Here is a 57,671-nt window from a genome sequence, read left to right as displayed (position 1 = left end):
AATACTGGTGTTGTACTTGCAATTACTCTCAAATGGAAAATTAGTGTCCATACAACTGGTTTATCAGGTCCGGTTGCTGCATTAATTTTACTTTTAGGCAATATTGGCGCATTATTTGGCATAATATATCCTATACTGATTTGGTCAAGAGTGCTTCTCAAAAAGCATACTTTAGCTCAAGCCATCAGCGGCGGCGTTCAGGGATTCTTTTTAACAGTTTTGGAGATGCATTTATTTATGAATGTCTTGAATTTGCCTATCCCAAACATGATTGGATTATATGATTCGATTTTATACATATCTGCCATCATATTAACCCCTATTTTACTGGGTCTATTAAGCTATATTAAACTAAATCATCCTCAAAAAACATTTATAGCTGTTGAAATTATATTATTGGCACTGTTTTTAATGTTTATGCCACTGGATGTATCTGTAATATTTATTATTCTTAGCATTACATCTATTTTAGTCAGTTTTTATGGAGGTGACGATTTTATTTGGTATAAAGTATTGTCCAATCAACCATTTAATACTTTATAATTTAAAATAAAGTCTTTATCTAACCGGTAGTAATCAATCAACTTTAATTTTACTGACTCATCCATGGTATTAAATCCCTCACCGTCGAAAAATGTTTTAGCATTAACCCCTCCAACCACCATTGGCGCTACACAAATGCTAATCTCATCAATCAGACCTGCCTTTATCATTGAAAAGTTAAGAGTCGAACCTCCTTCCAGCATTAACTTATCAATTCCCACTTCATGAAGGTAAATCATTAGCATTTTCAGGTCAACTTGCACATCACCTGAAAAAAAGAATTTAACTCCCTTGCTTTTCAATATTTCGTATTTGTCAGATGCTTTAAATTCGTCCTTATATTCGTTGGCCATTGCAATTATGGTTTTAGCATCTCCATTAGTTATTCTAGCATCAGCTGGTGTTCTGCATTTGCTGTCAACTACAATGCGTACAGGATTGTCTGAAGGTTTTGCATCGATTTTATGAACTGTCAATCTTGGATCATCTGCAAGTACAGTTCCAATGCCAACCATTATCCCGTCACAGTCTTTTCTTAATTCATGAACCCTTTCAAGGTCTTTAGCACCTGAAATATTTGAACTTCCAGATAAGGTGGCTATTTTACCATCCAATGTCATAGCTGCATTTAATATTACATAAGGCCTCACTATTATCACCTATATATGATAAAACATTTCCTTAATATGTAAAAAATTCATCAATGTCTGATTTTCAAGCATTCCCGGCATGATTAATGCAATAACAATACCTAAAACACCAAAGAATAATCCAATTCCCCAAATTATTTTAACTGCATCCTTCTCAGCAATCGGTCTTCTTAAAACTAACCTAATCAATGACTTAAAACCACTTTTAGGCCTTACAAGTTTACCCTCATCATTTAATTGCGTTGGCTTTTGTTGTTGTCTGTTCATTACTCCCGCCGAGTAGAACTTTAAAGCCGCATCAATAATATTCGGCATCATTATTATGAAAGCTATTAACTTGACCCTACCAATAAAAGCAACACATATAATAGCTGCACCGATTATTAACGTACCTGTATCTCCTGGGAAAATCTTTGCAGGATATCTATTATAATATAAAAATGCAATCAAGGCACCTAACATACTCATTGAGATGATTGTAACATCGTATTTGCCTAAAATTATACAAGCAATTGTAAGTGACGTCATGGAAATAATCCCAAGACCAGATTCAATACCGTTTAGCCCTGCCAACATGTTTGTTAAATTAGAACCCACAGATAATGCAATTGGAATTGTAATAAGATACAATAATCCTACATTAGGAGGAGCTGCCCAAATTAAAGGCAGACCTGCTAAAAACAATAAGAAAAATTTTTCTTTTGAGGATAGCGCAAGTAAGTCATCTGCAATACCTATTATTCCAACAAGCAATATGACAACGAGCACTATAACCAACTTAAATGTTAAAATATCATGCATATATATTCCGGAAAATATTCCAATTATAAATCCGAATAATATGCCAAATCCACCCATTTCAGCAACAACAGGCTTCCATGATTTATGAATATCTTTTCCAACAATATCGGCATCTTCAAGTTTTCGTATAATTCTTGGCATTGTTAATTTTGTAACCGCAAAAGATAATAAGCCGCAGATTATAGCTATTCCATATAATGGAAGTTGTGGTAAAATCATCATAGTTTATTATATAGTTGTCATTATTAAAAAAAGTAGTTATTTTTTATTTAAAATATAATAAACACTCCTAGGAGGAATATTTAATTTGTCAGAAATCTCTCTAGCAGACAGGCCATCTTTTTTAAGCTGTTTAATTTCATCATGGTCATATTTACGTTTGCGATTGTTAAAGCTAGCATTGGCCTTTCTAAGCAAGTAATAAACACGATTAAGGGATATATCTAGTTTTTGAGATATTTGTTTTGGATTTAATCCTTCATCTGATAATTTTTTTATGTAAAATTCGATATCATTACTTCTAGACTTTGCACCCCATTGATATTCTGTTTTAACGTTAATATCTAACTGGTTCAGTGCATCAATATATGTCTTAGAGGTTCTTTTATAAACGCTGGGAGAACAGGTGATTTCCTCTAAGTTAGGGTGTTTGTCAATCAACTCAACAATCATAGAGGAAGATAGTGCTTTGGTAATATGAATTGTGGTAATATCTTCATCATTCATATTTTCACTTTTTAATTAAATCCAGGAATTTCTTAGATTTGTCGCTTTTCGGATTTTTAATTTGATCGATATGCTTAAGTTCCTTTTTAATTCTTGATTCATTAATGTTGAATGCATTACTAATGTCTTCAAGCTCAATATTTGAGTTTAGGTTGATTAAAGCAGCGCCCAATGCTACATGGTTAACTTTAATATTTGAATTGCGCATTTCTTTTTCGAATTTGAATTTCTCATATAACAGCAAATCCATTTCAGATATAGGAATTATTTTAATATCCGTGAATGAGTTTAATATCTCTATTACCTTTTTATATGTTGTTTGGAATACTTTTCTTTGTTCCCTATCCAATTCAACCCTTATATATGGAAATGGTCCTAGATTAATTTTACGGGAATTGTTGGATGTTGTAAGGTAATATCTGAACATATCCCATATTATTAATGTTGCTGAAATGTTTTTAAAAGTGCTTTTGTATATGCTTTCCCTTACTTTCAAATCACGCTTTAAAGATCTTGCCATATTTCCGAATCTGTCAATATAGTTAAGGTTTCTGAATTTGTTTTCAATTTCGGATTTTCTCCATGATTCTATTGCATCTAAATCATATTTATCTATGAAATCAGGTGTTTGATTTTCAAATTCCTCAATGATTTCATCATATTTATTTATTCTTTTAAAATCCGTTAATCTACGTTTTAAGATATCCTCTTTAATGTTGGAGATAATTTCCTGAGAATAACCAACATATGCAAGTGCAAGAGCTGTACGTGCATGCTTATCATCAATAATCGCCGGTTTTGTTCTATGGAATCTCAATGCTTCGATTCTCACATCTCCACCATACCTACGTCTTACCTCCTCTTCGTAATTATGGATGTATTCAGATTCCAAGGTAACATTTTTCCTAATTAAGCGATTATTATCGTCTCTGAACCTAATAACAAGAGATATAGTTTTAACTAATCCTTTACGTTCCTGTTTTAGAATGTTCAATACCTGTTTAAAAGAATCGCGTGAGTTATTTGATAATTCACTTAGAAGAACCATGTAATTACCAGATAACGGAAGGTATGGGATTATTTCAAGGCGATAGGTTAATTCTTTGTTTACTTTAAAAGTGAAGGCTTTACTTTTACAACTACATTCACCATGATTCTGTTTATATTCACTGATTGAATATTTTTTATAACATGAATTGCATTTCACAGACCCGAATTGTTCCAGGTTTCCCAATGCAATTTTATGCGAATCAATAGCTGATTTAACTCGGTCTAGAATGTTTTTCTTAGCATTTGCTTTCATTCTAAATATTTGATTGTGCCGGCTGTTTTCCCTTATTTCATCAGCTGCAACTTCAGCTACTGTTTTTGTTCCATATTTATTTAAAGATGTAAAAGGTGTGGTGTATCCCTGTACATCCATATCATCTTTTAGTTTTGATAAATAGTTTAATCTGTTATCTAGTTTAAAGTAAAGGTCTTTGAAAACATCGAATTCCTCAATATTTTCCAAGCTAATGCAATCATTTGCTATCTCTTTCAAATAGCTTTCAGCTTTATTAACTAGTGCAGATTCTGGCATTTTAATCTATTTATTGAATTCTTTCACCAATTTTTCCATTAACGTCAGGAGCGAGTAATGCACCGGATTCACCAGTAGCTAAAACCATACCTTCAGATAATGTCCCAAATAGTTTAGCTGGTTGTAAGTTAGCAACAACACACACTTTCCTCTCAACCAATTCATCAGGGGAGTAGAATTTAGCAAGACCTGCAACAATTTGTCTTGTTTTTTCTTCTCCGATGTCCACTTTTAATTTTAATAGTTTGTCTGATTTTTCTATTTTTTCAGCTTCTTTAATTTGTCCGATTTTAATTACTACTTCATCAAATTGATCTATTGTTATTAAATCACTCATATTTTCATCTTCTGCACTTAAGTTTTCTTTTAATTTAGCTTTTTGAGCTTCAATTTCTTTATCTTCAATTTTTTTAAATAATGGTTTAGCTTTATTTATCTCATGACCAACCGGAAGTGCTATTTTAGCATCATCCCATACATCAAGAGAATCGATATTCATGATTTCAGCTATTTTATCGGCTTTTGTTGGTATGAAGGGTTTTAGCATGTAAGCTAAGGTTTTTGCTAATTGATTAGATAAGTATAAACAGTTTGCTGCTTTCTGTACATCTTCCTTAACAGCCTTCCATGGTTCCTGGTCATTGAAATATTTATTTCCCTTTTTGGCTACCTTGAATATTTCAAGCAACGCATCTCTAAATTCATAATTTGCTATGTATTCACCAGCCTTATTAGGTAGCTCTTCAATAGCCATTCTGAATGATTCATCTTCCTCTGTTGGATTTTTATATTCTGGAATCCTATTGTCAAATGATTTTTTAGTGAATACAAATGTACGGTGCAGGAAGTTTCCTATTACATCTGCAAGTTCGTCATTGTTTCTTCTTTGGAAGTCGTCCCATGAGAAATCTGAATCCTTGTTTAAGGGAGCGTTCATGGTTAAGTAATATCTTAATAAGTCCGGATCATAGTCTTTTACAAAGTCGCTGATCCATATTACCCAGTTTTTACTTGTAGACATCTTTTCTCCTTCAAGTGATAGAAATTCACCGGCATATATCATGTCAGGCAATTTGCATCCATATGCTTTTAAAAGTCCCGGCCAAAAGATTGAATGGTGGTAAATAATATCCTTTCCAATGAAATGGACCACATAATCATTCCAGTATTCTTCCCATTTCCTGCCAGATTGCTTTGACCATTGTGATGCTGACGAGATGTAACCTAAGAATGCTTCAATCCAAACATATAATACTTTGCCTTTAGCTTCATCTAATGGGACAGGTATTCCCCAATCCATATCACGGGTTAGAATCCAGTCATTTAACCCATCATTTAACCAGTTAGTAGCGTAATTTTTAACGTTTGCAGGCAAATTTTCATTTGAAGAAATATACTCCTTCAAGTCATCTTCAAATTCAGACAGCTTAAAGGCATATTGGAATGTGTCCTTGATAATTGGAGTTGTGCCGCAGGTAATGCAATGTGGTTCATCAAGTTCTGTAGGTTCAAGAGCCTTTCCACATTTCTCGCAATGGTCCCCCCTTGCTTCTGACCCGCATTCTGGACATGACCCCTCCACATACCTGTCAGGCAAGAATTTATTGCATACAGGACAGTATAGTTGTTGGATATCCTCCCTATAAATTAATCCCTCATCATATAATGATTTGAAGAAGTTTTTAGCAATTTCATAGTGAGATTCGTCAGTCGTTCTTGTAAAGCTATCTAATGAAATATTCATTGATTCCACATCACGAACAATCATGTCATGATATCTTTTTGATATTTCAATCGGTTTTTTATTTTCTTTATCCGCTTTTACAGCAATTGGAGTTCCATGTTCGTCTGTAGCACAAACCATTAACACGTCATTTCCAATCATTCTATTATACCTTGCATAAATATCAGCCGGAAGATAAGTGGAACGGATATGACCTAAATGACATGGTCCGTTTGCATAAGGAAGTGCACATGAAATAAATATTTTTGACATTAATCAGTCCCCTCAATTATTTTAAACATAGTATAATTATGTTACTTATATATAATAAAGATTTATTTTTAGAGGCAATTTTTTCGCCAATTAAAATAATTTAAAAAAATCAATATTGAATTTGAAAATAGGTTATCTATTTAAAATATAAAATAAAAAATAATGAACATGGCAGAAGTTTCATATATTAATCCACTTTCCGATGAAGGAAGAGAAATTATACGTGAATATGGAGATTTAAATCAAATATTTGAGGTAGATGAATCTTTAATAGAAATCTGCACTCACACACTAAATCAAAAAATATCAGATGACAATTTAATTCCTAAATCATACTTTGATTTATGTATGAAACGTATGCAATGGGCAATAGAGAAAAAGAACAACAACAACTTTGTTCCAGCTGAATTTGAATACCTGTCAAATGAAGAATTATTCGCCAAAGACGCAGTGGCCTTTCATATACTATGTCAGGCAATTGCAATACAATTTAACTTAGGCTCACGAGAGACCAGACTATTTATTGAATCTCAAGGAACACTGATTCTAGAAAGATTATCTAAAATACCTCCAATTTCAAGAGCAGAAATCATTGATGAAGTGCTTGATGAGGTGAAGGTGGATGGTGCAATAAACTGGAAATCCCTAAGAGACATTGTAGCTTCCAAAAAAATCAAAATGACCGATCTTTTAATTGATGAAGGAAACATTATTCTTCAACAGGACGACTTCCTATATCGTTTTGGGGATGAATTTATCGATAGGAGCCCTGAGCGAATGTATAATATATTAATAGGCGACAGCGTCAAAGAACAAATCATATCAAGATTAATAATGCAGAAAACCGAAGAATATATTGGACGCATTAAAGAAATGTCAGCAAGAATTGAAATTCACCCAGCCATCATTAAAATCAGTGAAGAGTTAAAAGAATTCATACCAACAGAGATTAGCAAATATAATCAATACTATACAGGTAGTGGTGGAATTTACGGTTCTGTCGAAGCAGGTAAATTAAATCCAGATGCTTTCCCACCATGCATTAAAGCAACAGTTGAAGGTGTATCTTCCGGTGGACGTAACGATGCAATCGTACTTCTTTTAACATCCTTTGCATCATATGCAAGATTATATCCAAGAATATTTGCTTCAGATGAAACCGTGAAAGTATCAGACATAGATCCTGACCTTACAATTACAGAAAATGAAATCCTTCCATTAATCTTTGATGCGGCAGATAACTGTACACCTCCTTTATTTGATGACCAGCCTCAAGAAAAAATAAATATCATCTCAAAATTAGGTTTTGGAATGCATGAAACAGTTGATATTAACCATGAAGGTGAAACTAAATGGTATACTCCAATGAGCTGTGAGAAAATAAAAATACATTTACCCCACCTATGTCATCCAGACAAATCATGTAAAGGAATCAATAACCCTCTTTCATGTTATGGGCGTAAAAAATTCCAGCTGGACAAACAATCCCCTAAAGACTAGACTGGCTAAACTCAAATGGATTGTGGTTTTCATAAATGGCATCATAATACTTGTTTAAAATCTTAGATTCCCACATATTATAATTGGATTGTTCCATTTTTTCAAAATTATATGCTAAAAGGCCAATTTGGCGTTCATATTCATCAATGCCTTTTACTTCACAAAATTCTGTGATAATATCTGGAATATGCTCACAAGGATCTTCGCTGCTAAACTCTAGAAATTCCTCATATTCCCTTTTAGAGAAAAATTCCTCTTCATTGATTGGATTTTCATGAGAGCTAATGGTATATAATTCAATATAAATCTCATCGCCTAATGAAAGATCATTAAAATCAATGCCTAATCCATAAACCTGACCATTTTCAAGATTTAATATTGTATGGCCAGTTTTAATGCCGCCCATCCAATTATCAAATGCAGGTTTAACAATGTCTTCTGGTGTAAGACCTGACAATATTGTTTTTAAATGTTCGATTCCAATAACTTCAACTATTTCTTCCATATGATAATATTCCTTTTAATAGATATTAAAATTATTGAATTTAAAATAATGTTGCTATTCCTGCAAATATTAAAGCAATAAATGGAAATAGGATCAATTTCATGATTTGCTGTTTTTTATTAAATCCATATTGCTTAAAACTTTTACAATCTCTGGTTTCAGGAAAATAATGCTGATAAAAATGTGTTTTGGTTAATAAAAACCAATCCAGGAATATTATATCAAATATTTTATAAGCCCATAGCATGACTAAAAACCTTATGAAAATCTGCAGAATTTCCAGTTATGATTGATTCCATCAATAAATGCATATAATATAGAAAAAATAATAATGAGAACTGAAAGGATATCTAAAATCCAACCAATTAAATGAGCCCCTCTAAATCGTTCATTATCTGGGACTATTGCATCTTGGATATCTTGAGGAGCTGATGTGAAAAGTCTTTTGTTCTGGATAAAATCCACTCCAGACACTATCATTAAAACAACTGCAAACATTATAATTATTGATAAAGTAATTGTTAAAAACATGAATACACCTATAATTTTACCTCAATGTAACTTATATTTTAGGTAATATAAAAACATTACAATACACAAAATCGCACTTACCCAATAAATAAATACTTTAAAAATATAATTATAATCATGTTTTCTAAAGCTACAATAAAAGAGCGAAGACAATACTATCGTGAAGAATGGGATCCTAAAGATTTGCCTGACTTCATTTCAAATGATATCAGAAAAAGAGAGTTTGGTTTCGACCACAACGGCAGAGGACCAAATGACAGATATAAAGTTTTTAAAGGAAGTGAATCATTAAGGAAATTCTTAAGGTATAAAGCACCATTTGCAGCTTATATTTCAGTAGCTTTTTATAATAACCCTCGCCGTCGTGAAGATTGGTTAAAGGCGGAATATGTTTTCGATGTAGATGCAAAAGACATACCGATTAGATCATGTCAATGTAATGGAGTATGCGAAATTTGTCTTGGGGAAGCTTTAGAAATAGTAAATACATTAATTGATACTTTAGAATCTGATTTAGGATTGAAAAACATTCATTTAATATACTCCGGAAGAGGATACCATATAAGAATTCTTGATGAAGAAATGATGCTTGCAAATAGTGAACTTAGATCTGAAGTTTTAAAATACGCTGCAGGTGCTGAAGTTCCAAAATCACAGTTTATGAACTCAGAAGTATCTCCTCAGGGATTTAATTTTGAGCATTTCACAATACCTATAGGTTATTCAAAGATATTTACCGATAAAGTTAAATTTAATATCCTCCATTTAGTAGGTAATGAAAAAATAGATGGAATAAATCCTAAATTAATGAAAGACATAATATCTTCAAGACACCACTTGAAAAACAATAATTGGGGTTTATTTAAAAGAGATATCGGACCTAGAAGATATAAAAACCTTGTTGAATCTATGGCAAGAGTTAATCTTGCAACAATTGATGCAAAAGTATCAATTGACCTTAAAAGAATTTTGAGATTGCCTTCATCGCTACACTCCAAAGTAAGCATGAAATGTATGGAAGTTAAAAATAGAGAAAGCTTTGATCCTTTTGATAAGGCAGTGCCTGAGTTTGTATATGAGAGAAAAGGTGTATAATATGGAAAATGTTTTAAGAGAGATATTGAGAAAAAATCCTTACTTTGAAGAAATAGATGAAAACAGATTCGTACCTGAGTATTTGGGTTTAATTGTTAATGGAGTGGTAGTTTATCATGTTAATTGGATTGATATTGTAGAAAAAGAAATAATATTCATGCATAAGGATATTCAGACCCATCCGATTGTTTCACTTGTTTTAGAAAACTTAAACTCATTGATGATTATAACAAGTGATGGGATAAAGGAAGTATTATAATCTAATCAGTTTGGAAACATATGTCTTTTATTTTTTGTGAAATTACATCAGGCGCATCATCTGCTGAAACAACATTCCAATTATATGTAAATTTACGTGATCTTTCTCTATTTTCACGTAAGGAATCAATATTTTCAAACATTTCAAGCTCTTCCTGACGTGTATCAATACGCCTAAGTGATTCTTCCGGCGTAATGTCTAAAAAGAACATGCAATCAGAAGTTGGAAGAATAAAAGCAACAATTTTATAAACAAGTGAATTTATACCATTTGGAAGATACATAACCGCCAATATATATCTAGAAAAGATTAAAACATCACAATTTTTTTTATAATAATAGATATGAACAGATCTGATTGCATCAAGACCAAAATAAACCGTTGCTTTAATTTTATTGATTTTGCCTTGTTTTTGAAGTGCAAGTTTTGATTTGCGACCAAACTTATTATCACAACATGGATGGGATCTAACAACAACACTTTTTCCATGTTTTTTATAAGCTTCAGCCAATAAATTAACTTGTGTATCTTTTCCAGACCCATCTAACCCATCGATAACAATAAACTTCTTCAATTTAAGCACCTATAATGTAGGCATTTCTATGCCTTTATTAATTGGATAAAATTCAGTATACTTGGAGTTTCTCTCAACCGGATTTCTTCCAAGATCTCTAACCATGCCCTCTAATGTTTCAATTGATGCTTCAACACCATCAGGAGCACCGGAGGCTTCAGACAATTCGTCCCCTCCAAGAGTTCCGCCTAAATCATTAGTGCCTGCTGTGAGAGCCACATGTGCAAATCTAAAACCCATCTTAACCCAGGAAACTTGGATATTTGGGATTAAATCTCTAAGCATTAATCTGGAAACTGCATATAATTTCAAATCTTCAATTCCACTAGCTCCAAGATTTGACTGGCCTTCTAAAAAGATTGGAGAATACTCATGCATAAATGTCATTGGAATAAACTCAGTAAAACCATGAGTTTCTTCTTGTAATCTGCGAATGATATCAATATGTTCTACTCTTTCTTTTAAAGTCTCCACATGTCCATACATAATTGTTGCTGAACCTGGAATTCCAACCTCATGAGCAGTTTTTACAATGTCAATCCATTCTTGTACATTAACCTTTTCTGGACAGATTATTTCTCTTGAACGGTCAGTTAATATCTCAGCAGCAGTTCCGGGCAATGTATCAAGACCAGCATCACATAATCTTTCACAACCTTCTGCAATATTTATTCCCGATACAGTACATGCATCATTAATCATTGTTGGTGAAAATCCATGAATCATTACATTCGGATACTCCCCTTTCAACAATCTAAGTAGATGCTCATAATACTCAATATCCGCATCTGGAAGAACACCACCCATCAAACAAAATTCATGAGCTCCTTTTTCAACCGCTCCCTGAGCTTTTGTCAAAATTTGCTCATCATTTAATATATATGCCTCTGGATCACCTGCATCTTTTCCAAATGCGCAAAAACCACATCTAACAGTGCAGATGTTAGTAAAGTTAATATTGCAGTTATTGATGAATGTTACATCATCACCAGCAATTTCATGGCGTAAATAATCCGCAGTTGCAAGTAAAGGATATAAATCAGTTCCTTTTATATTCATTAAATGATTTGCTTCTTCAACTGTAATGGCTTCATCTAAAGATTTTGTTAAAATCTTTTCCGTTTTACTAGATATCGGAAGTTTGCTAAACATGATTGTATATTAGGGTTAAATAAATAAAAACTTTACTATGTTTGAATAGTTTTTTATAGTATTTAAGATAAATTACTATATAAAATTTAAAAAGTGATATGAAATGGATAGTAGTGAAGCTATTTATAATGGTCTTAAAGATGCAGGAATCGATTTTATTGTTAGTGTTCCCTGTGTAAACTTATCAAAATTATTAAATATGATTGATGATGACCCTGAAATTACCCACATTCCAGTTACACGTGAGGAGGAAGGAATTGGAATATGTGCTGGAGCTTATCTCGGTGGCAAACATACAGCTATTTTAATGCAAAACTCCGGATTTGGCAATTCAATAAATGCACTTAAATCATTAATGGAGTTATATGAATTTCCATTACTGATGATAATGAGCCATCGTGGAACTGAAGGTGAAAATATAGTTGGTCAAGTTCCTATGGGTGAATCAACTTCAAGAATACTTGAAGCAATGAATTTTAATTTCTTCACACCAGTCACTCCTGAAGCCGCTTATAATGACGTTAGATTATCTTGGGAATTTTCTGAAGAAGAAGGAAAACCCGTCAGCATATTATTAGAGATCAAATATTGGTGATACTATGGCAAGATATGAAGCTATTAAAGATATTATGGAAAATATCGATGAAGAATTGGTCATTTGTAATATTGGATTTCCATCAAGGGAGTTATATGAAATAGATGACCGATCTAAAAACTTTTATATGATTGGTTCAATGGGTCTTGCCTCATCAATTGGACTTGGACTGGCATTAGCTCATCCTTATGATGATATTGTTGTTATTGATGGTGATGGGTCTCTTTTAATGAATATGGGCTCACTTGTAACTGTATTTGCAAATAATCCTTCTAATCTAACCTGGATTGTTATTGACAATGGAGCATATGGATCTACTGGCAATCAAGACACATATGCACAAGTAGTTGACCTTGTTGATATTGCAAGAGGCGTTGGATTTAAAAATAGTCATTATTATGAGGATATCGATTTAAAAGAATTTATCAAAAGTGAAGATGCAAGTTTTATTGTATATAGAACTGAAGAAGGAAATTCTAAAGCACCGATAATTGATATAGACCCGATTACAATTAAAGAAAGATTTATGAAATCCATATGAATGTTAATTTTAAAAAAATAAAGAAGTTATGTTTTAAAAATAATTAAAACGTTAACTTAAATTTCCACTTCAAAAGCACAATAATCATCGCCCATGGAATAACATTTAATTTCAGTAACAGAAGCTTCATGATTGAAATATTTAGAAAACAATGTTTCAAACATTCCAACTTCCAAATAACATTCGGGTTTTCCAGTTTTAGGTAAATTATAACATTCAAAACAATCATAACAGACAATTTGAATATTATCATTAAGTTCAAATTGAAGCAAACCTAGATTATTGTCTTTCCAATATTGGATGATATTTGATTGAAATCTATTGAAATCTTTATCATAGAGAGTTTCAAATAAATATACCCCCATATGATTTCCAATTGAAGTTAGAATATATTCCATTTCAATACCAAATTCTTGAAGAATTGATTTGAATGAATGAACTAGCATTAATGTATATTCCACATCACCATTTTCAATAAAGTCTTCAATTAACAATTTGGTTTGGTTCTCTTTAACATGAACATGTCTATTTGCATTTACATTGCCAATGATATCTGCACATAAATAAAAAATTTTTTTACGATTATCTGACGGATCCATTTTATATTTTACAATGCCCTCTTCTCTTAAGCTTTTAAGATGCATTGAAATTGTTGGTTTCGATTTTGAAGTATTTTTTACAATCTCTTCGAAACTTAACTCATTATTATTTAATAATCGTATAATTTCGTATTTTGTAGGACTTCTAATCAGACTAATGTCTAAAGAGCCGTCATCTTTTTCCTTATTTTTATTACCCATCCACAATTGTATGGATTCATCTCTTATCATATTATTCCCCAATAACAAATTTATAATATAATTTATTAGAATTATACAAATAATTATATTAAAAAATTAGGATGATAAAATAATATTTCTAATGTTTCATCAATGAATTAAGCCACCATTATGTAAACTTAATTATACAATATTTAATACAATCCATTATTTTATAATATATTACTATAAATAATTATTGTGTTAATAAACTATTTGTTTAGAACATTTATATAAATATTTATAAAACAAATTATCCAGGTTATATAAAACTAAATTTTGAGTGTTGGCAGAAATTATCGAGTTTTAGCTTCTGTTCAATTTTAAACTATTTTTTATTAAATTAACCTTGTAGAAACCATATCAAAATTTATGGTAACATCGAATTTATTTAGTTGTTTTGTCTAAATAAGCCATATAGATTCTTTATTTTTAATTTTAACATGTTTTTAATTCATTATTATTTTTCACTTGAACATGTACTTAGCAAAAAAATTTTTCCAAAAATGCTTAGATTTTAATTTTAAGCGATTTAATTGCTTTAATTTTTTTTACACTTGAAATATAACTTACTATTATCCAAATTATGCGATAAATAACTATATATAGTAAAATGGAGAATATATATTAATATGAAGACAAAAATAAAATATTTCCATATTATTATTTGAATTCAAGACAGTTAAACCTTTCGGATTTTGGACTTAAAATTAACAAATGAAACTCAAGAAGAAAAAAACTATTTTTTCCATTGCTAAACATGAAAAAATATGTTGTTAAAATTTTGTTGAATTAACCTATAACTATTCCAAATGGATTTTTTCCAAAGTATTCCTGTGATTACAGGCAATCTATTATGTACAATCAGCCCACAATTATTCACTATTTTAGCAATGAAAACCTATATTTAAAGACAACCTATCGCGAAATAATTGAATGTTTGGAACTCATGGACAAAATAAGAAAATTCCTAGGTCTTAATAAGCTACCACACTTCACAACTATTCAAAAAAATTCTTTGTAAAAGAATGTCAGACACCATAATTAAAAGATTTAAATGACTTAATTAATTTTTATGCATCCATCAGAATGTAAAATTAGTTGCCATTGGATGGAACAGGAACACACAAGCGACTATGCTAACAATTATTACGCAAAAATAAGGGGAAAATGCAGAAAATGCTTACATTAAAAACCAATATTGCAATCAAATGTTGACACACGAATGATCCTAAAATTACGCAGCAAATAAAAGTCCAAAACATGATACACAATTCGTATTACCTTCAATTAGGCAATTAATACCATACAAACCCCTATTACATACTAGCAGACAAAGCCATATGATTTCCGAAGAAATAAGAAAAATGCATAAAATGAAGAAGTAGGAGCATTCGACCAAATACCATTAAAAAAAAGGTGCGACAACAGGACATTACAGATTAAATAGCACTACAATCCTTCTGGCATGATGTCTATGCACGAAGAATGAATGTTGAAAGCGTGATTTCCGTAATAAAAAGAAGGATTTAATGGCGTTAATTTTAGTAGAAATACAAGACTACAGAATAAAGAAACAAAACTCAAAGATGTATTACATAACATTTACAGAACCATACAAATTTTTTAGAAGAGGGTTTCTACAAGGTTTGAAAAACATTTGAAAAACCAAAAAGTAAACCATAATCCAAAACCCATTTAAAACATTTACACCTATTTAGATGCATCTAATTCAGCAATCTTTGCATCAAACTCATTGAATTTGCGAGCAAGACCTGAGAAGTATGGTATATATACCTTTGAAAATGTTAATCTTTCAGAATCCTCACCCAACTCTTCGATTCTATCTTTAACCCCTTGAATCTTGCGTTCAACTTCATCATACATTAAATCTCCTGGAAACTCACCAATAAACACTCCATCAGCACCATTGTCAAGTGCATAATGTATATGCTTTGGCCTTACACGATTTACAGAGATGACTTTAATAATATGAATAGACTCCGGATACGATAACCTATTAACCCCAATATTATCAGCAGCAGTGTAACCAATGTTATCTAAGAAAACAAGTATCATACGTTGACCCGCTTTCTTATTTGCAAGTATGCCTTTAATTGTTGCCATGATCTTCTCATCAATATTACCATTTACTGTAATAGCTCTTTGAGCGCATCCAACAAGGCATTTTCCGCAACCTGTACAACTCATTGGATCAATATAAATCTCATCATTTTGAATGCTCATTGATTTATACTTGCAACGTTGGATACATTCCCCACAAACAATGCAGCGTTCCATATCAATTTCTGCAATAAACGGTTCAATTTCAACACCGCCATAGTTGTATTCCCCAACTTTTGATGCTGCGGCTGTTGCTTGCATAATCGAATCTGTAATGTCTTTTGGCTCATGAGCGGTTCCACAGACAAATACTCCTTGAACATCAGTAGCTACCGGTTTTATTTTTGGATGTGATTCTTTAATGAAACCATCTTCTGTTGTTCCAATATTTAAAATTTCAGCAATCTCTTCAGTCCCCTCTGAAGGTTCCATAGCAGTAGATAATACTACCATATCTGCTTCAATTTCTATAAATTCGCCTTTTAAAGTATCTTCAGTTCTTACAATATAGTTGTCTCCTTTCTTAACAACCTCGCCCGGACGTCCGCGTAAGAACCTTACTTCATTTTCCTGAGTGTGCTTATAGTATTTTTCAAACATTCCAGGAGTTCTAACATCAGTATAGCAAATTAAAACATCAGTATCTGGATATTTATGTTTAATAATATTTGCATTTTTTAAGGCAACTGTACAGCATATTTTAGAACAATACCTATGCCCATCCGGTTTTTCATCACGAGACCCTACACATTGTATCATGACAACACGTTTTGGGACTTCATCATTGGCTTTTAAGAGTTTACCTTTTGTTGGGCCATTTACACCAGTAATACGGCCTAATTCAGATTGCGTTATAACATCATCATATCTACCATATCCATATTCCGGCCTTTTATCCATATCAAATAATTTATGACCTGTTGAAACTATTATTGAACCAACTTGAAGAGGTATTCTTTCTGATTTTCCTCTAAGCTTAATAGCTTTCATATTACATACTTTAACACAATTACTGCATTTTGTGCAGTTATCCATATCTATTACATATGCTTCTGGATAAGACTGTCCAAATGGCCGGTATATTGCCTTTCTCATAGATAAATTATCATTCCAGTCATTTGGAACTTCAACTTCACATACTTCTGCACATTTACCGCATGAAATACATTTTTCTGTATCAACATATCTCGGAGATTTTTCCAATATCAAATTATAAGTACCTGCACGCCTATCCGCTTCAATAACCTTCGTATTGGTCAGTACTTCAATATTTTCATTCCAGACAAGTTCATTCAATATTGGATTTAAAAGACACATTCCACATTCTTCCGCAATTTTAACTGGAGAGAATACTTTACCTATTTTAGCCATATGTCCACCAATTGAAGGAGATTGTTCAATTAATGTAACTTTTGTTCCCTGTTTTGCAATAGATAGTGCCGCATTCATTCCAGCTATTCCGCCGCCAATTACTGCTACTTCCTTTGGAGTTTGGCAATAAATCGGATCTACAGCATCGGACTGTTTTACTTTTTCGATAGAAGCATTGATTAAACTAATTGCTTTATCTGTTGCTTTTTCATTATCCTCATGTACCCATGAGCATTGCTCACGAATATTAGCCATATCCATAAAATACGGATTTAAAGGTTTTACATAATCCTGGAATGTTTTTTCATGACTTATCGGTGAGCATGCTGCAACTACAACACGGTCAAGATTATGGTCAAATATTGCATCCCTTATGATTTTACGACCATTTAGAGAACATAAATTTTCAAATTGTCCAATAAAACTAACATCAAGTGCCTCTCTAACTTTATCCAAATCTACGATATCTGAAATATTTCCTCCACACTCACATAAAAACACGCCAATTTTTAAATCATCCCTCATTTACTAACCTCCTTTAACTCTTCAATAATCGAGTCTATAGGTACTGTGTGTGCCTTAACACCTATAACTTTATCAAAGTCTCCACCCATAGCCAATGCAATAAACTGAGCAATATTTAAATGAATTGCTTTGAAGTTTTTTCCCTCCATTTTAGATATTAAATGTTGATATCTGTCAAATTGTATATGGCAATTTGGACATAAATGAACTAATATATCAACATCCTCATCATCTATTGCATTCATCTTATCTGCAGTAGCTGTAAAAGATAAATCTGGGTTTGAATACCTTTGCCTGAAACCTGTTCCACATGTTGCACGTTTGTGGTCATACCATCCAATGGTTTTACATCCACAACACTCAACCAATTCATCCATGATATTTGGATCCCTAACTCCACCAATTGTATCCTCATAATGTACCTTACAGTAATGACAACCATGGTGAGTTGCTATTTTATAATCGCTTAAATCATATTTTATATGATTTTTTATTTCATTTTTATTAGCATATAAGACATCCACTACATGAAATATGTTCTCTGTTGGTTTTAAGTCATCTTTTTCATATTTAAGATGAAAAAGACCATTATCATCAAATAATTGATTAATGTGATTTCTTAAATCCTCTTTCTTATTTAATAATTTAACCGATTTTTTATTTATAGCATAGCATGTTGCACACATCATAACAAGATTTGGCCTTCCAAGTTCACAGGCTATTTTAAAATTCCGAGCTCCGATAGCTGATGTGTCAATTTGATTAAATACATCTGAATAATGACCAAGACCTGTGCAGCAAGTTTGTTTTTCTGAAATTGCATAGTCAATGCCAAGTTTATCAAATACGAATTTAGTTGATGCTTCAATACCGGGATATTCTACGCTTACAAGACAACTTCTAAAAAGAAGAATATTGTTAACCGGAACGTCTTTCATTTATCTTCCTCCTCTGTTGCTCTTATCTTTTCAATTTTTTTCTTAAAACCGGTTATTGTTAAAATTGTACTTACTTCATCAATTACTTCTTTAGGCGGCATTAAAGGTGGGTCTAAGTTCAATTCATCTCTGATTTCATTTAAATGTTGTCTGAAATCCCACCATCCCGGAACATCACGGTCAATGTCTGGGAAAAACCTTTCAGGAATCGCTCCTATTGCTGCTGTGAAATATGAATCTGCAAATCCCATATATTCATATAATTTATCATATCCAACTTCATTTTCAACAGCTATTTGTTTTAAAATTTGATTTACTTCACATACACTGTTTCCAACAGGACATACGCTGTGGCATGTATAACAGTAAAAGCAATTCCATATATTATCGTCACTTATGATTGTTTCATCACCCTCAAGAACTCTTTCTATAATGTCTCTCGGGTTATAATCAGAGTGTCTTGCAGCAGGACAAGTTGATGTGCACATTCCACATTGAACACATTTAAGAACACCCTCCTCTTTTGAGTTTTTAACATCTTCAATGATTTTTTCAGCAAAATCGATTGGGGAGTCAGTTATTTTTTGTGTTGACATGAATAACCACCTACAAACTAAACTCTTTTTTCTCAATTAATTGTTTCAGTTTTAAGGATAGTTTATTTGCCCTTAATCTGTCAGATTGCCTACAAATAATTGGAATATTGACACTAATATCATCTATTTCCAGATCAACATCCCCAGTATTCATATTAAATGCATTGTGGCGACAGAAGTTTGTGCACATTCCACAACCAAAGCATTGGGCAATATTGAATTTGCGATTTTTAAATGCATTAGTTGGACATACATCTTCAACAAGACAAGTCTGACATTTGTTGCAGTCAGAATCATTGAATCTTGGTCTTAAATCATACCCTCCCCACATTTCATGATAATTGGTTTCAGATAGTGGAAAGTGACGTCCTTTAATGTCGACCACAGGTAAGCTAACCTCTTCATCAGTGATCAATAGATTATTATAAATTTTCTCTGTCAATACAGGAATAGGTATAGCTACAGTATTGTATATTTCTCCACCTTCACCTGTTTTAAATCCTCCAATATAATAAGGATCCATTTCTTTATAATTAGCAGTTAACATTAAGTTTGGTTTTTCAGGACTAGAACGTGTACCGTCACCTAAAATATAACCTTCACTTCCATTTAACAATACTTTTGCACCTTCTTTTATAACATTATGAGGAATATCATTTTGAAGAGGGTTCAAATCACCGCAACCTGAAAATGTTAAGCCTGATAAGTTACCTTCAAGAGGTGTTGCAGCAAATATGGAAGATACCGCTTCATTACTTGGATTTGTAAATGCAGTGTAGTTTTTAAATGCCATACGAGTTCCAATAAGTTGACCCCTTACAATATCATCAATAGTGATTGTGTTTTCAACACTTACATTATCTACACTTTCGACTCTTGCATCTACCGATTTACCTTCCAATAACTCTTTTAAAAGGAATCCTCCCCCATAATTCTTATCGTCAATTGAATGTGTAGTTCCATGCAGAATTGCATCAATTGAACCTAGCCATTCATTTGGACATGGCCCTGCATATGCAGGTACGCCATTTAAATAAACTTCACGCGCTCTTATGAATTTGCCTGGTTCGGACACTATAAAATTAAGAATGGCTGCAGTACCACTCATTACACCACAAGTTCCACAAGTTACAACATCCACTTCCTCAAAACAGGGAACATCTCCTTTTTTTATAAGTTTTTTAAATTCTTCTGCCGTATATATATTAGCTTCGCCCTTATCAATTTTTTCATTGATTTGGCTAATAGTTTTAATTTCCAATTATACTGCCTTCTTTTAGGTTTTTTGAATGAAACTATAATTTCCACATTTTATTGTTTCAATCCATACTTAATTTTAAGTAAAAAAAATAATATTAAATTTCACCAAATGTATCTCCTCTTAAACCTCTCCTCAAGGTTTCAAGAGATGTAATGTCATTAGTGGAAACATTACCTAAATTAACGATATTTCCTAGTTTTTTAATGAAAAATACTTGCTGGTCTTTATTTGGTGCTTCCCAAAGGATTTTATTAGACTCAACATTATCAACGATATAATCTATCTCATCTTCTTTTGGATTGCCTGTCTTATCAAATATTCCAATATTTTTCCCGCCTTCTCTTGCTTCTACAATGATAAGTGATGAACCTGCATCCAATTCCTTTTGCATACAAGTAACTCGGTCTTCCATAGACAATTCATTATCTAAAATAGGGTCTTTTTTACCTACTTCAGATAAAACTTCAAACCCCTCTTTTTTTGCCATTTTAATACAATCCAATTTACTTTCTAAATCAATAGACATTGAACCGTCTGAAATTTCAATTGCTGGAAAACCTAAATTATGGGCTTCTGCAAAAAACTCTTCTAGTTTATCCTTTAAGTAAGCTAGTTCAAATAATGTTCCTCCAGTATAAGGAGCAATATCAAATGATTTGTACATTTCAACTTTTGCTTTGATAATATCTTGTTCATGTACAATAGATGTGCCCCATCCAAATTTTAAATAGTCAACATATTCTCCAGATATTTCCATAAGGCTTCTTGCAGTTTCTAAGCCTAATCCTTTGTCTAAAACCATGGTTAAACCACAATTTCTTGGTTTCTCTTCTCTTTTAATAGATAAAAATTCAAAAGATTTCACGATATCACATTTACCTTATTCAATCATCAAATATAAATTATAATTAATAGTATTTATATATTTTTGACATTTTATATATAGGACTGTCAAGTAGTTAGTTGATTTTTTATCCAATTTTTTATCCTGTGAGGTACTTGATTAAATGCTCCTGTTAATATTCTAAATTTTCTTTTATAGGATTTTAGTAATGTATTTTCATGTAATTTTCTAGTTGGTTGTTTGTTCGTTCTAGTTTTTGGTAATGTTCTTTTTTGGGAATGTAAGAATTTTCTGTGGTTTGGGAAAAATTTTTATTAATGTGATTTTTTAAAGCTTTTTCTTGTTTTAATAAATTTATGTAGTTTAATGCTTTTTCATGACTTTGTTAATAAAATATTTTGAAAAATAGTTTATAATACTCAATTAATTCTGCGATAGGCATATGTTGACTAAATCAAATAGAACATAGCTATAAAATCATACATGATCCATACGAACACTATTGAAAATCATAACAAGACGGACAGACAGATTAAATTTGAATTAAAACAATATTAATGATTTACGAATAGTTTCATAAGATATCCGAATGTTATTGAAAAACATTGAATAAAAGGATTTAAAATAAATGAAAAAATCAAAGAAAAGATTCTATCAACTAACTTTGACAGTCCGTTTTCCTTAAAAAAAAAGATTTTTGTGTAATGTATTTTACACAAAAATAAAAACTAGGTTATTTTTTTCTTCTTATTAAAGGAATTGAAATAAGGACTGATAATACAAATAAGAATATTGGATTACCTGTCTTTTTTAGATTCCTTGAAAACTCTTTTTTAATAGTCTTATTGTTTTCAACATTAGGTTTCTCTGGAGGTTTAACTGGAGGTTTTACTGGGGGTTTAACCGGAGGTTCCTCTGGAACGGTAACATTAACAGTAACATTAGCAGTTTTATTAAAAACTCTAACAGTATTATTAATTATGCCTAATTTTTCTACTGTTGCATTAACAAAAAGTTTAAATTCACCATCTGCAGGAATATTAATATTCCAAGTTATTGTGTTTGTTGTATTGTTATATAATCCATTATGAGAAGCACCTTTAAAAACTAATCCTTCACCTAAAGTATCAACAACTAATACATCAACAACCATTGATGTTTTGTTGTTGTTTTTTACTGTTATAGTATAAGATACTGTTGTATTAAGTTTAGGAGCAGTAGTATTTGCTTTTTTAGTTACATTAATCGGCGGTTCATCAGTTATATTTGACTCATTATATGTAAACACTATCAAATCCTGATGGACATCATTTGCAAACTGATAAAAGTTAAATGTTAAATGTTTTTTTGTTAACAAATTAACCGGACCTGTTGCATTTGCATCAGGATATCTAACTCCTCTTTCATATTCATCTAAAGTTTGTTTAATCAACTTATGAGATGAATAAGATTCATTAAATGGAGAAGGTACTAATGCACATCCACTTGTTATATACTGCAATACCCCTTTGAATAAATCTTTACTAATTTTCCCATCAAGAACTCTCTGATAATTTTGAACTATAAAGATTTTCAATAATTCTCCAATAGGTTTGCCAAGGAAATAACCTCCAGAACCAATTAATTTATTTGTGCCAGTCTCAACTATAGGATTTGAAGCAATATTTAGAATTCTTGGTTGTAAACAATAACTTACTGAATTAGTTAAATTTTTTATACTAATCTTCTTACCATCAGTATTATTAATACTTTCTACAATATTTACTGAAGGAAAAGTTATTTCATTAAAAAATATCCGGATATTTTTTTGCATGATTATTTGAAATTGTGGAATTTATTATTTTTACTTCTAAAAGAGGACAATATAAACCTCCACCCATTGTTAAACCGGTTTCATTATAAGTAGAGTTATTTGTTATAATAGTATTTATAATAGTAACTCTTTGTTCTGACCAAATTGCTCCTCCTCTTAGCATTGCCCGATTTCCTTTAAGAACGGAATTATTTAAAACTATTTCTCCACCATGTAATGCAGTGAAAGCTCCTCCAGAAGTTTCATAATCTTCAGAATCCCCCTTCTTATATAGAGCAGAATTATTTATAAATTCTACATGATCCCCATAATAAGAACCTAAATCTCTATCTCCTCTAATATAAATAGCACCGCCAGAATAACGTGCACCATTATTAATATATTTAGAACGTTTATCAAAAATTCTAGATGCAATGTTGTGGACTACACCACCAGTATAGGCAGCTTTGTTGTTAATAAAAGTATTATTATAAAGATACATATCTGAAACAGAAATGAAAATAACACCACCTAAGTTTTGACCACTATTTGAATCAAAAATTGTGTTATTTATATGCAGATAAGATCTTTTTTTATAGTCATTGTTATGAAAGTTGATTGCACTACCTTGAGCACCAGTATTGTTTCTAAATACAGAATCCTTTATAATTGTAGTACCCCCCACTAAATTAAGACACATGTAACTGCTATTTTCAAACAAACAATTTTTAATTGTTATATTTGGATATGAATATGATTCTACAGCAGTTCCAAAATCCTTAAAATTTAAAGAATTTAATACTAAACTTTTATTATTTACAACATTGAATACAGATGAATATTTATTCTTTATATTAACAACATCATCATTATAGGCAGAAATACTTAAAGATTTATCAATTTTCTCAGAAATTGAATAGTCGCCAGCTTTCATTTTAATATTGTCACCATCTTCAGAAATACTAATGGCTTTATTAAAACTACAAGGATTATCCAAATCCGTACCGTTCAAATCATCTGCCCATCAGATGCTACATATATATCTTTAGCACTAACAGCAAACAAACATGATAGTGTTATTAACAAAATAAGACTTATAAATATTATTTCTTGTATTTTAAATTTAATAATACCCCATCCTGTTTTTTTTATTTCGAAATTCATCAATTTCATTCTTTAATACTGACTATCAAAACACAACCCAGTTAATTTAAGAGATAATTTGAAAAATATTTTTTTTTATTCACCTCTGCGTTGGGTTGGGGGGAATTTGTTAGTTGGATCTTTGACCTGTCTATCAGGGTTTCGGTCATTTTTTCTATTTTTTTCTACTAAATTTGATTGTGCTGTGTTTAGTATTCTTTTAACGGCGTCTTTTCTTTCTTTTGGGGTCGTTTGATAAGAGGTCAGGTATGTCTAGTTTTATTAGTTTGAATAAAATGTTGAGATTGGTTTTGTATTTGTGTTTTAAGTTTTTATCTTTGTGTTTTTCTTGTATTTTTTGGTCTGCGTCGAGTTTCATTGCCATTAAGTAATTAAACATGAATATGTTGGCGTAGAAGTCCTTGTTGTATTATTTCTTCTGAGGGTCTGCTGAAGTTTTCTATGTGGATTATGTTTTTTAATCTGTCAAAATTGGTTTCTATTTTCCATCTTTTGTTGTATAATTCTTTTAAATCTTGTGTGGTGAATTTTTCGAATGGTAAATTGCTTGCAAGTATTTCTGTGTATTTTTTTTCCTTTTTTGGTTTCGAGTTCTATTTCTGTTATTCGTATCTCAGCACTTCGTGATTCTAATGCTTTTTTCTTGGTTTCTTCATCATGGAAGTTTTTTGTGCGTATTGAGTTTATTGTGATGTCTATGGTTTCATCGTTGGTTTTCATGTTCTTTCGTTCATGTTGAAAGTCATCTACTCTTAAGCGTATTATGAAATGGGAATTTATACTCATGTGTTTTAGCATTAGTTCAAGAGAGGCATATCCTCTGTCGTAGGTTGTGGATGGTGTTGGTCATATTTATTCTTTGATTTAAATTGTCTAAATGTTTTAATGCTAGTTCTACTTCGTTTATTTTTTTTTACTATTGGTTATTGTAGAAGTTAATATGAAATCTGTTTGTGTATCTGCTTATGCATGAGGACTCTAAAATCTGATTAATTCCTTTTTTAATCTATTGAGGTGAGGATTATTTAATTCTTTTAGTTGTTTTTCTGTGTATCCAATATTTGGTGCATCGCAGATGCTGGTATCACCTGCCAGTATTGAATATCCTTTATAAAGACCAGGTCTATCCGGGTCATTGTAAATTCCGTCGATAAAGTCTTCATTCATGTCTACATAGCAAATATGATTAAGCAATTTTCTTCTTTGAGAAATATCGGATTTAGTTAAAGTCATATTTTTATCCTTCTTATCACTTCTAATAAAATTTTATAGCTTCTACAGCAGTTGTTCGACCACAATCATAGAAAAGATATTTGATTATACTTTCTAAAGTAGTTTTTCGATTTCGAACAAAATGCACTTTTCCATCATCATATTATATAATTTTCGATTTTCATATTTATCTAAGTTTGCCCAAGTTTCATTACAATATTCCATGAAATTTATCATCAAAAACAACTCCTAAATCAAAAAAAATCCAATCATGAAATTCTAAATAACTATTATATAAAAATATAATTTACCAATATTTAATATTAACTGTTGACAATACTTGAAATTAGATATAAAATAATTTAAACTAATTTAAAAACTATTAAAATAATTATGTCTAATTACAAGTAAATTAAATGAATTTAGAACAAAAAAAATAATCAAAAATGAAAAATCAATGAAAAATCAAAAAACCCCCTAAAACAAGTAATAAAATAAAAAATAAACCATATAACATAATATAATATCAAATAAAAGATTTCAATAAGAAAAAATAAGAAAATAAAATAATATAATTAAAAATTAAAAAATAAATTTCTTAAATTAACTGGGTTGATCAAAACATTAATTATATTAATATAATGGCAAACAGCACCCCTAATAAAAGAGAACAAGAATGATTGTACTCTATACCATCAAAATCATTTTTTATAATTATTTTAAAAAAAATAAAATCAACGGTTAAGTTTCAGTGAAGCTAATATACATTTAATATAAAAGGTTCATATAGCAATATGATTTATGAACAATATAAAATTTTCGTTAGTTTCATTCCTTTTAATTCTTTATTTACTAAGGATTTTCATAACATTTTTATTGTTTTGTATATAAGACAATTTATTACTTTTTACTAAAAGTGTTTTTTATAAAGAACATTTCAGTAATTTTTAGTAAAAAGTTTTTTATATGAGACAGATATATAGTTTAATAAGTAAAAGTTTTCTATATGAAACTATTTTATAGGTGAGTATAAATGGTTGAAAGAAAGATGTATATGGATAAAATCGAGAGCTTTATGGATAAAGATTTAATTAAAATAATAACCGGTGTAAGGCGTTCAGGCAAATCCTTTTTCTTAAATTTGATCATTAACGAATTGATTAAAAAAGGAGTTAATAAAGAAGATATTCTTTTAATTGATTTAGAACTTCCAAAATATAACCACATCAATTCAAAAGAACAATTAGATGAAATCGTTTTAGAATTTATCAACAAACAGGAAAATAAAGTTTATTTGTTTTTTGATGAAATACAAAATGTTTCAAAATGGGAAATTAGTATAAATAGCTATTTTAAATTGCCAAATGTTGAAGTTTATATTACAGGATCAAATTCAAAATTATTATCCAGTGAACTTGCAACTTATCTTACAGGCAGATATGTTTCGATTGAAATGTACCCTTTTTCATTTAATGAATTTATTGAATATAAGAAGGAGCTTAATGAAAAACCTATGATGAATAATGAGTTGAATAGTGAAATTGAGAATTATTTTGATGAATATTTAAATTATGGCGGTTTTCCAGTAGCCATTGCAACAAACACTAATAAGGAAATAATACTGAATGATTTATATGCATCGATAGTTTTACGAGACATCGTTGAACGCTATGAAATTAGAAATATTGGATTATTTAATAGGATTATAAAGTTCTTAATTAGTAATGTTGGTAATTTAATATCCGTTAATTCATTATATAGATATTTAAAACATGAAAAATTGGAAATAGGAAAAGCAACAATTTATAATTATCTAAAATATTTAGAAGATGCTTATATTTTATCAAAAATATCTCGTGAGGACATATTAGGAAAAAAAGAAATCACCGGTTCAGAAAAATACTATTTAATAGATCAAGGTTTTTATAAATCCAAATTAGATGAAAAACAGCAAAATATTGGAAGAATTATTGAAAATATAATATATCTGGAATTAATTAGAAACGATTATAAAGTTACAATCGGATATGTTAATGATTTGGAAATAGATTTCATATGCAGAAAGGATGGTAAAAAAATCTACATTCAGGTTGCTTATATTTTAAATGATGTGAAAACACTTAATCGTGAATTTAAACCATTAATGAAAGTTAAAGACAATTATCCTAAATATGTTTTAACTATGGATAAATTTAATCATTCTAGAGATGGAATAGACCATATAAATATAATTAATTTCTTGAGAAATTCAGAAGAAATTCTTTAAATGTTTATGATTTGGAAACTGAGGATTACATTTATTTTTATATACCTAATTCCTAGAAACTTAAGGTTTTTCCTGATGAAATTTTCTATTATCCTCATTATTTAATAACACAGTTATATTATGTCCATATTGAATTTGAATTTTCCAAATCCTATGCTTTGTTAATGCCATAATGACAATTGGACATTGCTACTACATGATGATGAATAAATGAATTGAAATCAGCAACATCTGCTAAAACTAATCCTAGCAGATTCGCTGAATTAAAAAAAAACAAAGGTAGTAAAAGTTATGGTGCATTAAGTTCCTTTTGTGATCTAATAACTAAATCATTTAAAGAATTGCGAACATTATTAGGGATAGGATTATCCTCCCTTTCAGCTATTATTTCAGAAATAATCTTACATAAAACAAAAATAGCATATTTATGTTCCGCTTTAGTTTTGTGAATATGATGTGGGCTTATTTTTAGGGAAATGTATTCGCTACAGTCATTTTTTATTTGGTCATCTTCCGCTAAATATTTTAAAACATATACCAAGAATTGGTGCATTTGTATCATTTCGTCTTTATACATAGATATCTAACCCTTATTTAACTAATTTCAATTAGTTAAAAAATTAACTCCATTAATAATATAAATTAATATTAAGATTTAATCATATTTAAATATTGCATTGTGTTATCAATCTATTTTTAACAGGTGTCAAAATTTTTAGTCTCTACCATATTAGGCAACCTACCTACAGTTGCCACTTTATCATCAGATATGATTAAAACTCCATCAAAAAATTCTTTATATAAATCGGTAGTTTCTAAAGCATTTGTCAATTTATCCTCACTACTCCCACCACAAACATCATTGGCAATTCTAGTTGCAAGAGCATCTGAAAGTGATGGGGAATTCGATAAAACCGTAACACTATCTGAAGAGCCAAAACTAATTGAATGGCCGATTTTACCTGAAGAAGTACATATTCCCAAGGGATATTTTCTTCTTTTAATCTCAAAAGCAATATCATTGCCTAAAATCTTATTTCCAGAATAAATGCCGCACAATACTTTTTTATTGTTTATAAGTGCAATATCCCCACCGTTTTCTACAATAGAGAATTTTGATTTTCTTTCCATTAAATAATTAAGTGACAGTTCAGATATTGTACCTGCAACACATGCCATAGGACCGACATCCGCCAAGTTAGATGATTCATACATTTTTTTAATAATTAATGGCAAATTATTGTTTTTTAATTTGATTGGCTCTAATGTATATAAAAAATCAGGATTGTGATTAATATATACCTTTAAATCAGCACGGAGAGAATAAATATAATGTTTCAGGTTGTGATTTGCCAAATCACTTGTCAACCTGATATGAGTTTCGCCAATGTCAATATTCATAATAATAATTAAACTTTTATTTATTAATAATTATAGTATAATTATGAAATCTCTAACTAAAATGCTATGTTTAGTTGACGGCGAACATTATCTTCCAGTCACACAAGAAGCAATAGATACATTAAATGATCTAGATCATATTGATGTCGCAGGTGCTGTTTTTATTGGAGGAACAGAAAAACTAAGAGATGATTCAGAAGAATCATACTCTGAAAAGTTAGGCATTCCAGTTCAATTTGCAAAAGATAAAGATATTCCCTATGACATTATTGTAGAAATGATAAGAAAATATGATATTGAAACTGTTTTTGATTTAAGTGATGAACCTATACTCGATTATCCTAAAAGATTTAAAATTGCATGTAAAGTTTTAAATGAAGGAATAAGTTATGAAGGACCTGATTTTAAATTTGAACCGCCAACACAATATGATGTTATGAAAAAAGCATCAATTACCATACTTGGAACCGGAAAAAGAATAGGCAAAACCGCCGTATCCGGATTCATATCCAGATTAATTGATAAAAACGGTTATGAACCATGCGTAATTGCAATGGGTCGAGGGGGACCTGAAGAGCCTGAAATTGTACATGGTGAAGAATTAGAAATCAATGCCGAATTTTTACTTGCACAATCTAAAAAAGGAGTTCATGCAGCTAGTGATCACTGGGAAGATGCGCTGATGAGCAGAATATTGACCATCGGTTGCAGACGTTGCGGTGGAGGAATGGCTGGTGAAGTATTCCTAACCAATATGAAAAAAGGAGCCAAATTAGCTAATGAAGTCGATGCTAAATTCGCTATTTTTGAAGGAAGCGGAGCAGCAATACCTCCAATTAAAACAAATAAACAAATTACATTAATTGGAGCAAATCAACCTATTAAAAACTTAACCAATTATTTTGGACCATATAGAATTGCACTTGGAGAATTAGTTATTTTAACAATGTGTGAAGAACCGATGTGCAGCAATGAAAAAATAAAAGAAATTGAAGAGTTTGTAAGTGAAGTTAACCCAAATGCTACTGTAATATCAACAGTATTTAGACCTAAGGCACTTGATGATATTAGTGGCAAAAAGGTATTATTTGCAACAACAGCTCCTGAAGAGGTTAAAGGCAAATTAGTAGCTTACCTAGAGGACAACTTTGACTGTAAGGTTATTGGAACAACAGCGCACTTATCAAACAGACCATTATTACGTGAGGATATGGAAAAATATATGGATGAAGCAGATGTAATGTTAACTGAGCTTAAAGCTGCTGCAGTAGATGTTGCAACTAAGGATGCAATAGAGCATGGGCTAGAAGTAGTCTACTGTGACAATATCCCCATACCAATCGATGATTCATATCCTGATTTAACTGAATCCGTACTTGAATTAGTAGATTCAGCAATTGATGATTTTAATAAATCATCATGATTTCTCTTTTTTAACCCCTCATTATAATAAATGACAAGATCCATACGATTACTGAGATTATTAGTACATATTTTCCATGTTTCTTAGCTTTTTGAGAGTCTTTTCTTGTAATAAGATATATTCCAGCAATTAAACCTATTAATGGAATTAAAATACTGAAAATATACCCAATAACGATTGCTGCTTTATGCTCATTTTCAACAACAGGTGGGACTTGCTGAGTTGCATTTTCAGTTGTCTGTCCTGTATTAGAATTTTTTAAATTTTCACCGCAACTTTTACAAAATTTCGCATCATCTATAAGTTCTTCTCCACATGAAGGACAATATTTTGACATTTTTTCACCTATTTAAATAATTTATTAATCAATTCTTCTTCATTTCTGTAGAAATTAAGCTTTAATAGTCTTTGTAAGGTATCTGGTGCTCCCACCAATTCCAACATTTGATCCCATGGTATAAACACTTTTTTAGCATCTTGTTCATGACATAATTCCAATGTTTTCGGCAAATTACCTTTACTTGAATCTGTGAGTATAACTGTAGCATCATCTAAACTTTCATTCCGTTTAATGGATTCATTAGAAACAGTTTCTGCAATATTAAAATTACAACTTTCATCTCCACCCATTAAATTATCAATCTTCACTTCATTATTTACAACACTATATTTGTAGACATCGCCATCAATAAAATAAACATCACCGATTTCACAGACAACATCAAAAAGAGAAATAAATGAGTCACTAGACGGTTCCTCTTCTTCATTATCTTCTGAAAAATCAGGATAAACATAACCTGAGGCATCTGCATATGTAGCTTGACCGGCGATAATTTTTAAAAGGCGAATAATCTCTTTATTTTGATTTTCAATATTTTTATTAATTCTAATTAACTCAGATAATTCGGACATAATAAATAATTTAAATAATATGATTATTATAATTTTTTAATTGGAAGAATCCCTCCATAAAAAATAGCATGCAAAACATCAGAGATTCCTTTTGACCATCACAAGTTACATGGACTGTATGTGTTAACAATCCCATATTATAATTTAAAGAGAGTAGGATAAATATTTTTTGATATGCATCCAATACAATATTGCATTATCATAATAAAAACATGTAATAAATTGAATCCGCCAATCTTTCATCATTAGCAAATTTTTCAAATCCAAGGGAGTATTTAAGAAGTGTTGATCTTGTAATTAAAACACTATCACTATCCGGATTTAAAACAATCCCATCCATATCTTCACATAAAACAAAATTAACCAACATGGCTAGATTAATTACTTGGGAATACTTAAATTGATTAGTTTTAACAAGTTTTAATTTATCTTCACTTGAAAATATAGTAGCATAAACTCCACCAACATTGTCGCAGTACATCTGTGCAAGTGGACCTGAATCCATCATAGAAACAATGCCAATTTTAGCTTTTGAACTTAAATCAACATCACTTACCATTAATGTTAATAATGTTGAATTAGCTAGCTTATCAAACAAAGCTTCATAGTTCCCTATATTATTTGGATTTGAGATAAACTCCTCTAAGCCAGCATTATCAATATTATCTTTTAATTGTTTAATTTCCTCTTTAGAGTAAGTACTGGTATTGTAAAAATTAGTTTTCGGAATGTGCTTAATATCTAAGACAAATTCCTTATCAAAAACATATTTCTCAGTTGCAGGATTTAAAATATATCCTTCAATGTTACTTGTTTTTAAAATGTTTTGATACAATTCAAAGGAATTCTGCAATAATTCTATATCCTCTTCATCCTTAAAGAATTTATGAAACTCATCAGAGCCTGTAAAAAGTGGAGTAAGACGATGGTCATCATCTTCATAGATTATAAAATTCAGATTCGAATCGTCTCTTTTTGCTGGGATAAATAAATTCGAATATCTAAATTCATTTATTAATCTTAAAGTTAATTCATTTGTTAATTCATTATTGTTTAAGTAGATATCTTCTAAAACTACTCGTAAATGCTTGTGATTAGTCATTAAAATTATATTGTACAATACAATATTTAACAATATCCTTAGATAATTAAATCTTTAAATTCCTTAGGCATGAATTTATCATTTTTAACGAAGTCTTTAATCCTTGAGTCTATAAAATATGTCTTACAATAATCATCGTGAAATCTCATTCCTCTACCATATGTTTGAATTAAAGCTAAAGCCGTCTTATAGTTATACCACTCCCCATCAGCATTTGCTCTTAGGCGGATTTGCTTATCGGCCAAATCCGGATAAGGCAGCTTGTAAATTATTTGAAAACTACATAACTCACCAGGCAAATCCACTCCCTCATTCATTGAAGGAGATATTAATACTAAGGAATCATTACTATTTTTAAATCTATTAAGTTGGTCTATCCTATTTTGAGTGTTGTGGTCAATCAATCTTTGATTGTCCAAATTATTAATCAAATAATCTTTACAGGTATTGCTTACTGTGTGTATTATTCCTTTTTCATTTTTGTGCATATCTAAAATAGATTTAATAATGCCGATTGTTTTTGGGGCGTTTTTCCCAATGGATTTGTGAGATAAATTAATGCCTTCAAATGTTTTTATTGGATTTTTTTTCATATCAAAAGGACTTTTACGTCTTATTGGATATATTTTGCTTTCTTGAATTCCAAGACACTTTGAAAAGAATTTATAATCAAGTATTGTGGCACTCATAAAAATACATACTTCACCAAATCTTAATATATTGTTTTGAGCATAATTATCAATTTTTAATGGCTTGAATTCGATTATTTTATAATCATGATTATAATCAAATATCCAACTATACGGATCATGAGAAATATTTTCAACTAAACGCCTGCAATCGTTGATTTCTTTTTTGATAAATGATTTTTTCTCGATTAAGTGAGGCCTATCAATAAATTTGATTTTATCATATTCTTTTTGATAATTGTCACAAATCTCCAAGATAAACTGAATCCACACATCATAATCCCCATTGTCAAGTTGATAGAGAAGTTCATCTGTAATGTCAAAATTTAAGTAGTTTTTTAAATCATCAATTGAAAATTCAAGTGTTAATTGACTCATTAATGTATCTTCCAAGTTATGTGCTTCATCACAGATCAATAATTCCCTTTTAGTGAAATCTCCAACATAATTAAGTTCTAAAAACATGTAAAAATAATTAGAAATAACTTTTTTTGAATTTAAAGCAGCGGTTTTTTGATAGTGATAATCACAAGTGGATTTAGTATTATCACATGAAAATTCTTCAAGAAGACATTTGCCTTCATCACAAGATAAAGTTGAATCCTGTTGGCATCTGAAGTTAGATCTTCCTTTAACAAGCTTCAAATTATTAAAATCATCCACATATTGGTCTTGCAATTGTTTTGTGACAGTCAGTATGTATGATGAATCATACATTGATGATAATGTATAAGCTATTGCTGATTTACCTGTTCCAGTTCCAGCTTCAAGAATGATATATTTAAAACCCTTATCTATTGCATTAACAATTTCAGAAATGGTTTCTAATTGATCCGCTCTTGGATTTTTGAATGGGAAGTGCTTTTGAACTTCAGGATTTATTTTTGAATAATTACTATACTGCCACATTGTTATAATTATTTAACAGTATAAATATAACTTATTTAACCAAGAGCATTTGATTAGTATGTGCGACGGGATAGGGTCTCCTTTTTCCCTACTCTTGTATCAGTGAGACACTTCTTGTATGAAGTTGTTTTAATCCCTGTTGTGTTGGGATTTCCTCCTGTGAAATTCTTAGCTTGGTAACGAGCCTAAGAAGTTGCATGAGCAAAATGTCTAATGAAACACTAGTATCCAGTGTTGTCAGGGCTAGAGGAAGAATAAGAATGGTTAATTAAAGTGAACGAATGCAAGCATCGTGACAAATGACGATAGGTAGGATACAAAGCACTATAAAGAGTGCTACTATCGATTGCAATTAGGAAATAAGTACTTTACTTATGCTTATAACGCACAACCCGTAGAATTGCCGGTGTAAAGTTCGGACCTTACCTTATTCGTATCTGATGGGAGATTAACCCGGTAAGCCATTTGAAGTCCTAAAAGAAGACTCTTTTTTTTTAGGTAAGCGGATTGCGAATGAAGTGGAATTCTTCAGGTGGTAGAGGATTTTGAAAAAAGCGAAAGCCGTTAATTATCGAAAGATAGCAGGAAAACAGGGAAATTATTAACTGTGAACGGATACCTGCCCTTTTGTGGTAGGCATGGAAACATGGCTAACTTTCAAAGAGTAGACAACGTGTAAATAAAACTATTAATGTTTGTTTGTTAAAAGGATGGTGATAAAGTTGAGTTATGCTCAAAACAACATTGTTTTAGAGTCCACAACATCATACGCTACGATATGGTCTGATACTGATTGGAAGAAGACCTATAAGTATGTAAATAAACAAAGATTTAGGATATTTCGTGCCGAAAGTGAATATTTTCAGATAAAGGTCTATTTGAGCCGTATGTATCGAAAGATACACGTACGGTTCTCGAGAGGGTGCGGATGAGTAATCATCCAATCCTATCTAACTTGTGCAACAAGCTAGATCCTATTTCCCATTGAAATTCATTCGTATCCTAGGCAGGCAAACTTGGCAATCCTCACAAGATTTCACAACAATTTTGTGAGTAGGCGAATTATAAATGAATCCTAAATCATTAGAATGCAGAGGATGATAATTGAACTTTCGGATAAAGTTCTGCATGATTCCTATGTTCTGAAACAGATATGCACGGTTCTCAGGCGATTGCAGACGAGCAATCGTCCAATCTTATCCGACTGTTATACTCCCCAATAGGCCCTAAGCATTATCATTTTTACGAGTAACTTTTAACTGAATTAATCAAGTCATCCATTTCACCAATTAGATTATCCACATCTTCCTTGTTAGATAAGTTCTCATTTAAAACTAATTCATTTGAAAGAGCATCTAATTTATCATTGATTTCATCTAAAATAGTGATTTTAGACTTAATTTCCCCTGCAATTCTGGCGGAATATTCATCAGCCAGTTCAATCATTGTTAAAGCTGATTTTAAATTCCTGTTAAACATCACTTCCGATTTATCAACACCACCAATAAAGCGAGTATATGTAAGTTGTGGCGGTTCAAATCTTTTTTCAATTAAATCACGAACATATTCATCTTTTAATTTAAATTTATGGTTTAAATCATCAAGCTGTTTTTTATACTGTGAATATTCTGGAATGATTTCTTTTTTAGGTTGGAATTCTGGCTTTTGAGTGAATGCTTCTTTTTTAGCTTCCGCTTTTTTAGGTGAAGCTTCAGGATTTGGATTTGTGAACTTATGGATTCCATAACCTATTGGGAATGCCGGAATTTCAAATATAACTCCAAATACTACTGCTGCAAATAAAGAAGGCACATCAGTTGTAAAAGACATTATGAAAAATAGTATAAATACAATATGGGAAATTATTTTTGTTTTAGATAATGCATATTCGCCTTGTTTATTTTGCCAGAAAAATAATAAATGGTCTAAATCAATTCCTAAACCATAATCATTATTAGCAATTATCGCATTTGAAGGATCCCCAATGATGTTTCTTATATACTTACCTAATTGATATATGAAAACCCCCAATATTGCTGCAAAAACAATGACATCTAGTGAGTATGGTGGAACTAATACTATAAGTGAAAAAATTAAAAAGACAATAATTGAGATTACTTTAGCCTTTGAGATAACATAATATCCATCATAGTATTCATAAAAAAGCAAATGGGCAATAGAATTATCTTTTTTTACTATCCAATTTTTATTTCCAAATGATTGTGAATGACAATATGGACAGTAATTTACACTATCATCAACATTTTTTCCACAGTTATTGCAAATCTTATCCATTCTAATCCTCAACTAAAAAATCTTCATAAGTTAAAGTATTTAATTCCTCATCAGTTATATCTTCCTGTAGTACTAGGCGATTTGCTTGAGCAGTTATTACTTCTTCAAAGAAATTGCGAACAACTCTGCCATTAGCAAAGTTTTGAGGTTTATTTTCACACATCTTATCAAAATATTGAATTGCATAATCCTCAGCAGATTTCTCCAACAATAAATTAGCTTCATCACACATCAATTTAAATATATCATACAGTTCCTCTGCATTATAATCATCAAAGTATATGAACTTATTAAATCTTGACTCCAAACTGGGATTTGAATGTAAGAATCTATCCATTAGCTCAGGATAACCTGCTACAATTACAATTAAATCATCACGATTATCTTCCATTGATTTTAGAATTGTATTTATCGCTTCTTTTCCATAATCATTCTCTGAAGTTGAAGCAAGTGAATATGCCTCATCAATAAATAATATTCCCCCCCATTGCCTGGTCGACTACATCCCTTGTTTTAATGGCGGTTTGACCAATATAACCGCCAACAAGACCAGATCTATCCGTTTCAATTAAATGACCTTTAGATAAAAGTCCAATTTCATGATAAATTTTTGAAAGCAATCTTGCAACGGTTGTTTTGCCTGTTCCCGGATTTCCACTAAATACCAACTGAAGACTCATTGAAGATTGCTTAATTCCCCGGTCCTGCCTTAATTTTCTAATTTGAACAAGATTTATTAATGAGTTAACATCTTTTTTAACTTTTTCAAGACCTATCAGTTTATTTAACTTATCCAGGTATTCCTGAAGTGAGTGCTTTTCCCCTTCAACTTTCCCAGGCAAGTTTTTTGGAATATAGTTGCAATCTTCATCATCTTCAGACAAATAATCTCCCAAAAAATCTTTCAGGTTTTTAATGTATGAATTGTATTTTTCAACCATGACATGGTCTAAATTCCCATCAACAGTGATGAAGAACTTTCCAAGAAATTTATAAGAGTTAAACAATTCATTGCATATTTTAACACTCCACATATCAAAGTTTTGGGCAAATAAGTCAAGTTCATGTAAGCATTCAAATGACGGAGGCAAATCATCTATTTCATCATCAGTTAAGTTTAAGATATCCTCTATTGTATAATTAGAATTTAACAGCTCATTTATAAAATTAAGCTCATTATCAGTTATTACTTCATCGCCTAAGCCCAAATAACTAAAATATTTAAACAGGTCATCTAAAACCATGATTTCAAGCGATGAGTTTAGTGATTTTATTTGTGGACAGTAATCTTTAACTAAATCAATATCCAGAGTTTTAATTAAAAATGTTACATCAGATAAATGATTTTTTAAAAAATCCATGTTAAGTTTATCAGTTTTGTCCCCACATTCAGGACAAAGATCCTTTGAGTTATCTAAAACTTTCCCGCATTTTGTACAAATTGTCCACTCAATCATAATATCATTATGTCCACTTTATTAATTATACCCAATTGCCGATTGACTATTTAAGCATAACCTAATTAATTCTATAAAAGAGATATTATTTATAAATTGTGTTTAAATTATAAAAGCATAATGAAGTCCGTATCGATATTTTGGATTATCAATTAAATCCTTGTGGTTGCAATATATATCAAGTAAAATATTTCTTGGAACATAATAGTCATCTAAAGCAGGATTTATAATTATTCCATCCAAGTCATTCATTAATATATATTCAAATAAGTTTTTCAAGCTTGCAATTTGATAATAATAGTAAAGTCCTGAATTTTCATCATAAGTGCCTTTAATTGCATCTAAGCTTGTAAACAACACTCCGTATTTTTCAACACCTGATGTTTTAACACTTAAATCAAATCCTCCAACGTCCAAAGTCACTAAAACTCCATCAAATGCATATGAACTTAAATCATTATGACTTGATACGACATTCAATAAAATAACATCTTTAAGTTTATCAATGAATCCGGTGAAGTTGTTGAAATTAGAATCATTTTGAATGAACTTTAACAATTCCTCATTTTTAACTTCACGCGAAATATTTTTAAGTTCATAAACATCACAAACTTCATCTTCAAGCTGACTGCTTTTTTCTTTAAAGTTAAGCATTAAATCACGGGGAATAAAAAAACTATCATCGTATGGATCAATTACCGCACCTTCAAAATCAAGTTCCAAGATAATATCCGCATAATAACTAATTCCATTAGCAGTTAATTCATTATCCCCACTGTAATTTTCTTTTGAACTGTAAAGTGGCAATATTTTTATACCTTCCTTAGATTCCAGGTGTTCAAAAATGATATGATCATCCTCATGTATTGCTGGAATATATAATTTAGAAACCTCCAACTCCAAAACCAGATTTTCAAGCAAATCCTGTGGAGGTTCATTATTTGTATTGAGGAAATTATTAATCCCCTTAATTGTTGTCATTAAATGTGTATTCATTTTTTAACCCTTATTATATATTTTAAAAGAATATTGTTAATAAAAATTTATATATATTAATAATATATTAATAATCTATTTAATATTTATTCACTATAAAGTAACTAAAAATGTTATTAACCTAATATAAACCATATTATATGGTAAATAACATTACCCATGACGAAATGTGGGATTTAATAGGATTTGTAAAAGTTTCAAAAAATCGTTTGCTAACTTTAAAAACATTAGAAAATCGTTTCTTAATGCCCTCTGAAATTTCAAAACTTACAGGTATCCAAACCACACAAATTTCATACACACTCCAAGATTTAAAAGACAAAAATCTTGTAGAATGTAAGAATGAAACTGCCCACAAAGGCAGAATCTATCAAAATACTGAATTAGGATTAACAGTACTGAAAATACTGGAGGATATGTAAAATTCTCTAAAGTATTTACTAGGTATATTTTCTATTGTTTTTTATTTAAGATATCTTTTTTAATAGAGTATTAATAAGAAAATAGCAATTTAGCTATTAATTAAAAACATTTTAATAAAATTTCTCTAACTTTAAATTTGATTCCCAATTGATAAAGTAGATATATACTTCTACTATGTAAATAGTAAATGAGCCATCAATCATCAAAATGACTCGGCATATTTATGCTCAAGAATTAACTCATCAATTGTTTTTTAAAGCAATATTGTTTCTAAGGAATTCGAATCTTAAAAATTTGACCATTAAGATTTTCATCAACCCCTTCAGGATAATCATAGTCTTCCATGCAATCTAAATCTTCTTCATCTCTAAACTTTAATTCATATCAGCAAAATATATCTCTTCTAAACGAAGATCCGCCAGAGATGGTCCAAAATCAAAGTCATCATAAACCTCCTCAGAAATCAACATATCTAATCCATCAATTTCATCCACATCTTCAATTATCTGTGAGAAAAATACTTGTTCATATTCATCTCTTTCTTTAATAAACTTTTCATCATGGTTATTTTCTCTACTACTCATCGTTACCATCCCTTTTTTAATTTACATCAGGGAACACATTTAACATTTGCATCCTCAATTTACAGACGCCTCTATGGATTTACCATTGAATTTTTAAAAAATCAAAAATTAGGGTCATGCTGTGCTGACTCTTATAATTGCGCTTTAATATGAATGGCTCTGACTGATTCCCGGTTTTTAGTTTTATCAAATGATTTTTCAGTAAAAAATGATACATATTGACCTAAACTAGCTTTCCCCTCTTTAAACTCATAAACGTTAAAGTAAACAGATTCATTATCATCAGAGGTAATGAATCCGGATTTGCCATGTTCAAAGATTTTAGTAACTGTGCCGTATTGTAATTTCTTGTCTTTAAATTTAAACTCAGTCCAGTAATCTTTGATTTCACGTTCCAATACTTTTTTATCCAAATGTTCATCTTCAATCAATAAATCTCCAATATCCTCAGGCACTTTAGAGTCATTTTCCATTTTAATAGCATAGAATAACTCAATGTGCTTATGGGCAATATCAGGATTTATGTCTTTAAGGATTTTATAAGCCAAATAATACAAGTTAACTTTAATTCTAATTGGATCATTTGTAAGAACCGCATCGCAGAGATATTTTTGGGCTTTTTTACAATCCTTCAGAATATAATAGTTTTCAGCGATTTCTTTAAAGACAAACCAATCTTTTTTAACTTTTAAAACTTCATTTAAGTAGATTAATGCTTCTTTATTTTTAAATAATTCTTTTAGTGATTTGGCTATTCTCCAACGATACCAAATATCGCTGTTGTTGGTGTACTTGTTAAGTGATGAAAGTGCCTCTTTTGAAACTTCAATACACCTTTCAAAGTCATCACATTCAAAGTAGGACTTGGTTGCGTAATCGAAGTATTTTTCCTTTCTAGACCTAAATACCCTATCGTCTTTTTCATACCTATTTTGGTCTAATAAGCTAGAGTCGATTTTTTCCAACCAAACGATTAAAGTATAATAATCCTTTTGAGCATATAGATAATCTAAAACTTTGAAAACAGAGAAAGTATAGGCGCAAACCGATTTTTTGGTTAAATCTTCTTGTTCAATTAACTCGGTAACGGTTTCAGCCGCTTGGAAAAGTTTATCCTCATCCTCACAGTCCTTAATGTATATCTGATATAAAGACCAGCTGTAAAAAATCTTATCCCATTCATTTAAATTTTCAGGATTTTCAATGAAATGTTTTTCATAAATATTTAAAGCATCTTCATAATTTTTAGATTGGTATGCTTTTTTTGCTTCATTTAATTCTTTTCTGATATTTTTGGTCATGGTTATCACATTAAATGTTTGATATATATTGTTTGTGGTTTTATGATATATAAATGTATATATTATCTTCTAGTTAAAATTAACTAGCGAAAATTAATTGAAAATTAGTTTTAGACACTGAAAATAATTAAAATTTAATGAAACTAATTTAAGGTAAGTATAAATACAACAACTCTTATTATATTAGGTTAAACAAAATATTTAAATTTGAAATGTCAAATTATATGTAAGGAGGAAGTAACTTGTATGAACCCCTCAAATTTAAATCAAATCCCAGTTGATGAAAATAAACCCGATAAGGATTTTATTGACATTGATATCCTTAAAAGCCCAATGAAATACGAAATATTATCCCTTTTAAATGATAATGAAATGAGCTTTGAAGACATTGTTGAAAACACCTCAAAATCTAAAACCAGCATCTCAATTCACCTTAAAAGTCTACGTGAAATAGGTCTTGTTGACTTTAAACTGAATCCGAATGACAATCGGAAAAAAATCTTTTTTATAAATACAAAAACATACAATAAAGCAAAAAAAATATCTGAAAATAAAATGGAAGAGATAATAGAAGAATTTATAAAAAATGAAGATCTTAAAAGTAATATTAAGATTATAACCACACTAAAGGCTATTCTTCACTTATATAACATTGAAATCAGCCCTGTTTTAAAATCAATTGGAAATTATATGGGAAAAGAATTATCCTTACAATTACACGAGGAGGATTTGAAAAAATATACAGAAAACATCAAACGGCACTGGTATGAAAATAAGCTGGGAGAATTGAATTTCAATATAGATGAAGATATTAAAATAACTTGTAAAAATTGCTTTGAATGTAAAAATACACCAATTACAGGAAAATCCAGCTGCGATATTGTAAATGGAATCTTTAAAGGACTTTTTGAGAATTACTTTAATTTTAAATTAAAAATCATTGAAAGCAAATGCTATTCAATGGGAGATGATGAATGTTTATTTGAATTAACCCCCTATTGAATTATTTTGTTTATCCTAAATTATTTCGATGAAAAATCATTATATATACTTTAAATTGAATAACTGATTAATGTGACAATATATCTATTGCGTTAGAATATGTAAACAAACATACTCCTCCCAATGTATTACATATTTCACATATGAATGAGAGGCACTTGAAAAAGTCCCCCTCATTTTTTCAAAGTTATCCCATGAATAGATAACATCTGATGGCAAGACACATCGTAGATTCAGTAATTATTAAATAAAACACATGATATTAAGATAAATTACCCTATTAAGTTTTATAATGAGGAATTTATAATATTTAATTTATTAGGATAACTCCCTAACTATTTGCTACATTACAGATGTAAAACACGCACATATGCAAATAACACACAATCTCAAAATATAGGGCTTTAAGTCTACAGTAATAATTCACCAATATAATTAAATTGTGTCTTTGCCATTATATTTAAAAAGCACAAGACTGCCTACTTCTTTCTGATTTTATTTAGTCTGAAACCTGATGGCCGCAATTGGGACAGAATAGTGAACTTGAATCTAGTTTTTTACCACAGTCAGTACAATACCTATCATCACTGCAAATTATGTCTTTTCTAATATCAAATTCTTTTTTAGAGATTTCACCCGCTTCAAATAATGAATATAAGTCTAAAAGATCATCAAACTCATCATGATTTTGATTGGAAATATTGTCCTCAATTATTTCTTTTAAAGGAATGGCTTTACTTTCATTAACCTCAAAAATTGCCCTGCCCTCACTTGCAGATATTATAAATGTCTTTTTAGACCATCCTCCAGGAGCTATTTCAATATCAAGCATATCAACATATAATATTTTCTGACCTGTTTCATCAATGATTATGCCATCAGATTCCAGGATTAAATCACTGCCTAACGGCTCATCGTCAGCGGGAATATTAATCCAGACTTTTCTTTGCTTGAAAATAATTTCTTTTTCTTTTTGCTTTTTAGCCAATCTAATATTAACAGAATCCATGGAACTTTCAAACTCTTCAATTAACTCGGGAATTATTTTATCCTTTTTAATATCAAGGTGTTTTGCTTTTAGAAACTTTAAAAATTGTTTATTTGGTGAACCTAATGGATTGATTAAATCATAATCCTCCAATAAATCCATATTCTGTTCATAGGTTTCATTTGAATAATTAAAGAAATCTTTCAGTTCCATTATAATAGTATATTTTAATTGAATATATATATATGCTCTTTCACTCAGGATTTCACCTAAAACGGATCTCTCTAAATTTTTATAATCTAAGGAAGATAAATCCCCTGTTGTGAAATAATGTATATTTTAAGTTATAGTTCATTGTTTGACTGATTTATGCGATTTATTTCTCTTCAGCATCCAAATACTGATTTTTTCGAAAGCCCATAATCACTTTCCTAAACATGGAATTATCAATGAAATAAAGACTTTTATCCTCTGTTGCTTCAAGCAATGCGCGTTTATCAAATATTAAATTCATTTTCAGATAACCCTTAACTTCTTTAGGCAGATACTCCATAAATTTATTTTTTTTAAATGAAACTGTTAAATCATCAAGCATCGCTTCGGTTTCGCTTTGGGACAATATATTTTCCAAATCATAAATAACACCTTCAAAATCCCCAACAGAGAGATGTTCCTCTGTTTTAAATGAAATATAGATCGGTGAAGTGAATGGATTTTTAAGTTCATAATACATTTCAAATATTTTCAATAATAATATGTTGGCCTTATCTCCGGCAAAAGTATAAATATAAACTTCATTTGAATTATTTATTTCAACAGGAATGATTCCCTCACTAAAACCGTCCATTTGAGCCGCTTCGATTGCAAGTTCAATATTTTTCCGAGCATCTTTCTCAAAAGGCCTTAAAAATTTTTCATCAAAATCCCCTTGCAATATTTCATATATCTTATTAGCAATTAATGGTGAAAGGGGAACTCCGCCGGAGTTCCAACTTGGTATTTTTTCTTTATTAAGTTCAGTTTCAATTACTTGAACTTTATACCTCCCATGATTTATTGACATTACTTGCCATAATTTACCTGCAAGATTAAATTGATCCCCATCACCTAAATCAACTGCATATATAATATCCAGCGTTCCAACTTCATTATTTCCCTCAAAAACTGAATATTCAAATCTTGGTGCGAATACTGAAAAGAAATTTTTATAATTACATTGGCCAAAGTCTTTTTCAAACTGATAACCCAAGGTCAAATTGTTATTTCTAATGTTCAACATATCTCTTTCTTTCATTTCCTTTAATAAAGTTACATATTCCTTAAAAGAAATTCCTGAAAATGCATAACACTTATTCAATTCATCATATAAGCTTTTATAGTTAACATTTCCTTTTTCATAAACACAGCTCAGTATTTGGTGGAATAGGATATCTATGGATTTTTTTGAAACGGATATTTTTTCAACTTCACTTTCATGATACAACATTACTTCAGCTAATGATACCAGCAAGTTGAATCCTTGTGAAAGTAAAATAGTTCTTTGAACCTTACTACGTCTTCCGCTTCTACCAATTCTTTGTGAAAATGAACTTACTTCATTAGGTGATGTTAATTGTACAACTATATCTATATCACCAATGTCTATTCCCAATTCCAGTGTGGTTGTTGCAACCATAAATCCATATTTTACTTCTTTAAACCTGTCTTCATTTTCTTCACGAATATCCTTGTTAATAGAACCATGGTGAATAAATATATTCCCCATTTTAATATCTTTTTTAAGTTTAAGATAAGTGGTTTCAGCAACTTTACGAGAATTAGCAAAAATTAAAACCTTTCTGTCAACATATCTTTTTAAAACTTTTGAAAGTGCATAATGGGGCAAATCAAACACTTTATATTGTAATTTACGTCCTTCATTATCCTGAATTATTTTTGCAGGTTTATCTAAACTAACCCATTGAGATATTAATTTAGGATTTCCTACAGTAGCCGACAGTCCAATAATAGATGCATTAGGAGCATATTGGGAAATTCTATTTAAAAGTGAGTTAAGTTGAACTCCCCTATCAGATGCGGCAAAATAATGAATTTCATCAATTAAAATAAATTTGATATTTTTAAAAACGCGTTCTTTTACACCGGAACTCCTATTCATTAAAATTACTTCAAGAGATTCAGGTGTGGTTAATAAAAAATCTGTGGGATTTTTAGTGAACTTGTCTTTTTTATCTCTAGTTACATCCCCATGCCATTTAGTGACAGTCAAATCAAAATGATTTCCCCATTTTTCAACACGATTATGCATATCATTAATCAAAGCTTTAAGGGGAGATACATATAATACGCTGCAAGATTCCAGATTATTATCAAGTATCTCAGAAAATATTGGTATCAATGCGGCTTCAGTTTTACCCGATGCGGTTGGAGCAAGAATCAATGTGTTTTCATGGTTTAATACACTAGGAATGGCTTTTCTCTGTATTGAATTTAATTCTCTCCAACCCAATATATTTGATAGAAAATGCAACAGTCTTCCATTGATTTCAAAACCATCTTGACTCATTTTACCTACCAGTCATCATCAAATTCATCTATATCCTCAAAGTCAATATCATCTCCGAAACCACCAGGTGTTTCTTGTTTTTCAAATAGTTCAATGATTTTTTGAGAATCGTTGAAGAAACTTTGATTTTGTTGTACCGTATCCAATACACTAATAAATGAACGGATGAATGTTCTTGGAGTTACCTTACCTCCAGTCAGGCTAGCATCAGTTAAATGAATAGAAACAATATCCTCTAAAACCGGATTGATTTTATCAGACGCTTTCCAATTATAAGCTTCTTCATGCATGATTGTAAGCTTGCCTGCAATTTCCTTGAGATTTTCTTCATCAAACCCTTTTAAATTAAAAATAGGTTTTCTCATATCTTCCAAATCAGTATCCAAAACTGTTTTAAGCCTATCATCCAATGCTTCATATGAAGGAATACCTTTTTGAGGCTGTTCAAACCATTCAGGAGTTCCGGCAAACAAAAATAGTGTATTTTGGAATTTTCCCAAATTACAATTATCATAAATATCCCTAATATAATTATAAGCAATATCTCTAAGTTTTTTAGTATGCAAATTCATAATAAATTCAGCCTCATCAATCAAAACAATCAATCCAGAATATCCTATTGATTTAACAAAAATAGATAATGCCTCTAAAAAGTTGATTGCATTTTCTTTAGTAACATCACCCTTAACACCGAATTTCTTTTTTTCAGTATACGGAATGTTAGAATCCCCTCTAAGCCAAGCCTTAGCATTTGCTGCCGTTTGATAATTTTCTTCGTTCATCAGTTTATTATAATTCTCAATTGCAATGGCAAATGAATTTGCATGCTCTCTTGTATCAGCTAAATCATTATATAAGTTTTTACGGACCAATTCATTTTGTTTCTGGGGATTTGAAGACTCTTCAAAAGCCATCATCTTTAATCCGGTTATCCATCGGTCAATAATATGGTCTAGGGAAGTGCCGGTTTTACATTTCAAGTTACGGGCAATATTTTTATAAACAACATCAATTTTATTAAATGGAATATCATTACTTAAAGTAATCCATGAAACGACAAAATTCTTTTCAAATGCTATTTCCTCAACAACTTTTAAAAAGAAGGATTTGCCTGCACCATATTCCCCATTAACGAATTTGACAATCGCTTTTTCATCAGAATCAACTTTATCAAGCAACCTGTCAAACTCTTCTACTTCCTTTTCACGACCCATACATAAGTTTTTTGCTCCATGTGATGGAACATTTCCACTTTTTAGAGCTATCAATACATCTTCATAATCCATATTATCACTATTCTAAAATAACATATGTAAAATTCTTTTTTTCTCCATTAGACAAATATAATGGCACAAATTTATCCGGATCTCTTGATGGAATATGCCTATATCCCAATTCTATTGCATGCCTTCCATAAAATTCCTGAATTTCTGTAATACTTTTATTAAGTTCATAGGCATCAAAGAATTTCTTTAAAATTCTTAAAAAATATTTTATTTCTATCTGATTTCGGTTTTCGTAATGGCTTATCATTTTATAGACAACTTTAATTGTATTTAACATGAACTCTTTTAGTGGTCTTGTGTATTCTTCTAAATAGGATGGTAAATAGTTAACCAAATTAGATCTTTTTCTAATATGTATAAAATCTTCTTTAGATAACTCATTATATTCTTGTCCAAAAAACTTCGCACTGCTCTTTTTAATTTTTTCAGATTCCAAATATTGAACCATGTCATTTGTAGGAACCGGCTTTGAAAAGTATTTAATTCCTTTAAGCTTCAGTTTTTTTCTAGATTCATAATATCCGTATAACACTTCTTCATCAATATATGTTTCTTCAACTTGAGTATATCCAAAAAATTCAATGGTATTTTTTCTCTTTGTAACTAAAAAAAGCCTATCTCCCGGATTAATTTTTTTAATTTTAACTGAACGTTTTTTAGCAGACCCGATACATTTTTCTTTATCAATTTTAGGAATGATATCAAGATTATCCAGTCTATGAAACCAATATTTATGAGTATTATCCACTTTTTTTAATGAATTGCCTTCAACCATATTAATGCATTACTCCCTAAATTTAATAGTTAATAACTATAATATATATTATAAAGTTATTGTTAAAATATTTAATCAAAGCAAAGGACATAAAATGAGTAATCAAGAACAAATAAATAAACATTTATTCAACAAATTATTTACTAAAATGCCTTCCATCAAGAAACTTAATAGTCATATATCTGAAGTGAACAATATTAAGCTAAATAAAAGTATCAGATATTTATATTATTCAAGAAATACATGGTTTGGATTCAGTGAAACAGATACCAAATTCATTTATTTTTTCGGAACACATTCTTCGAATATGGACAAATTTAGCGAAATTGAAAATTCATTAATGATTGATTTTGATAAAAAGGACTATAAAGATTCACTTGGATTGATTACTAAGGATTTAACCATATACCTAAATAAAACTATTTTAAAACAGAGATACCCTAATTTTAATGAAGAAATGGATATTGCCCAACAATATGAAATTAGTTTAAGAAATAAAATGCCAATGATTAAATTAGGGAAATTAGAAGAAGACTTTACAGATAATCTATATGGATTAATAAAAAACACTTCTTTAAAACCCCCTGTTGAAACACCCAATAAAAATCAGGAGGATAACTCCAAAAATCTGTCAATGAATCTGTTTTTAAATTCCATGAAAGCCGGAAAAAATTATGAACACTCTTTAAAGATTGCTAAAATTGATTCAAAAACGGTTGATGCCTGGTATGTTAAAGGAAAAAGAGGTAATGAAAAATATATGCATTTTTATGAAACATATAAAGAATTAATGCTTAAAAATCCATATCCTCATAGGAAAATGACCATATTTCTTGATGAAATTAAATCTGGAAAAACAGAAAAAGAAGCTATTAAAAAAGCAAATATCACTTCTTTAGAATTAAAGAAATGGATTCTAACCGGAAAAAATTCTGAAGCTGAGTATATTGATTTTTATGAAGACTACCTCCAAATTACAAAAGAAAAATCATCAGAAAAGAAAACTAAAAACAACGATTTAATCAATGAATATATTAAATTAATTGACGAAGGTAAAACAAATAAAGAAGCTTTTGAAATACTGAACATTCCAAAATTTAAAGTTAAGAATTGGAAAACACAAGGAAAATTAGGCAATAAGGATTACAGCGAATTTTACAACACATATCTTAAGGCAGTTAATAGAGAGGAATTGAATAAAATTAAGCTGTTCATAAATCTAATCAATGAAGGAAAAAATAATGACGAAGCCATTAAAGCCATTAAAATACCTAAATTTAAAATTAAACAATGGTTTAATCAGGGAAAAAACGGCGAAGCAGATTACATTGATTTTTATGATGCATACATGAAACAATATTGTGAAACTAAAGAAAAAATCAAACCTCAAAGTGAAAAAACATGTGAAATCTGTGGAAGAACTATTAATAAAAAAAGTAGTGAAAAACTATGTAAGAGATGTCGCAGAAAACAGCGCTGTGCAAATATTGTACAAGAATTATTATTATCAATTGAACCAGAAGTTCTCTTTAAAAAAAACGATTTGAAAAATCTTGGATTAACCGGAATGCAAACACAGGATTATATATGGACCCTTCAAGAATTTAATTTAATTAAAAAAGAAAAAAATAATAAGTATTCATTAATCTCAAAAGTGGATATTGAAGAATTTATTGAAGAATCCGGTGTTGAAATTAAAGATTCTGCAACAAATACCGTTAAATTAACCAAAACATGTTCAACATGCGGTGAAACATTGGAAATCTCTAAATTCCCAGTATCTGAAAATAATCCTGATGGACATGAGGACAATTGTAAAAATTGCAAAAAACTAATAAATGCTGCAAGTTATTTAAAAGAACTACTAAGCCATATTGATTACGATACAGAATACAGTGAGAATGATCTAGAAAAATATTACTCAAATACATTCTTACTTCAAGCTAAAACATGGCCATTATTAGAAAATGATTTATTAATCAAAAATTATGAAACAGACAAATATATATTGGCCAAACAGGAAACATGCGAAGAATTCTTAGATAAATATTTTAATGAAAAAACAAAAATTAAAGCTCAAAAGAAACCTACTGCCAAATCGGCTAAAACTAAGGATATTGTATTAGATGCAATTCATAAAGACAACACAAGAAAAGAATCTGCAAAAAAAGCATCAATCAAAGAATCTGAAATAGAAAACCGGATTACGCTTAATAAAAAATCTAATGATTATGATGATGAACATAATATAATGGCTCGTGAGAAATTTATAGAAAATATCAGGAATGGAAAAACCAGAAAAGAAGCGGCTAAAAGCGCATCTATTGAATTGAAACTAATAAGCAATTGGATTGCACGTGGAACCCAAGGTCAAAAACCGTATGATGAATTTTACGAAAAATATATGGAAACTCGTAAAATATTAAAACAAACAGCAAATTCCAATGAAGAAAAGGTGAAAAATGAATTTATCAATCTATTAAACGAGGGATATTCTCACGATGAAGCATCTAGAAAAATTGAAAACGGAAAATATTCAGCTGAAATTAAAAAATGGTATTCTGCTGGAAAATATGCTACGAAAAAACATTTAAAATTCTATAGTGATTGTGAAAATACAAAAAATCCAAATAAAATAGCAGATAATGAAGATATTTTAGCACCATTACCCCATGATATTAATAAATTCAAAAAAGGGACAAAAACCGGATTTGCATGGGTAAGCCATTCTGGAAATTACTATTATTATACAAGAACTACAAAAAATATTCGAATTAAAGCTCCGGATATTGAAAAATTACATCAAAAGGTTATTGAAAACAATTTGGATTGGGGAGTCATTAATTTAAGTAAAGCCGAAAAAACTTTAGGAAAAAAACCTAAAATCCCCAAAAAAGTAATTAATAAAGACATATTATCACCATTATCCTATGAATTAGAAAACAAATTCAAAAAGAATTCAAGAGGCACAAGTACTGGATTTGCATGGGTAAATAAAACCGGAAAAAAATATTCCTATACCAGGGTAATAAACAGAAAACATATAAATATCAGTGAAGAAACAATAGAAAAATTACATGAAAAAGTAATTAGTGAAAATTTGGAATGGGGAGTTAGAGATTTAACTAAAGCAAAACAAACCCTAAATCAAAAAATTGAAACAAAACCTATCAATGGCTCAAAAACCATAGATGAAGTGCCTGCTGAAGATATCCTGTCCCCCTTACCTAAACAATTTGAAGATTCATTTAAATCAAACAAAGTTAATAAAACAGGCATTGCTTGGGTAAATAAAACCAGCAGATATTGGAGTTATTCCAGAATAATAGACGGAAAACCTATTAAAATAAAAGATTCCGACATTGAAAAATTACACCAAAAAGTCATCGCCCAAAATTTGACATGGGGAATAAGGGATTTTGAAAAGGCAAATAAGATAATTATAACTACACCATCAAGTGAAAATGAATCAAATTCAAATGATGAAGACTGCACCAAAAATAAGAATAGAAATATTTTTTCACCCCTTCCCAGAAAATATAAAACTTCCATAAGAAACATGAACAAAACAACTGGAATTGCATGGGTAAGGAAAACTGGGAATGAATGGAAATATATACGAACTATTAATAATAACGAATCAATTGTATTAAGCGATGAAAATATAATAAACCTTTACAATAAGGTTATGGAAAGTAATCTAATTTGGGGAGTAACTGATTTAAATAAAGCTAAAAAAGTCATAAATAGAGAAACAAATGACATATTAAGAAAATTGCCCGCAAAGGTTAAAGCGAAAATTGATAAACCTGACGAAACAGGTTTCGGATGGGTGTACCCTAATAAAGATGAATGGGAATATTATAATGTTGAAAATAATGTTCCAATTTCAATTAAAAATCAAAATATTTATAAATTACATGAAATCATTATTAAAAATAACTATAGTTGGGGAGTAATTAACCTAAATAAAGCTTTAAAAACATTATCACAAGCACATGGTGAAATTTATAGTGCCAAAACTAAATCTGAAAAAACAACTGATGAAGACAATGGAAATAATCCAGTTATTAATATCCTTGATCCTCTACCAGGAAATGTTGAGAGGGAATTGGAAAATGTCGCTTATGAAACAAAAACAGGATTTGCATGGGTAAGTGAAACTGAAAATGAATATTCCTATCAAAAAATTGTAGATAGTGAGTTAATCATCATTGAAGATTCAAATATTCGTAAGTTGCACAAAGAAGTTGTTCAGGAAAAATTCATTTGGGGAGTTAGAGATTTAATAAAAGCAAAAGAAACATTGAGGAATTCCGATAAAAAGTTCAATAAGATATTGAAACCGCTTCCTCTTAAAATAAAACAAAAACTAAGAAAAAATTCTAAAGGCAATACATCTGGATTTGCATGGGTATATAAAATTGGCAATGAATGGAACTATACAAAAGTTGAAGATGGAAACACAATTCATTTTAGAGAAAATGATATTTACGAACTTTATAATATTGTAATAGAAAATAACCATATATGGGGAGTTAGAGATTTAAGTAAAGCAAAGCAAACATTGAAAGAATGCAATAAAAAACTTCCCGAACCTTCAAAAATAGATAAGATACCCAAAAAAACAATACAAAAATCATTTGATATTCCAAAAAAGGCAGTAAAAAATAATGATATATTATCCCCATTACCTGACAAATACAAAAATGCAATACAAATAAGACACTATCATGAAACTGGAATTGCATGGGTTAGAAAGATTGGAAATCTTTGGGTGTATGGAAAACGAATAGATGGGAAGTATGTCTCCATCAAGGATTCCAATATTTATAAATTGCATAAAAAAGTTTTAAAAGATGGACATGATTGGGGAATCATAAATCAGGAAAAAGCAAAAGAAACTTTATTTAATGCTCAACCAATCAATACAATAAATTCTTCCCCAAAAGAAAAGCAAAAATGAGCATTTGTTAATATAAAAAGAGATATTATTTCCATTGAAGGTAAAATTAAAAATAAAGATGTTCTAACTGTATTGGCGAAAATTTATGAATATGAAGATGATGTTTTAAAAATGAATGCTCAAAAACAAGATGATGAAACAGCAATATCAATAACATTAGAATTACCTAGCACACAAATTTCAGATTTTAAATCAGAAATTGAAGAATTTGAATTGGAGATAAATCAAATATAGTTATTTTAATTCAGCATAAGTTAAAATAACCTCTGTATTTCCAACTATTTTATTAAAGTATGCAGACATGAAAATATCCCAATATGACCATGAACTTACTCTTGACATATTCAAAGGAACACAGCATAAAAGCAAAAAGATTTAAGAAAAAATAATGATGATCAAACTTCCTGATTGCAAATACTTTTATAACTGCAATACTTACAATCCCCACATTTACAGGAGCCAAAGTTGTTTTCATGAATATTGAAAGCGACTTGCTCTAATTCAACTTTTAAATCATTAATGTATTCTTCATCGATTTCGAAATCGATCAATTTTTTAGATTTAATAGTGTAAACCTTAAGTTCGCTAATTTCCTTACATTCATATTCCTGATTTTGATCCCTTAATGCCAATACATATAAATGAAGTTGCTTTTTAAATTTATCTTTGTATTTGGCCTCTAAGCGAGTATTCTTATAATCAATAATGCCCAATTTACCATCAATTTCATAGATTAAATCAATGACTCCATTAAGGGCATAGTTTCTGTCTTTTAAATAGAAGGGATATTCACTATCAAGTATTTTTATATTTTTACCGTAATTTTTATAATAATGAATAAATGTTGCCGATTATTTCGTTAAGTTGTTTTTCATACCCAACAGGATCCTCTTCTTTTAACTCATCATTTGAATTTTCAAATAATTCCTCTATTGTTTTAACAACCTCATCCTCACCAATAAAGACATTGCCATTATTAATTATTTTTTTGTTGATAACTTCAAGTGTATAGTGGGCAAAAATCCCATCATCAATCTCCTGTTTTTCAGATATGGTGAAATTAACTCCGTTAGCTAGTTTTATATCTAAATGGACAATTATTATAATTTTCCAAAGCAGTGAAGCTTAAATCAACACAGTATTCATCATCCTCTTCATCCTTCCTGCAATACACCACATTGATGTCCATATCTTCAGGGTCAATTAATTTGCATTTATTTAAGTTTTCATTAATTGCATTTTTCTATGCAGTCCGGACCTTTTGGAAGTCTTTCAAATTCACTTTGTTCAATTGCGATTTGATTTGACTGGTTCATATCCTCCACTAATGAAGACAATATTAATGTATCCTCTGCACGAGTCATTGCAACATAAATAACTCTTTCCTCTTCCATATTATGAGACAGTTCAGGCCCGAATTCCTTATCAAATTTGGGATAATTTAAACAGTCATCAGGAGTGTAATAAACGGGCTGGCCAAAAATCCATCCATTATCTGGATTTGGATCGATATATTTCATTGGGAAATTGTCTTTTTTCAGAGAGGGAATAATAACAACCGGGAATTCTAATCCTTTTGACTGATGGACAGTCATTATTTGAATGGCATCACTTTCATCAGAAAAAGCCGAATGTCCTTCAATGGTTCTATATACAAACCAAAATGCACCTCTAATGTCCCGGTTGAACTTAACGTCAACAAATGTTTGAAGAAAACCTGTAATTTTTGAGAGGTTGTTAATTATAATATCTCCTTCATCACTTAAGATTAAATCTTCAGACAAATAACCAGTAACATCAGTTAATAGTTTTAAATAAACCTCAGAAACTGTTGGCCTGTCATAGAATTTAAAATCCTCAGAGTACAATGAGTCTTTAAATTCATTTAATTTTCTAAAGAATTCCAAATCATCTTCATTTTCAATACCATATTCAATTAGGTTATCGTTTGTTAAAACCGGCCTTGTAACACTATTAAATATTTTAATGAGCATTTCCTCATCACGGGCAAATACTGTTTTGAAGGATTTTTTACCTCCTCTATTATGGTCTTTTAGCCAAAAATAATTTTCAGCCCTGACAACATCCTCTTCAAATTTATTCTGCAAGCTAATCAGTATCTCTTTTGTCTCATCAGATAAATTGAACAAGACCTGATTGGCATATGCCTTTAAATTCAGCCAGTCTTTTTCCCATCTATTAAACCTGTGACTATGAGGATCATCATCTGAAACCAGATGGTGAAAGAGTGTTAAAATTGACTTAATTTCATCCTGACTGATTAAATCATTGTTATTGACCTGAAATTTAATATTTTCCGCTTCTAATTTTTCAAGCAATGGTCCGATACATCGTGAGGTACTTTTTGAAAGAGAACGAAATAGAATGCCAATATCGGACAATCTATTGATTTTTTCATTTTCAATCAAATATTTAATGATATTTACAATGTTTTCAGCTTCACTATCAAGTGATGATTCTTTAGTCGATTAATTTTTAGCATCATAGTTATTTAAAGAATAATAAACATGATTATTTTACATCACGACCACATTGAGCCTTTCCAAGTGCGGATTCAACTGGTCTTTGATGTTTAATGAAATCTTCAGACACATCGATGATTTCATGAGTGGAGCGATAATTAGTGGTCAGGCTTTTAAACTCGAATTTATCTTTATGATATTTAGCTAAATATGTAAATGGATTAATGTTTGAACCTCTAAATCCATATATGCTTTGATTAATGTCACCTACTACTGTAAATGATTTTGCTTGTTTCATCAGATACTCAAACAATTCCATCTGCATAGGATCTGTATCTTGAAACTCATCAATTAGTATGTTGGTGAACTGTGTTTTAAATCCATCTTTTTTGACAATTTCTAATGCATCCTTTTGTAGATGTGCAAAGTCAATTGCTTTTTCGCGCTTTAAGATATTTTTCATAAATCGGATAGGATTTGGCGATTTGCAGATATTGTGCATTATACTTGGACTCTTTAAACTCATCATTTTTTCGAACTTCATCATGAGGATATTCTCCATCATTTAATTCCATTCGCTCACGGACAAAAGTGGACATATCCCTCGCTGACTGGCCTATTTTCTGTGATATAATCAATTAACTTATCTGTGTCAACACTGAAAGAGCAATATTCATTTATATTTATTGGCAATATATTTGATGTTGCTACTTGACATGTAACATTCTTTAACAAATCCAAGCTCTTCCATATGCTTTCCAATGAACAACAAGTTTTTCTCACCGGCATCGTCTGAAATGATATTTAAACCAACATGACCATTTTCTTCAAGTATCTTTTCGCAAAAAGAGTGAATAGTTGATATATGCATCTTTTGAACATCACTTTTTAACAAATCACCTTCAGACAATCTCTCTCGAAGTTCATCTGCAGCTTTAGTTGAAAAAGTGACAATTAGCAATGATTTAGGATCCACCCCTAACTCATTTACCATATAATTAACTTTTTCAATTAAAACACGGGTTTTGCCTGCACCCGGCCCCGCTTCTATGCTTAAAAACTTATTTCCCCCATAAGTAACAATCTCTTTCTGATTTTCATTTAAATCAATTGCAATATCTGAAAACTCTGGAAATGCTTTTAAGAAGTTTTTTAACTCCCAATCATATTCACTTTTCAATACTGCCGTTAAATCTTTGAGAGGATAATCTTTTAAAAGAATTGGCATATCATATTCATTATAGATGCAGGTTTCTTTAATCTTATCTAAATTTTTTAGGAATTTATGTTTTTTTATAATATATGACATTTACACAACTGATACATGTATTGATTAAATCGCTCATCTTAAAGATCTAATGATAAAATCTATAATTCAGAATTGAAAAAAGTGTCATCCTCATTATCTTTTTTTAGCTCTTGGATTTTATCGTCACTAAGCACTTTAGCAATTACAGAATCATTGGAAACAAACTTAACTTCACAGTAACTGATATCACCAATTTTATCGTAAATTCTACCTGCACTCATGGTACCTTTGGTAACTGTTTGGGTACTATTTGCAATATACCCTGTTTTTCCAATATATTTGTTTTCACAAGCAATTGCTTCTAAATCATAATCATTATCAGGTTCTTTAACCAACCTTACAATAGATCCGATTTTGAATACTTTATTACCTTCATAATTCTTCAATCCAACAATAGTAGTATATAATTCTTTATTATTCATTTGAACCACCAAAACATACATTGTATTTAAGATATTACTATTTTAGTTTTTATAAATTAAATAGTTTACAACTTTTATCTACTCAATATTTCACGGAAATTTCAGGAATGTTATATCGAAAGTTATGGCATTTGCTTTAATGGAAGCTATTTGTAACTTAATGCAATTCAAAAAGATAGTGTAATTAATTTAAAAGTTAAAAATCACAACCCTTATTTTACTGGAAAACTATTATGCAATTCAAAAAGATAGTGTAATTAATTTAAAAGTTAAAAATCACAACCCTTATTTTACTGGAAAACTATTATGCAATTTATAAATATGTATTGGATAGTAGTATTTATAATTTGTCACAATCCTTGTTTTACTGGAAGCTGTTCTGCAATTTTTATATTGGACAAAAATATAAAAAGCTAACAAA

The 57,671-nt window shown here is 30.2% G+C and carries 52 protein-coding genes and 1 pseudogene (1 of these 53 running past the window's edge); 12 read left to right on the top strand and 41 right to left on the bottom strand.

Annotation, left to right across the window (positions count from 1 at the left end; genetic code table 11):
• Positions 1-543, top strand: partial view of a hypothetical protein gene (locus Q9969_RS10635; RefSeq protein WP_305512799.1) — the 3' portion only. It extends 42 nt beyond the left edge of the window; 543 of the gene's 585 nt are visible here — the last part of the coding sequence; the start codon falls outside the window, past its left edge; its stop codon occupies positions 541-543.
• Here the strand turns inward: Q9969_RS10635 and Q9969_RS10630 are convergent.
• From Q9969_RS10630 to metG, 5 genes are read right to left on the bottom strand one after another with little or no spacing between them, the layout of a single operon-like run.
• Entirely contained in the window at positions 522-1,193 is a 672-nt protein-coding gene (locus tag Q9969_RS10630; RefSeq protein WP_305557606.1) for a 2,5-diamino-6-(ribosylamino)-4(3H)-pyrimidinone 5'-phosphate reductase, read from the bottom strand. The genes Q9969_RS10635 and Q9969_RS10630 overlap by 22 nt on opposite strands.
• Before the next feature lie 9 nt (positions 1,194-1,202).
• Complete coding sequence (locus tag Q9969_RS10625; RefSeq protein ID WP_305557604.1) at positions 1,203-2,216, bottom strand: glycosyltransferase 4 family protein; 1,014 nt, start codon at positions 2,214-2,216, stop codon at positions 1,203-1,205.
• A gap of 36 nt (positions 2,217-2,252) precedes the next feature.
• Positions 2,253-2,720 (bottom strand): hypothetical protein, encoded by a 468-nt coding sequence (locus Q9969_RS10620; RefSeq protein WP_305512805.1) that lies wholly within the window; start codon positions 2,718-2,720, stop codon positions 2,253-2,255.
• A gap of 4 nt (positions 2,721-2,724) precedes the next feature.
• Positions 2,725-4,302 (bottom strand): DUF530 domain-containing protein, encoded by a 1,578-nt coding sequence (locus Q9969_RS10615; protein WP_305512807.1) that lies wholly within the window; start codon positions 4,300-4,302, stop codon positions 2,725-2,727.
• Positions 4,303-4,312: 10 nt separating this feature from the next.
• Positions 4,313-6,298 carry a methionine--tRNA ligase gene (gene metG / locus Q9969_RS10610; RefSeq protein ID WP_305512809.1) on the bottom strand — a complete coding sequence of 662 codons (1,986 nt, stop codon included), beginning with the start codon at positions 6,296-6,298 and terminating at the stop codon, positions 4,313-4,315.
• Between the two features lie 168 nt (positions 6,299-6,466).
• Between metG and priL the strand changes: the two genes are divergently transcribed.
• Positions 6,467-7,798, top strand: coding sequence for a DNA primase large subunit PriL (gene priL, locus Q9969_RS10605; RefSeq protein WP_305557602.1), 1,332 nt, complete (start codon positions 6,467-6,469; stop codon positions 7,796-7,798).
• Here the strand turns inward: priL and Q9969_RS10600 are convergent.
• Positions 7,788-8,303, bottom strand: coding sequence for a hypothetical protein (locus tag Q9969_RS10600; protein ID WP_305512813.1), 516 nt, complete (start codon positions 8,301-8,303; stop codon positions 7,788-7,790). The genes priL and Q9969_RS10600 overlap by 11 nt on opposite strands.
• 258 nt (positions 8,304-8,561) lie before the next feature.
• On the bottom strand, positions 8,562-8,834 hold the full coding sequence (locus Q9969_RS10595) for a hypothetical protein (protein WP_305557600.1): 273 nt from the start codon (positions 8,832-8,834) through the stop codon (positions 8,562-8,564).
• 117 nt (positions 8,835-8,951) lie between these two features.
• On the opposite strand from Q9969_RS10595, the gene priS reads away from it, so the two are divergent.
• Together priS and Q9969_RS10585 are read left to right on the top strand one after the other, a co-directional pair.
• Entirely contained in the window at positions 8,952-9,929 is a 978-nt protein-coding gene (gene priS / locus Q9969_RS10590) for a DNA primase catalytic subunit PriS (RefSeq protein ID WP_305512817.1), read from the top strand.
• Position 9,930: 1 nt separating this feature from the next.
• Positions 9,931-10,188, top strand: a complete 258-nt coding sequence (locus Q9969_RS10585) for a hypothetical protein (protein WP_305512818.1) — start codon at positions 9,931-9,933, stop codon at positions 10,186-10,188.
• 1 nt (position 10,189) lies between these two features.
• On the opposite strand, the gene Q9969_RS10580 is transcribed toward Q9969_RS10585, so the two are convergent.
• Both Q9969_RS10580 and cofH read right to left on the bottom strand, forming a co-directional pair.
• Positions 10,190-10,762 carry a thymidylate kinase gene (locus Q9969_RS10580; RefSeq protein ID WP_305512820.1) on the bottom strand — a complete coding sequence of 191 codons (573 nt, stop codon included), beginning with the start codon at positions 10,760-10,762 and terminating at the stop codon, positions 10,190-10,192.
• Between the two features lie 9 nt (positions 10,763-10,771).
• Positions 10,772-11,914, bottom strand: a complete 1,143-nt coding sequence (gene cofH, locus Q9969_RS10575; RefSeq protein ID WP_305557598.1) for a 5-amino-6-(D-ribitylamino)uracil--L-tyrosine 4-hydroxyphenyl transferase CofH — start codon at positions 11,912-11,914, stop codon at positions 10,772-10,774.
• A 103-nt stretch (positions 11,915-12,017) separates the two neighbouring features.
• On the opposite strand from cofH, the gene comD reads away from it, so the two are divergent.
• Together comD and comE are read left to right on the top strand one after the other, a co-directional pair.
• The gene (gene comD / locus Q9969_RS10570; protein WP_305512824.1) at positions 12,018-12,509 is read left to right on the top strand and encodes a sulfopyruvate decarboxylase subunit alpha; all 492 of its coding nucleotides are present in this window, start codon (positions 12,018-12,020) and stop codon (positions 12,507-12,509) included.
• A 4-nt stretch (positions 12,510-12,513) separates the two neighbouring features.
• Positions 12,514-13,050, top strand: a complete 537-nt coding sequence (gene comE / locus Q9969_RS10565; protein ID WP_305512826.1) for a sulfopyruvate decarboxylase subunit beta — start codon at positions 12,514-12,516, stop codon at positions 13,048-13,050.
• 56 nt (positions 13,051-13,106) lie between these two features.
• Here the strand turns inward: comE and Q9969_RS10560 are convergent, their stop codons facing one another.
• From Q9969_RS10560 to Q9969_RS10515, 10 genes are all read right to left on the bottom strand, one after another.
• Complete coding sequence (locus Q9969_RS10560) at positions 13,107-13,880, bottom strand: V4R domain-containing protein (RefSeq protein WP_305512829.1); 774 nt, start codon at positions 13,878-13,880, stop codon at positions 13,107-13,109.
• 1,701 nt (positions 13,881-15,581) lie between these two features.
• A complete protein-coding gene (gene hdrA / locus Q9969_RS10555; protein WP_305557596.1) occupies positions 15,582-17,888 on the bottom strand; it encodes a ferredoxin:CoB-CoM heterodisulfide reductase subunit HdrA in 2,307 nt (768 codons plus the stop codon).
• On the bottom strand, positions 17,885-18,826 hold the full coding sequence (hdrB, locus tag Q9969_RS10550) for a ferredoxin:CoB-CoM heterodisulfide reductase subunit HdrB (RefSeq protein WP_305557593.1): 942 nt from the start codon (positions 18,824-18,826) through the stop codon (positions 17,885-17,887). The genes hdrA and hdrB overlap by 4 nt, the downstream gene beginning before the upstream one ends.
• Entirely contained in the window at positions 18,823-19,422 is a 600-nt protein-coding gene (hdrC, locus tag Q9969_RS10545; protein WP_305512787.1) for a ferredoxin:CoB-CoM heterodisulfide reductase subunit HdrC, read from the bottom strand. Before hdrC ends, hdrB begins: the two co-directional genes overlap by 4 nt.
• A 10-nt stretch (positions 19,423-19,432) precedes the next feature.
• On the bottom strand, positions 19,433-20,683 hold the full coding sequence (locus Q9969_RS10540; protein ID WP_305557586.1) for a methanogenesis marker 16 metalloprotein: 1,251 nt from the start codon (positions 20,681-20,683) through the stop codon (positions 19,433-19,435).
• Between the two features lie 94 nt (positions 20,684-20,777).
• A complete protein-coding gene (gene comA, locus Q9969_RS10535) occupies positions 20,778-21,548 on the bottom strand; it encodes a phosphosulfolactate synthase (RefSeq protein ID WP_305557584.1) in 771 nt (256 codons plus the stop codon).
• 712 nt (positions 21,549-22,260) lie between these two features.
• Positions 22,261-23,340 carry a hypothetical protein gene (locus Q9969_RS10530; protein ID WP_305557582.1) on the bottom strand — a complete coding sequence of 360 codons (1,080 nt, stop codon included), beginning with the start codon at positions 23,338-23,340 and terminating at the stop codon, positions 22,261-22,263.
• Complete coding sequence (locus Q9969_RS10525) at positions 23,312-24,331, bottom strand: hypothetical protein (RefSeq protein WP_305557580.1); 1,020 nt, start codon at positions 24,329-24,331, stop codon at positions 23,312-23,314. The genes Q9969_RS10530 and Q9969_RS10525 overlap by 29 nt, the downstream gene beginning before the upstream one ends.
• 617 nt (positions 24,332-24,948) lie before the next feature.
• On the bottom strand, positions 24,949-25,203 hold the full coding sequence (locus Q9969_RS10520) for a hypothetical protein (RefSeq protein WP_305557578.1): 255 nt from the start codon (positions 25,201-25,203) through the stop codon (positions 24,949-24,951).
• Positions 25,204-25,461: 258 nt separating this feature from the next.
• The gene (locus tag Q9969_RS10515; protein WP_305557576.1) at positions 25,462-25,716 is read right to left on the bottom strand and encodes a hypothetical protein; all 255 of its coding nucleotides are present in this window, start codon (positions 25,714-25,716) and stop codon (positions 25,462-25,464) included.
• 1,012 nt (positions 25,717-26,728) lie between these two features.
• On the opposite strand from Q9969_RS10515, the gene Q9969_RS10510 reads away from it, so the two are divergent.
• On the top strand, positions 26,729-27,961 hold the full coding sequence (locus Q9969_RS10510) for an ATP-binding protein (RefSeq protein ID WP_305557574.1): 1,233 nt from the start codon (positions 26,729-26,731) through the stop codon (positions 27,959-27,961).
• Between the two features lie 289 nt (positions 27,962-28,250).
• Here Q9969_RS10510 and Q9969_RS10505 read toward each other — a convergent pair whose 3' ends face one another.
• Positions 28,251-28,538 carry a UPF0058 family protein gene (locus Q9969_RS10505; protein ID WP_305512777.1) on the bottom strand — a complete coding sequence of 96 codons (288 nt, stop codon included), beginning with the start codon at positions 28,536-28,538 and terminating at the stop codon, positions 28,251-28,253.
• 119 nt (positions 28,539-28,657) lie between these two features.
• Positions 28,658-29,371, bottom strand: coding sequence for a UPF0280 family protein (locus Q9969_RS10500; protein WP_305512833.1), 714 nt, complete (start codon positions 29,369-29,371; stop codon positions 28,658-28,660).
• 34 nt (positions 29,372-29,405) lie between these two features.
• Here Q9969_RS10500 and Q9969_RS10495 point away from each other — a divergent pair, with 34 nt between their 5' ends.
• Positions 29,406-30,785: a 2,3-diphosphoglycerate synthetase gene (locus Q9969_RS10495; protein WP_305557572.1), complete on the top strand. Its 1,380-nt coding sequence runs from the start codon at positions 29,406-29,408 to the stop codon at positions 30,783-30,785.
• 10 nt (positions 30,786-30,795) lie between these two features.
• On the opposite strand, the gene Q9969_RS10490 is transcribed toward Q9969_RS10495, so the two are convergent.
• The 8 genes from Q9969_RS10490 to Q9969_RS10455 all read right to left on the bottom strand — a co-directional run bounded on the left by Q9969_RS10490 (position 30,796) and on the right by Q9969_RS10455 (position 39,145).
• Positions 30,796-31,122 carry a zinc-ribbon domain-containing protein gene (locus Q9969_RS10490; protein ID WP_305512774.1) on the bottom strand — a complete coding sequence of 109 codons (327 nt, stop codon included), beginning with the start codon at positions 31,120-31,122 and terminating at the stop codon, positions 30,796-30,798.
• Between the two features lie 8 nt (positions 31,123-31,130).
• Entirely contained in the window at positions 31,131-31,697 is a 567-nt protein-coding gene (locus Q9969_RS10485; RefSeq protein WP_305557570.1) for a hypothetical protein, read from the bottom strand.
• 199 nt (positions 31,698-31,896) lie between these two features.
• Entirely contained in the window at positions 31,897-32,799 is a 903-nt protein-coding gene (locus tag Q9969_RS10480) for an SseB family protein (RefSeq protein WP_305557567.1), read from the bottom strand.
• 38 nt (positions 32,800-32,837) lie between these two features.
• Entirely contained in the window at positions 32,838-34,397 is a 1,560-nt protein-coding gene (locus tag Q9969_RS10475) for an ATP-dependent DNA helicase (protein ID WP_305557565.1), read from the bottom strand.
• Between the two features lie 1,242 nt (positions 34,398-35,639).
• Positions 35,640-36,692, bottom strand: a complete 1,053-nt coding sequence (locus Q9969_RS10470) for a zinc ribbon domain-containing protein (RefSeq protein ID WP_305557563.1) — start codon at positions 36,690-36,692, stop codon at positions 35,640-35,642.
• A gap of 1 nt (position 36,693) precedes the next feature.
• Positions 36,694-37,161: a hypothetical protein gene (locus tag Q9969_RS10465; protein ID WP_305557679.1), complete on the bottom strand. Its 468-nt coding sequence runs from the start codon at positions 37,159-37,161 to the stop codon at positions 36,694-36,696.
• Positions 37,157-38,149 carry an AAA family ATPase gene (locus Q9969_RS10460; protein WP_305557560.1) on the bottom strand — a complete coding sequence of 331 codons (993 nt, stop codon included), beginning with the start codon at positions 38,147-38,149 and terminating at the stop codon, positions 37,157-37,159. The genes Q9969_RS10465 and Q9969_RS10460 overlap by 5 nt, the downstream gene beginning before the upstream one ends.
• 102 nt (positions 38,150-38,251) lie before the next feature.
• Positions 38,252-39,145: an SseB family protein gene (locus Q9969_RS10455; RefSeq protein WP_305557557.1), complete on the bottom strand. Its 894-nt coding sequence runs from the start codon at positions 39,143-39,145 to the stop codon at positions 38,252-38,254.
• A 140-nt stretch (positions 39,146-39,285) separates the two neighbouring features.
• On the opposite strand from Q9969_RS10455, the gene Q9969_RS10450 reads away from it, so the two are divergent.
• Entirely contained in the window at positions 39,286-39,567 is a 282-nt protein-coding gene (locus Q9969_RS10450; protein ID WP_305557554.1) for a MarR family transcriptional regulator, read from the top strand.
• Between the two features lie 375 nt (positions 39,568-39,942).
• On the opposite strand, the gene Q9969_RS10445 is transcribed toward Q9969_RS10450, so the two are convergent.
• Positions 39,943-40,152 (bottom strand): hypothetical protein, encoded by a 210-nt coding sequence (locus tag Q9969_RS10445; RefSeq protein ID WP_305557551.1) that lies wholly within the window; start codon positions 40,150-40,152, stop codon positions 39,943-39,945.
• 131 nt (positions 40,153-40,283) lie between these two features.
• Positions 40,284-41,453 carry a hypothetical protein gene (locus Q9969_RS10440; RefSeq protein WP_305557548.1) on the bottom strand — a complete coding sequence of 390 codons (1,170 nt, stop codon included), beginning with the start codon at positions 41,451-41,453 and terminating at the stop codon, positions 40,284-40,286.
• A gap of 246 nt (positions 41,454-41,699) precedes the next feature.
• Here Q9969_RS10440 and Q9969_RS10435 point away from each other — a divergent pair, with 246 nt between their 5' ends.
• Positions 41,700-42,455 (top strand): V4R domain-containing protein, encoded by a 756-nt coding sequence (locus tag Q9969_RS10435; protein WP_305557545.1) that lies wholly within the window; start codon positions 41,700-41,702, stop codon positions 42,453-42,455.
• A gap of 499 nt (positions 42,456-42,954) precedes the next feature.
• Here the strand turns inward: Q9969_RS10435 and Q9969_RS10430 are convergent, their stop codons facing one another.
• The 4 genes from Q9969_RS10430 to Q9969_RS10415 all read right to left on the bottom strand — a co-directional run bounded on the left by Q9969_RS10430 (position 42,955) and on the right by Q9969_RS10415 (position 48,070).
• On the bottom strand, positions 42,955-43,656 hold the full coding sequence (locus Q9969_RS10430; RefSeq protein ID WP_305557542.1) for a zinc ribbon domain-containing protein: 702 nt from the start codon (positions 43,654-43,656) through the stop codon (positions 42,955-42,957).
• A gap of 163 nt (positions 43,657-43,819) precedes the next feature.
• Positions 43,820-46,009: a DEAD/DEAH box helicase gene (locus Q9969_RS10425; protein WP_305557539.1), complete on the bottom strand. Its 2,190-nt coding sequence runs from the start codon at positions 46,007-46,009 to the stop codon at positions 43,820-43,822.
• 5 nt (positions 46,010-46,014) lie between these two features.
• The gene (locus tag Q9969_RS10420) at positions 46,015-47,295 is read right to left on the bottom strand and encodes a BREX system ATP-binding domain-containing protein (protein WP_305557536.1); all 1,281 of its coding nucleotides are present in this window, start codon (positions 47,293-47,295) and stop codon (positions 46,015-46,017) included.
• A gap of 7 nt (positions 47,296-47,302) precedes the next feature.
• A complete protein-coding gene (locus tag Q9969_RS10415; RefSeq protein ID WP_305557533.1) occupies positions 47,303-48,070 on the bottom strand; it encodes a hypothetical protein in 768 nt (255 codons plus the stop codon).
• Between the two features lie 307 nt (positions 48,071-48,377).
• Between Q9969_RS10415 and Q9969_RS10410 the strand changes: the two genes are divergently transcribed.
• Together Q9969_RS10410 and Q9969_RS10405 are read left to right on the top strand one after the other, a co-directional pair.
• Positions 48,378-53,036, top strand: coding sequence for a hypothetical protein (locus Q9969_RS10410; protein ID WP_305557530.1), 4,659 nt, complete (start codon positions 48,378-48,380; stop codon positions 53,034-53,036).
• Between the two features lie 72 nt (positions 53,037-53,108).
• Positions 53,109-53,270 (top strand): hypothetical protein, encoded by a 162-nt coding sequence (locus Q9969_RS10405; RefSeq protein WP_305557527.1) that lies wholly within the window; start codon positions 53,109-53,111, stop codon positions 53,268-53,270.
• A 161-nt stretch (positions 53,271-53,431) separates the two neighbouring features.
• On the opposite strand, the gene Q9969_RS10400 is transcribed toward Q9969_RS10405, so the two are convergent.
• The 6 genes and pseudogenes from Q9969_RS10400 to Q9969_RS10375 all read right to left on the bottom strand — a co-directional run bounded on the left by Q9969_RS10400 (position 53,432) and on the right by Q9969_RS10375 (position 57,250).
• Positions 53,432-53,839, bottom strand: coding sequence for a PD-(D/E)XK nuclease family protein (locus Q9969_RS10400; RefSeq protein ID WP_305557677.1), 408 nt, complete (start codon positions 53,837-53,839; stop codon positions 53,432-53,434).
• A 426-nt stretch (positions 53,840-54,265) separates the two neighbouring features.
• Positions 54,266-55,504 (bottom strand): annotated as a pseudogene (locus tag Q9969_RS10395) (3'-5' exonuclease); the annotation flags it as partial.
• Between the two features lie 64 nt (positions 55,505-55,568).
• The gene (locus tag Q9969_RS10390) at positions 55,569-55,982 is read right to left on the bottom strand and encodes a UvrD-helicase domain-containing protein (RefSeq protein WP_305557413.1); all 414 of its coding nucleotides are present in this window, start codon (positions 55,980-55,982) and stop codon (positions 55,569-55,571) included.
• Positions 55,948-56,118 carry a hypothetical protein gene (locus Q9969_RS10385; RefSeq protein WP_305557410.1) on the bottom strand — a complete coding sequence of 57 codons (171 nt, stop codon included), beginning with the start codon at positions 56,116-56,118 and terminating at the stop codon, positions 55,948-55,950. Before Q9969_RS10385 ends, Q9969_RS10390 begins: the two co-directional genes overlap by 35 nt.
• Positions 56,119-56,192: 74 nt before the next feature.
• On the bottom strand, positions 56,193-56,828 hold the full coding sequence (locus Q9969_RS10380; protein ID WP_305557525.1) for a UvrD-helicase domain-containing protein: 636 nt from the start codon (positions 56,826-56,828) through the stop codon (positions 56,193-56,195).
• Between the two features lie 59 nt (positions 56,829-56,887).
• The gene (locus Q9969_RS10375; RefSeq protein WP_305557522.1) at positions 56,888-57,250 is read right to left on the bottom strand and encodes an HIRAN domain-containing protein; all 363 of its coding nucleotides are present in this window, start codon (positions 57,248-57,250) and stop codon (positions 56,888-56,890) included.
• Between the last annotated feature and the right edge of the window lie 421 nt (positions 57,251-57,671).

This window comes from Methanobrevibacter sp. V74, from assembly GCF_963082495.1.
GTDB lineage: Archaea > Methanobacteriota > Methanobacteria > Methanobacteriales > Methanobacteriaceae > Methanocatella.
This window is presented reverse-complemented; position numbering and strand designations above follow the sequence as displayed.

What these genes read in the sequence shown, in the direction of transcription:
- Q9969_RS10625 (WP_305557604.1), bottom strand. Translation starts at nt 2,216, where the DNA reads ATGATGATTTTACCACAACTTCCATTATATGGAATAGCTATAATCTGC.
- Q9969_RS10620 (WP_305512805.1), bottom strand. Translation starts at nt 2,720, where the DNA reads ATGAATGATGAAGATATTACCACAATTCATATTACCAAAGCACTATCT.
- Q9969_RS10615 (WP_305512807.1), bottom strand. Translation starts at nt 4,302, where the DNA reads ATGCCAGAATCTGCACTAGTTAATAAAGCTGAAAGCTATTTGAAAGAG.
- metG (WP_305512809.1), bottom strand. Translation starts at nt 6,298, where the DNA reads ATGTCAAAAATATTTATTTCATGTGCACTTCCTTATGCAAACGGACCA.
- priL (WP_305557602.1), top strand. Translation starts at nt 6,467, where the DNA reads ATGGCAGAAGTTTCATATATTAATCCACTTTCCGATGAAGGAAGAGAA.
- Q9969_RS10600 (WP_305512813.1), bottom strand. Translation starts at nt 8,303, where the DNA reads ATGGAAGAAATAGTTGAAGTTATTGGAATCGAACATTTAAAAACAATA.
- Q9969_RS10595 (WP_305557600.1), bottom strand. Translation starts at nt 8,834, where the DNA reads ATGTTTTTAACAATTACTTTATCAATAATTATAATGTTTGCAGTTGTT.
- priS (WP_305512817.1), top strand. Translation starts at nt 8,952, where the DNA reads ATGTTTTCTAAAGCTACAATAAAAGAGCGAAGACAATACTATCGTGAA.
- Q9969_RS10585 (WP_305512818.1), top strand. Translation starts at nt 9,931, where the DNA reads ATGGAAAATGTTTTAAGAGAGATATTGAGAAAAAATCCTTACTTTGAA.
- cofH (WP_305557598.1), bottom strand. Translation starts at nt 11,914, where the DNA reads ATGTTTAGCAAACTTCCGATATCTAGTAAAACGGAAAAGATTTTAACA.
- comD (WP_305512824.1), top strand. Translation starts at nt 12,018, where the DNA reads ATGGATAGTAGTGAAGCTATTTATAATGGTCTTAAAGATGCAGGAATC.
- comE (WP_305512826.1), top strand. Translation starts at nt 12,514, where the DNA reads ATGGCAAGATATGAAGCTATTAAAGATATTATGGAAAATATCGATGAA.
- Q9969_RS10560 (WP_305512829.1), bottom strand. Translation starts at nt 13,880, where the DNA reads ATGATAAGAGATGAATCCATACAATTGTGGATGGGTAATAAAAATAAG.
- hdrA (WP_305557596.1), bottom strand. Translation starts at nt 17,888, where the DNA reads ATGAGGGATGATTTAAAAATTGGCGTGTTTTTATGTGAGTGTGGAGGA.
- hdrB (WP_305557593.1), bottom strand. Translation starts at nt 18,826, where the DNA reads ATGAAAGACGTTCCGGTTAACAATATTCTTCTTTTTAGAAGTTGTCTT.
- hdrC (WP_305512787.1), bottom strand. Translation starts at nt 19,422, where the DNA reads ATGTCAACACAAAAAATAACTGACTCCCCAATCGATTTTGCTGAAAAA.
- Q9969_RS10530 (WP_305557582.1), bottom strand. Translation starts at nt 23,340, where the DNA reads ATGCAAAAAAATATCCGGATATTTTTTAATGAAATAACTTTTCCTTCA.
- Q9969_RS10520 (WP_305557578.1), bottom strand. Translation starts at nt 25,203, where the DNA reads ATGAAAACCAACGATGAAACCATAGACATCACAATAAACTCAATACGC.
- Q9969_RS10515 (WP_305557576.1), bottom strand. Translation starts at nt 25,716, where the DNA reads ATGACTTTAACTAAATCCGATATTTCTCAAAGAAGAAAATTGCTTAAT.
- Q9969_RS10510 (WP_305557574.1), top strand. Translation starts at nt 26,729, where the DNA reads ATGGTTGAAAGAAAGATGTATATGGATAAAATCGAGAGCTTTATGGAT.
- Q9969_RS10505 (WP_305512777.1), bottom strand. Translation starts at nt 28,538, where the DNA reads ATGTATAAAGACGAAATGATACAAATGCACCAATTCTTGGTATATGTT.
- Q9969_RS10495 (WP_305557572.1), top strand. Translation starts at nt 29,406, where the DNA reads ATGAAATCTCTAACTAAAATGCTATGTTTAGTTGACGGCGAACATTAT.
- Q9969_RS10490 (WP_305512774.1), bottom strand. Translation starts at nt 31,122, where the DNA reads ATGTCAAAATATTGTCCTTCATGTGGAGAAGAACTTATAGATGATGCG.
- Q9969_RS10485 (WP_305557570.1), bottom strand. Translation starts at nt 31,697, where the DNA reads ATGTCCGAATTATCTGAGTTAATTAGAATTAATAAAAATATTGAAAAT.
- Q9969_RS10480 (WP_305557567.1), bottom strand. Translation starts at nt 32,799, where the DNA reads ATGACTAATCACAAGCATTTACGAGTAGTTTTAGAAGATATCTACTTA.
- Q9969_RS10475 (WP_305557565.1), bottom strand. Translation starts at nt 34,397, where the DNA reads ATGTGGCAGTATAGTAATTATTCAAAAATAAATCCTGAAGTTCAAAAG.
- Q9969_RS10470 (WP_305557563.1), bottom strand. Translation starts at nt 36,692, where the DNA reads ATGGATAAGATTTGCAATAACTGTGGAAAAAATGTTGATGATAGTGTA.
- Q9969_RS10460 (WP_305557560.1), bottom strand. Translation starts at nt 38,149, where the DNA reads ATGATTGAGTGGACAATTTGTACAAAATGCGGGAAAGTTTTAGATAAC.
- Q9969_RS10455 (WP_305557557.1), bottom strand. Translation starts at nt 39,145, where the DNA reads ATGAATACACATTTAATGACAACAATTAAGGGGATTAATAATTTCCTC.
- Q9969_RS10450 (WP_305557554.1), top strand. Translation starts at nt 39,286, where the DNA reads ATGGTAAATAACATTACCCATGACGAAATGTGGGATTTAATAGGATTT.
- Q9969_RS10445 (WP_305557551.1), bottom strand. Translation starts at nt 40,152, where the DNA reads ATGAGTAGTAGAGAAAATAACCATGATGAAAAGTTTATTAAAGAAAGA.
- Q9969_RS10440 (WP_305557548.1), bottom strand. Translation starts at nt 41,453, where the DNA reads ATGACCAAAAATATCAGAAAAGAATTAAATGAAGCAAAAAAAGCATAC.
- Q9969_RS10435 (WP_305557545.1), top strand. Translation starts at nt 41,700, where the DNA reads ATGAACCCCTCAAATTTAAATCAAATCCCAGTTGATGAAAATAAACCC.
- Q9969_RS10430 (WP_305557542.1), bottom strand. Translation starts at nt 43,656, where the DNA reads ATGGAACTGAAAGATTTCTTTAATTATTCAAATGAAACCTATGAACAG.
- Q9969_RS10425 (WP_305557539.1), bottom strand. Translation starts at nt 46,009, where the DNA reads ATGAGTCAAGATGGTTTTGAAATCAATGGAAGACTGTTGCATTTTCTA.
- Q9969_RS10420 (WP_305557536.1), bottom strand. Translation starts at nt 47,295, where the DNA reads ATGGATTATGAAGATGTATTGATAGCTCTAAAAAGTGGAAATGTTCCA.
- Q9969_RS10415 (WP_305557533.1), bottom strand. Translation starts at nt 48,070, where the DNA reads ATGGTTGAAGGCAATTCATTAAAAAAAGTGGATAATACTCATAAATAT.
- Q9969_RS10410 (WP_305557530.1), top strand. Translation starts at nt 48,378, where the DNA reads ATGGACAAATTTAGCGAAATTGAAAATTCATTAATGATTGATTTTGAT.
- Q9969_RS10390 (WP_305557413.1), bottom strand. Translation starts at nt 55,982, where the DNA reads ATGAAAAATATCTTAAAGCGCGAAAAAGCAATTGACTTTGCACATCTA.
- Q9969_RS10385 (WP_305557410.1), bottom strand. Translation starts at nt 56,118, where the DNA reads ATGTCCACTTTTGTCCGTGAGCGAATGGAATTAAATGATGGAGAATAT.
- Q9969_RS10380 (WP_305557525.1), bottom strand. Translation starts at nt 56,828, where the DNA reads ATGTCATATATTATAAAAAAACATAAATTCCTAAAAAATTTAGATAAG.
- Q9969_RS10375 (WP_305557522.1), bottom strand. Translation starts at nt 57,250, where the DNA reads ATGAATAATAAAGAATTATATACTACTATTGTTGGATTGAAGAATTAT.